This is a genomic window from Flavobacterium rhamnosiphilum, assembly GCF_004349195.1.
GTDB lineage: Bacteria > Bacteroidota > Bacteroidia > Flavobacteriales > Flavobacteriaceae > Flavobacterium > Flavobacterium rhamnosiphilum.
In genome coordinates this window covers 57,672-115,342 of sequence record NZ_SMLG01000013.1, presented here as the reverse complement: position 1 = coordinate 115,342, position 57,671 = coordinate 57,672, and the positions used below count along the sequence as shown (strand labels likewise).

Sequence of the window (57,671 nt, the reverse complement as noted above, 5' to 3'; positions counted from 1 at the left end):
AGTTATTTGCATTATTCCTTAATTGATAATTAAAACCAACTTCAGAAAGGGCAACAGTTATGTTTGTTGAAGTGTTAGCACAAATTGAGGTTGCATCCGAACCTACCGCTAAGGACAAAGTTGGAACAGCATTTACGGTAACGGTTACCGTTTCGTCAAGTGTTTCCGTACAAGAACCAAAAGGAAATTTAATTGCTTTTATAGACAATGTTGCATTTGCAGTAAGTGTGGCAGAAGTTAAAGTAATCGTTCCTCCAGTTCCTAATATAGATGCCCCTGAATTTGCCGAAAGCGTATTATTAAAAATTTGATAAACCACACCCGTTTGAGAAGATTCAACTTGAACATTAGCAACGACACTTCCTGAGCACACGGTTGTGTTATCCGGATTTACCGTTAAAGTTTTTGATGGAGGGCTACAAGTAACGGGGGTTTCATCAGATTTCGGCCCTTCGCAATTTGATCCACTCGTGGCTGTGGCCGTTACTTTTCCTCCTGAATATAATGCATTAGCATAAATTGTTGATATTGTCCAAGAAGTACCTGCAACCACAGCTGTAGCCAAGGTTGTTTCTGCTAAATCAGTATAAACTGGGTAGCCATCGATATATAATTTTATAGTATCCCCATTGGTACCTGTTCCCGAAATGAAAGTTGTGAATTCTACAATTGATGCTGGAGTAATAGTAACAGCATTTGCCGTTTGTGATCCAACCAGAACGCCTGCAGACGCCACACTTTCAGACTCACAATCCGTTGAATTTGTAGCCTTTGCGGTTATTGTAATTCCTGGAGCTATACTAATTCCTGAAACTGTCCATAAACCATTAGAAACAGTTATTGGTGAACCTATTGTAGCTGCACCATTATACAATTGTATAAAAGTCCCGTTTGGTTCTGATGAAGTACCACGAACACTCGTTGTTGTCCCACAATAAGTCCCTGTAATTTCCGGTGCTGTAGATATTCCTCCACTTATTTTAATAGCCGCTGGACTGAGCGATATACATTTTCCAGTTCTAATTGCTTTTACTGTTATTACATCACAAACTTTTAAACTTAAAGATCCTATTGTCCAAGAACCCGATGCATTGGTAGTTGTTGCTCCTACTTGAAAATCATTAACAAATAACATTACAGCTACACCTGATATATTATCTGGCGATGGAACTGAACCTGTGATAGATGTAGTTGAAGGAATTACTGTTGTTATAATACTTGGTGTGGTGGTGGTGTTGGCAACAGTGCAATTAATTCCAATAGAAACCCAAACAGGAGCAGATTCACATTTCCCTGACAATGTTTGTGTTATTTTATAATTCCCATCAGCAAGACATGGCGATCCTGACGTAGAGCTAGTTGTTTGTCCTGAACCTGGATCGCATTTCCATAAATAATTTCCAGCATTATCAACAGTAATAGTATTTGGTGAGCCTGCAGTCCATATATTTCCTCCATTAGGATTAAGGAGAGTATTATTAAAATAAACCTTAATTTGAGCACCTATAACTCCCGTTCCTGTAAACCCTTTATTAACACTTGCTGCTACTGAAGTAGGCATAGGAGTACAAACATCATTAACCGTTGTGGCATTATTACAATTCGTTCCCGACACTACTTCTCCTGTTGCTTGTGCAGTTGCAGAAATCTTGTCACCAATTACAAATGCTGGCGAAATTCCAGTTAATGACCAAGTACCTCCTCCAGTTACAGTAGTTGAACCTATTAAAACTGTATTTTTATAAACTCGAATAGTCGTTCCGTTTGCTTCTGTAGAAGTTCCGTTTACTGTAGTAGCTCCCGGTGACAAAGGCAAAGTTATTACAGGGCAATCTGAAAAAACACACGTAGTGGTAGAACTTGGAGAGCAAGGTGGCTGATTATTTATAACTTCGGTAAAGCAATTTTCTAAACTTCCGCAAGCGGTATCATTTACACCCCCAATATCTGAGGCAGAACTTGGACTACAAATTGTAGACTTATCTGCTGCCATATTATCAACAATAGCATATCGCATTGCAGTATTCTGATTAAATCCAAGTGGTGTTAAATCAGCCCAATCAACATAAAATTCTAAAAAGAAGTTCATAGGATTACATTCAGTAGAAGCTGCAATAGATTTTTGTATTCTATCAACAGGATATGACTTAACAAGGTTCGCTCCGCAAGCAGCTTCCAAGTTATAAATTCTAGCCCCAAATTTCGTAGCTAAAACTATTTCTACTTCAAAGCCTGGATTAGATGGTGTATAAGTTGGGTCAGCATTTGGACCAGTCGATCCAAATTTACCATCAGTATCAATTAAAATGGAATAACTTTTTGCATTTGGCGCAATACTAGCCATTCTAAACCGAAACAACCAGTTTGTTGCATTAGAATAATGAAAAACAGGATCAATACCTCCTGATACCGATTCAACAAAATCAGAGAATCCACAATTAGGACCATTTCTAACATCAGAACTGGGTTCGCTACCTGCAGCAATCAATGTTCTGTAAGTTATTTCGCTATTAATTTTGTCATTCCCCAAAAATCCAGCAGTTGATGTTGAAATATAACCATCATTATTAGGATCCAAGACAGATCGAGAAGCGCCAGTAGCAGGCTCAACAATTAATCCAGGTGTTTGACCACTTACCTTGCTAAAGGATAGGATTAGAAACAGTGCAATAAGCGAAAAATTTTTCATCATTGAAAACTTTGTATTTGTACAGAATAATTTTTTTAACATGTGACTTATAAGGATATATCTAGAGAATTTCATAGGAATACTAACAACCTGAATGCGATGATTAATCAATTGATTTTCAATACAAATTATCCCATAGGGATTATACCTGCAGATTAATGTATAGTTCCTAACGGAACAAAATAATAATCGAATTCAAGTTAATACTGTTAATTAATTTTGGAATCAAAAATAAAAGGGAAAAAATTGGCTAAATAGTCAATTCGGACATTTTTACTGTTTGTTAGATTTACAGTATTTACTTAAAAAAATAAGCGTATCAAAATCGACTTTAATATTTCACAAAACGATAACAATCAACTATTTATACATTTAAAATTAAAAAAACAAATGCGTTAAAAAAGATGATTAAAATCAGAAAAATAATTATTCAAAGTGAAAATAATTGGAATAAAAGCATTCGAAGTAAATAAAAAACGCACTTCAGATGGAAGTTTGCCAAAGCGTTTTTTAAATTTGGAGGCAAACCTACCGGCACAGTCATAACCGGTTACTGTCGCAATATTTTGGATATGGATATCCGAATTTTGAATCAATTGCATGGCCAGAAGCATGTTTTTTTCTTTGTGATATTGCAACATTGAAAAACCAAACACCGCTTTAAAATTTGATTTTAATTTTGTGGGCGAAGTATTTACATCCTTTGCAATACATCCAATCCCTACGAAAGGAAGATGTAAATTATGCAAAATCATTTTCTCGGCCTTGGCAACATTATAATAATCTAAATTGCTTAACGAAACATTATCTAAAATCCGGTTGTCCTCAAAAGAATTATCAAAAAATTCGATAATTAACTTCATACAGTCTTTTTTAAAATTTACACTGTCAAATCCACCTTCACATTCGGGTTCTAAGTTTTTTGTGATTTTTTTTGCCAAATCATGTGCTTTTGGTGCGATGTTTAACCAAGTATAAGAACCTTTTTTACCATTTAAAAACTTTTTGATAGCCTTCCTTTGAGGGATTTTTTTAGAGGAAAGATTTTGATCAGCCCATTTCTTATTGATGGCAAAACTAAAAAACTTACCAGTTGTACCCTTATAAAAATAGGTTGTCACTTCGGTTTCTGGCTTGCTGAAAGTCCAACAAGTACTCAGAAGTCTAACATCGTCAGAATCTTTGAAAGGAAATTTATATTCAAACACAGAAAATGTCAGTAAATAATAGTCACTTGATTGATTATTATCATAACCTGATTTAGCAATTATATTTTCCCTGACGTCCATATCCGTTGCCAAAAGCCAAAAACCCTCTTCAATTTTACGATAACGCATCGTTGCTTCATAAAGAGGAGTATTTAAATAGATACTTTGTTTTGAAGGCACATGATCGGTAATTGGCAATTTTATTATACTGTCCAGCATTACTTCTGGAGAATTGAATAAATAAGGGAATTCAAAAAAACCATCCTTAAGAAGAAACAGATACTTTTGAATGTGTTTAGGCCAATTATCTATGGTCATACTTTTAACAATCTAGTTATTCACTTTAATGAAGAGGTAAAATTCTTTTTTCATATTTCAGTTAAGTCGGGTAATTCAATTTTAAAATTGCCTCTTATACATATCCAATTGATATACAGAAAATTATTTGTTACTAAGTATCAATACGGAAGATTACCCCTGCTTTTTATTTTTGGATGACAACAATTGAAATTAAAACTATTTTTTTTAGAGTAAATTTTATCTAAATACCAATCAATAACCTCTGAAATTTTCGGACACGAAAGTACGAATGAGCAGACATTTCTCTCCATAATATCGACAAAAAACTTGTTTTATCGATAAAATACATAATTGTCAACGTTCAGCGCTTTTTAAGGGATAAAAAAAGATATTTTTTCTTAAAATACAGGCCATATTACACCAAAATTCCAAAAAATACAGGGGTGATGTTTCAATAAAATGACTCCAGATAATTCTGGGTCAGAGCCGAAGATGGCAACAGAAATACTATAAAACTACACGATGATTTAAGTTTGACCGAGTACGAAACAATCGAAGCTTTGAAAGGCTTTTATTAATATGACTATCCGTAACTAATAGCAAACAATACTTTTGCTCACAGATTTAAAAGATTTTCACGGATTTTCCCTAATAAATCTAATTCACTTTTCTCTAATCTGTGGAAATCTTTTAAATCTGTGGCAAAAAACAATGTTAGTCCGCAAAGCGGACAGTCATATTTATTAATAAGAAAATAATACCAAAAAAATAAACACCTATTTTTTGCCACGAATTACACAAATTGCCGCGAATTCCTATTTTAATTTTTTAAAAATTAGTGAAAATTTGTGTAATTCGTGGTTCACTTTTTCAAGGTATTTGTGTCCTGTAAATTTAGTCCGCTTTGCGGACAGTCATAGTACTTACTATTGAATTTCTATTGATTTCAAAAATTCAGATCCTTCAATCATACAATACCCAATTTAAAATAAAAAGTACTTCCCAATCCTAATTCACTTTCAATACCAATAGTTCCTCCTTGCGCCTCAATAAATTCCTTGCTGATGGCTAAGCCCAATCCAGTACCAGATTTATGGCTGCCGGGAACCTGAAAATACTTATCGAAAATTTTAGTTTTATAACGGCTGTCAATTCCTTTTCCGGTATCAATCACTTGAAAAGCAATCTGATTATTTTCTTTTTTCAATTGTACCGTAATACTGCTATTTTCAGAAGAATACCGAATAGCATTGGTTAGAAAATTGATTAAAACCCAAGCCGTCTTTTCACTGTCAGCCTTCACTTCCGGCAAATTATGCTCCGCTTCAATCCGCAATTCAATTTGCTTTTGTTCGGCTTGCACTTTTATCGCTTCAATGGCATAATTTATAATCTCATACGGATTACTTTTTTCCATATTCAACTGAATATTTCCGGTTTCCAGTTGTGATAATTCCAGTAATTCCCCTGTGATTTTAAGCAATCGCTGGCTGTCCTCTTTGATGCCGTCAATAAGCTGTTTTTGGTCGGTATTGATACTTCCTGTTGCTGGTTTTTCAAGCAATTGCAAACTCATTTTAATCGAAGCGATTGGGGTTTTCAACTCATGTGAAACGGTGGCAATGAAATTAGTTTTAGCAAAATCCAATTCTTTAAAAACAGTAATATTTCTTAAAATAATCACATCACCAATAATGATGGTTTGGTCTTCACCCGTTGGTTTTATAGTAATTGTTACCGTTTCTTTTTCGAAATAACTTTCCTTTCCATCGGCAAAAATTTTCATCGGAAGTGGTTTCTGTCCCGAAGTTTCGGGATCATTTGATAAATTATTTACAATTAAGGATTTCATCAAATCATTTGTTAATGCTAAAGTTGAAGCCAATTTTCCGATAGCTTCTTCCGATTTTAAACCCATAATTTTCAATGCTTCATCATTCGCAAACAAAATTACACCTTGATTATCCAAACCAATAATCGGGTCGTGCATATTGTTAATCAACGTTTCCAATCGTTTCTTTTCAAAGGACAGCTTATGCAGATTGCTATTGCTGTATTCCTCGAGTTTTTGTGCCATTGTATTGAACGATTTGGCCAAATCGCCATACTCGTTATGATTCATAAAATGCACGCGTTCCGAATAGTTTTTATTGGCAATTTCTTTGATACTTCCAGTAAGTTCTTTTATGGGATTGGCAATATTATTGGGCAAATTCACTAATAAATTGAACGCAATCAAGAAGCAAAGCGTACCTGTAATGGCAATCCATAAATTAGCGGTTTCTGCGGTATGTGAAGCAATATCGCTTTTCTCTTTAATGGCAATCATGTTCAATTTCATGATTTCGAAAATGTCCTGACGGATTTGGTTTTTTATAGTTTCATCAGTCCTGTTTTTTTCTAAAAAATCAAAACTTTTTTGCAAATTATACGTCACTTTATCTTCGCCAATCTCCGTAATATTGGCAATCTGATTCTTAAGATTCGTTTCAAAAACAACAATTGCTTTTTCTTCATCGACATTAATTTCATCTAATGAAAGGAGCATGTTCCGAGAATATTCGAGCGTATTGTAATTCGCTTTCAGAATATTTTCGGTGTCTTTTTTTATCGAAAAAATATAAAACGCAGCCACTAATGACAGAATAATTATCATTAGAAAAAGTAAGCCAACGCCCAAGTTTAATTTGGTTTTAATTCTCATATTGTCATTGCGAGGAACGAAGCAATCTCATCCTCTTTTATTTAATTAGTTACTTAATTGTCCCGAATTAGCACGATTTTTTTTAAAATTAAACATTAAAATTCGTGCAAAATTTGTGTAATTCGTGGCTAATTTTTTTACTTAATAAGCACAATCCTAAATTTTAAAAAATTTCGAATCTGCGGCTATATTATTTTTACGACAGAATCACTAAATCAACATTCGATAATGAAAGACTATTCAATAAGCGTCTGAAAATCGTTGTTGACAAAATTACTTTAAATAAATTGAAGTGCGGTTTTCCGATGCAAACCGTTGTAATGTTTTTTTGTTCCACAATTTTCAGCATGGCATCTGTAATATTAGAATTTTGAATTTTAATCACTTCTGCTCCAAGTTGAGTGGCTAATTTGAAATTATTGATTAAATGGCGTTGCTTGTCCAATGCAATTTTATCGCTGCTTTCTTTTGGTGTTTCCACATACAAAACATACCAATTACAGTTGTAATAACTGGCCAAACGAGCCGCTTTTCTAATTACAATTTTAGCCGTTTTATCATTGCTGCTAATGCAAGCCAACAGTTTTTCATGTCGCAAAGCACTATTTTTCGGAACTTCATTCTCTACTTTTCTAAGCACTTGACCCGCAACTTCTTTCAACGCTAATTCCCGCAATTGTAAAATTTGATCTGATTTAAAAAAGTTATTCAAAGCCGTCTGAATTTTATCTGCGGTATAAATTTTCCCTTCTTTCAAACGTGCAATCAAATCCTCCGAGGTCAAATCAATATTCACCACCTCATCGGCCAATCGCAGTACATTATCCGGAACTCGCTCCTGAACATCAACATTGGTAATACGCTTTACGTCTTCATTCAAACTTTCAATATGCTGGATATTCACTGCCGAAATCACATTAATTCCCGCTTCCAAAATCTCCAAAACGTCCTGCCAACGTTTCTCATTTTTGCTTCCCTCAATATTCGTATGCGCCAATTCATCAACAATAACCACTTCAGGACGCAAATTGATAATGGCTTGCACATCCATTTCCTCGAGTTGTTTGCCTTTATAGAAAAGCGTACGTCTTGGAATAACGGGTAAACCTTCTAACAGTTCATGAGTTTCTTTGCGAAAATGCGTTTCGATATACCCAATTTTTACATCAATACCTTTTTTCAATAAAGTATGTGCTTCCTGCAGCATCCGAAACGTTTTGCCCACACCGGCACTCATCCCAATGTAGATTTTAAACTTTCCTTTGCGTGATTTTTGGATTAAATCCAGAAAGTGCTTGACGTTATTTTCTTTTTCTTGTTCCATTGTCATTGCTTTATAGAATTGACAATTGATAATAGGCAATTTGCAATTGACAAAATCTCACAAGCTAATTACCTATTATCATTGACTAATGCATATTGAATATTGCTTATTGCAAATTGCCTATTGTCTATTGTCTATTGTCTATTGCTTATTGCCTATTAAAACGAAATCGCTAATGAAGTCGTCAAAAATAAATTCTCATTACTGGGCAAATTATCTTTCAAAAATACCGCATCCTTACTATTCAAATTTCTGGCTTCTACTCTGAACATTAAATTTTCAGTAACTAAATAATCAAAATTAGCCGAAAAACCATAGGTTTTAAATCCGTTTTCAGTTCCAGTCGCGATAATTACCCCTTTCTCATCTTGGTAATACTCGCCTCTTGCCGCCAGCTGAATTTTAGCAGTCGGTTTGTATTGCGCCATCAAAATTGGAGAAAACCAAATGTCATAATTGTCACTTTTATGGACTGATTGTTGCGAACCTATATCAAAACCAGCAATTACGCTTGTTTTTTCAGTCACTTTAAATTGTCCGTAAAAATTATTGAAATAACGCCATTTTCTATCATTATCCGGTTGTTCGTTCCCAATGTAAGTACTCCAATTCAATGCGATTGAAGACGATGGTTTGAAAGTCACTTGTGTTCCAAAAGCAGGTGTTTGATTGCCCTCAACTTTCTGGATGCGTTGCCAGCCGTTCAAATACATCGCAGCCAAATACCATTTTTCGCTTTTTGAAGTATAGCCAATTTTCACTCCCGTTTCATAATACGGAGAATTGTCCGCCAAAATACTTCTGGTCAAAGTCATACAATCTTTACCAATCGCACTTTCAAAACCAATATGCGAGGGCATAATTCCCGCATCAACCCATAGATTATGATTTTTGGAAATTTTTACACCAATGTTTGCCTCATACACATTTTGCAATAAATCCTGTTCCGCTGCCAAATTATATTCAGCATAGGTTCCCGCCATAAGTGCAAAGTTTCCACGAATATTATCCTTTACATAATTCACTTTTACTAAACCTAAATTCAGATTCAATTCATTATGCTTGTTATGACTATAAATAAATCCCGGTCGTACATGATTATCTGGATTCCCAAAATCATAACTATAATAGGTCTCAACATATCCCGAAAACGTGAAGGAACTTTTTGACTCTTCTTGAGCATTAACTGTTGTAAATCCGAAAGCTATTAAAGCTGTAACTATTATTTTTTTCATTTTATTATTTTTATTAGGAGCTAATCCAGCTATTCGTTTCAATATTTTGTGTTCGCAAAAAAGCGAACACAAAAGGATTTCCACTGCTATCTGGGCTAGGGCATCTTCGTTTTTAAAGACCTTTTTTTTAAATTCTTAGCACTTATTGTTTGAAATTGATATTACTATTCATATTGATATTGACATTGATATTGACATTGATATTGCCATTACTATTGACATTGCCATTGAAATTGATATTGACATTGCTATTGACATTGATATTGACATTGATATTGACATTGCCATTGCCATTGAAATTGATATTGCCATTGCTATTATTTCTATTTCAACGCATCCAAAGCCACATTCAACTCCAGAACATTCACAGTTGCTGTTCCGATTAATGATGGTTTATTAATTTTGGTTTCCACCAAAGCTTTTACTTTATCTTCCGATAATTTGCGTGCTGTAGCCACACGTTTCACCTGAATCAGCGCCCCTTCCGGAGAAATATTCGGATCTAAACCACTCCCCGAAGCCGTCACCATATCTGAAGGAATGGCTCCTTTTTTCAAATACGGATGCACAATCAAAAAGGTGTCAATCCTTTTTTGAACCAAAGCCAAATAATCCGCATTGCTTGGTCCTTTGTTGCTTCCTCCACTTCCCGCCGCATTATAATCCACCGCTGAAGGTCGTCCCCAAAAGTAATTGGATTTATCGAATTTCTGTCCAATTTTTTGATACCCAACCACTTTTCCGTTAACGGAAATGGTTTCTCCTTTTCCTTTGTTTGGAGCAAACTGCGCAATTCCAAAAATCGCCATTGGATAGATGATGGCAAAGAGTACAACTATAAATAGTGTAAATTTTAATATTGAAAATATATTTTTCATTTTTTTTGTTTTTTTTCCTCACCCCAGCCCTCTCCACACGAGCGACAGCGAACTGGCGAAGCAAAGGAGAGGGAGAAAATGCGGAAGTTTTTACTCTTTATTTCGTTTGTTAATTTTTAGCGTTTATTTTTTACAGCTCTATTTTTTAGTTTCGGCTCCCTCTCCTTTGGAGAGGGTTGGGGTGAGGATTACATAAATAAAGCCACAATCAAATCGATTAATTTGATTCCGATAAAAGGAACAATCAACCCACCCAAACCATAAATCAACAGGTTTCGTTTCAAGATGGCACTTGCTCCGATTGGTTTATAATCAACACCTCTTAGAGCCAGCGGAATCAATATCGGAATGATAATTGCATTAAAGATCACCGCCGATAAAATGGCACTTTCCGGACTGTGTAAACGCATGATATTTAAACCTTCGAGAGCTGGAATCGCCGTAATGAAAAGCGCAGGAACAATGGCAAAATATTTAGCAACATCATTCGCAATCGAGAACGTGGTAAGCGTTCCTCTGGTCATTAACAATTGTTTTCCAATTTCGATAATCTCAATTAACTTGGTTGGGTCATTGTCTAGATCGACCATGTTACCAGCTTCTTTTGCAGCTTGCGTTCCGCTGTTCATAGCAACACCAACATCGGCTTGTGCAAGAGCGGGAGCATCATTCGTACCATCACCCATCATCGCCACGAGTTTACCGTTTTGTTGCTCATTCTTGATGTAATTCATTTTATCCTCAGGTTTGGCTTCGGCAATAAAATCATCCACACCGGCAGCTTCTGCAATAAATTTGGCTGTCAAAGGATTATCTCCAGTAACCATCACGGTTTTGACCCCCATTTTTCGCAAACGGTCAAAACGTTCTTTCATTCCCGTTTTGATGATATCCTGTAATTCGATAACTCCTTGAACTTCGTTGTTTTTTATGACTACCAAAGGCGTTCCTCCTTTTGAAGAAATAGCAATAACTCTTTCGGCTATATCTTCCGGAAAAATATTTCCCGCCTGAAGCGCAATGTTTTTTGCTGCATCTTGAGCACCTTTTCTGATGTTCGTCCCGTCTTTCAAAACAACTCCACTGGTTCTGGTTTCGGCAGTGAATTTGATTAAAGTTGCCCCTTCAATAGATAATTTTTGAGCTACTTCAATTCCAGCCAATTCTACAATACTTTTTCCTTCTGGAGTATCATCTGCCAGTGAACTTAGCACCGCTGACTTGATGAAATCTTCTTGCGAAATTCCTTTTGCAGGATAAAAATTAGTTGCTTTTCTGTTTCCAATAGTGATTGTTCCTGTTTTATCCAAAAGCAATACATCAATATCACCAGCAGTTTCTACCGCTTTCCCTGATTTAGTAATTACATTGGCACGCAATGCTCTGTCCATTCCTGCAATTCCAATAGCAGATAATAAACCACCAATAGTTGTTGGAATTAAACATACAAAAAGAGAAATGAAAGCTGCGATTGTAATTGGCGCATTCGCATAATCCGCAAACGGTTTCAACGTCACACAAACAATCACGAAAATTAAAGTAAAGGCTGCCAACAAAATAGTTAATGCAATTTCATTTGGTGTTTTCTGACGGCTTGCTCCTTCTACCAAAGCAATCATTTTATCCAGAAAGCTTTCGCCGGGTTCGTTAGTCACGATAACTTTAATTTTATCCGACAATACTTTTGTGCCTCCAGTAACCGATGATTTATCACCACCAGATTCACGAATTACAGGAGCGCTTTCTCCAGTAATAGCACTTTCATCAATCGTTGCCAAACCTTCGATAATTTCACCATCGGTGGCTATTAAATCGCCTGCTTCACAAATAAAAACATCTCCTTTTTTCAATTCTGAAGAACTGATGTTTTTGATCTCACCGTTAGATAAAACTTGTCTTGCTGGAGTTTCTTCACGTGTTTTTCTTAAACTGTCCGCTTGAGCTTTTCCACGAGCTTCCGCAATGGCTTCCGCAAAATTGGCAAACAAAAGCGTTGCTAACAAAATTAAGAATACGATGAAATTGTAAATAAAACTACCTTGATCCTGTGCGCCAAATAAAATGGCAATACACACAGCAAACATAATGGCAGTCCCGATTTCTACGGTAAACATTACCGGATTTTTGAACATTATTTTCGGGTTAAGCTTCACAAAAGATTGTACTAAGGCATCTTTTACTTGCTTACTTTCAAATAATGAGTTGGATTTATTTTTAGTCATTTTTTATATTATTTTAATGTAAAGTACTCCGCTAAAGGTCCAAGTGCCAGTGCTGGAAAGAAAGACAAAGCAGCTATAATTGCAATTACTGCAAAAACCATCACTCCAAAAATGGTAGTATCTGTTTTTAAAGTTCCTGCACTTTCTGGAATGTATTTTTTATTGGCTAATAATCCTGCGATAGCCAATGGCCCGATAATAGGAAGGAAACGACTCAATAGCAACACAATTCCGGTGGTAATATTCCAAAACGGATTGTTGTCCCCTAAACCTTCAAAACCAGAACCATTATTGGCTGCACTCGAAGTATATTCATATAACATTTCCGTAAATCCGTGATGACCGGGATTGTTGAGCCAACCAGTTGCGTTTCCGCTAAACCAATAACCCATTGCCGTATCATTCGCAGCAAAATAGGAAGCCAAAGCTGTTCCTGACAATATCAATAATGGATGAAGAATTGCAATAAAGGCAGCAATTTTTACTTCACGGGCTTCAATTTTCTTCCCTAAAAATTCTGGTGTTCGACCCACCATTAAACCCGAAATAAAAACGGCGAGAATAATAAATATATAAAAGTTCAAGAAACCAACTCCGCAACCGCCATAAAATGCGTTGACCATCATGGCCAGTAATTCCATAGATCCAGAGACAGGCATCGAACTATCGTGCATACTATTAACCGATCCTGTAGAAATTACCGTTGTGGCGATACTCCAAAACCCAGTAACGGCGGGACCAAAACGAACTTCCTTGCCTTCCATGGCTCCCGTAGCTTGGGTAATTCCCATTCTTTCGATAGCTGGATTTCCGTTGAGTTCACTGATAACTGTTGGTATTACTAAAAGCAAGAAACCAACGGTCATTACACCAAAAATCACGTACGAGAATTTTCTTTTCTTTAAATAAAAACCCAAAGCAAAAATCATCGAAAAAGGGATAATCAATTGTGCCCACAATTCAACCGCATTGCTAAAATAAGTTGGATTCTCTAAAGGATGAGCAGAGTTTGCTCCAAAAAAACCACCACCATTGGTTCCTATATGCTTGATAGCAATAAATGCAGCTGCTGGTCCACGGGAAACTTCTACTGAATCTCCTTGTAAAGTAGTTATGGCATCTTTTCCTTCAAATGTCATTGGTGTTCCGTTAAACAACAGCGCCACAGCTACAACAGCTGAAAGTGGCAATAAAATACGGGTGCAACTTTTGATAAAATAATTGTAAAAATTCCCCAATTTATCGGTTGTTCTCTCCCTCATGGCGGCAAAAACCATTGCTGCTGCTGCCATTCCGACACCGGCAGAAACAAATTGCAGGAACATTAAAAACATTTGCGACAAATAAGAAACTCCACTTTCACCTGAATAATGCTGTAAATTGCAATTTACCACAAACGAAATGGCAGTATTAAATGCCAAATCGGGTGACATAGATGGGTTATTATCTGGATTTAAAGGCATTGAACCTTGAAACAATAAAATAAAAAAGCAAAGAAAGAACCAAACCATATTTACACTCAAAAGTGCTTTTAGATGTTGCTTCCAGTTCATTTCTTCAGTTGCATTGATGCCACTGATTTTAAAAATAAATTTTTCAATTGGATTGAAAATCGGGTCAAGTAACGTTTTATCGTTTGAATAGATTTTAGCAATATATCTTCCCAAAGGAATTGCTAAAACTATCGAAACGATAAAAATACTGATGACACCAAATAACTCTGTATTCATTTTTTTAGATTGTTAGATTGTTGGATTATTAGATGTTTAGAAAATTAGATTATTAGATGTTTGGACATTATATATTGAACCTTTAAGATCTATCCCAAAGTTTCAGGACTAATAGTTTAATTTTCTAAACATCTAATAATCTATTTTTCGGGCTTAAAATTTTTCGGGTTTGATTAAGACATAAACCAAATAGCCGAAAACGGCAAGTGCGACAAGAAATAGTGCGATCATAATTTAGATTTTTTCAAAGAATTCGACGGATTTAAAACAAATCGCAAAGAGCAAAGCTCCTAAAGCGAGTAAAAGAATGGTGACTAACATAGATTATTGGTGTTTTAGATTTTAGCCCTTCGACTGCGCTCAGGGTGACATATTAGAATTTAGATTTATACTCCCGAAGCGTTGATTTGTTTGATGTATTCTGCCTTCAATGATTTTGGAAACAGATTGGAAATACTGCAATGACGCAGTTCCATAAAAGAGGAAACCGAAAAAACGTAGACATTCGAAATGGCAATCTTAGTTTCGTTGCTTCCTGTTTCGAATAATCGTTCCGCTAGTGCCAAACATTTTTTTGCCCGATTTATATTTCCACTAATGATTGCCGTTTTTGTGATTTCGGCAAAGCGTTCTGCTTGTTTGTAAATCGTAGTGACTTGATTTTTCATAAGGATGATTTTTTATGTTCTTCATCGCTTATGCCAAAATGCATTCCAAGAAATCACAGCCACACATAAAGCACCATCAATTAATGACTTATGTATTTTTCGTGAAAACATGGCATAAAAAAAGCCTATCAAAATGATAGGCTTTTCTCGTTTTGATACCCTTTTCAGGCTTCAAAACCCCGAAAGGGTATGATTATAAATTACTGAATATTGTATTCGTCTAATTTTCTATAAAGCGTTGCAACTCCAATTTCTAATAAGCGTGCTGTCTCTGCTTTATTCCCTTTGGTGTAATTTAATACTTTTTGAATGTGGAGTTTTTCAATACTTTGCATCGAAAAAGCAGATATTATTTTAGTGCTTTTTTCAATTGGATGCTGCATTTCATAAGGTAAAATAGCAGCAGTAAGTATTTCTCCGTTTACCAAAATTACAGATCGCTCAATTATATTTTTTAATTCTCTGATATTTCCAGGCCAATGATAAGTTTCTAATTTATGCAGAAAATCGGGATCAATTGTCAATGTTTGCTTGTTTGTTTTAGCTGAAAATTGTGCCACAAAATAATGTGCCAATGGAGTAATATCTTTTATTCTTTCCCGTAATGGCGGAATTGTAATCTCAAAAATATTCAACCTGAAATACAAGTCCGAACGAAAACGATGTTCTTCACTTTCCGTTTTTAAATTTCTGTTGGTCGCTGCAATTAAACGAAAGTTAGATTTTTTTGGTGTGGAATCCCCAACAGGAATATATTCGTTGGTTTCTAAAACACGTAACAATTTAGCTTGCAACTCTATTGGCATTTCACCGATTTCATCCAGAAATAAAGTTCCGCCACTCGCCTCTTCGATAAATCCTTTTCTGTCTTTTAAAGCTCCGGTGAAAGCGCCTTGTTTGTGTCCGAACAATTCACTTTCCAAAATTTCCTTGCTGAAAGTACTGCAATTTAAAGCTACAAATGATTTCCCAACACGGTTACTGTTTTCATGAATGGCTTGCGCAAAAACTTCTTTTCCGGTTCCGGTTTCTCCTGTCAAAAGCACAGTAGAATCTGTTTTGGATACTTTTTTGGCCAAATCAATTACTTGTTCCAATCCTTTAGATTTTCCAATAATAGTATCAAAGGAATATTTATCGGATATTCGTTTTTCGAGCTGTTTGACTTTTTTTAATAGTTGTACTTTTTCCAGTGCTTTGTATAACAACGGGATAATTTTATCATTGTCGTCGCCTTTAACAATATAATCAAAAGCTCCGTTTTTCATGGCTTGAACACCATCGGAAATTTTGCCGAAGGCAGTTAATAAAATAACTTCTGTTAGAGGAAAAGCCGTTTTTATTTTTTGAACAAAATCAACACCATTGCCATCAGGAAGTTTGACATCACATAGTACCACATCAATATCATTATGTTCCAATTTCTTGAAACCTGATTTTAAATCGGATGCTTCGAGAACTTCAAAACCCTCAGATTTTACTATTCTTGCCAGAAGTCCACGAAGTTTTTCTTCGTCGTCAATAATGAGTATGTTTTTCAAAATGTTATAGATGAAATTTTAGATTACAAAATTACATTTTTTACTTCTTTAGAATGAATATATGTAATATAAATTTTACAGCTAAAATAACAGATAGCATCCTAAAGTCGTAAGTCCTAAAGTTTTAAAATCATAAAGGCCAATGTATCTTAATTTTTTTGATTTTAAGCTTTCAATAAATGGGTATTACACCGCAAAAATAACCTTCTTGAAGACAACAAAATGTAGAACATTATCAAAGTTCATGTAGAACTTGTTCTACAACTACAAAGAAAAACCCGCTCTGGGAGGAGCGGGTTCACTTAAAAAATAATTATTTTTTCTTATTTAGAAAACTCTAAACCTTTTAATTTGTTCCAACCTCCACGAGTGAAATCAGGGATTTCAACAGGAGTTGAATTATTATCAAGAGAAATTTCCGTTAATGGAACAAGACAAGACCATTCCGCCAAGTCATAAACGTCCATGTCAAGTGGAAGTCCATTTTGTAGACAATAGATCAAACGGTAATCCATTATGAAGTCCATACCGCCGTGACCACCAACCTTTTTCGCTTTTTCTTCGATTCCTTTTACAATCGGATGCTTGTATTTTTCCATTAATGCTTTTTTCACGTCTTCAGGTACAAACTTGTGTGCACTCAAGTTTTCATGATTTGGAGCAATATCTGACCCAATTGCTTTTGAATCCAATGCATACCCCTCAACTGGATATTTGTTTGCAAAACCTTTTGTTCCGCTAACTTGATACATACGGCTGTAAGGACGAGGAGAAGTTACATCATGTTGGATTTGGATTGTTTTTCCTTTTTCCGTGCGAATCATGGTCATCGTATGATCCCCGTTTCTAAAATCTTTTACTTCTATTCCAGATTTTTCTTTAATATATGCCGGATTACCAACTGCTTTAGTATCCATAGAAACCAAATAATTCATCTTGTCTCCACGGTGGATATTCAATGCTTGGCAAGCAGGTCCCATCCCGTGCGTCGGATAAATATCTCCACGGTGTTTTTTGTTGTAATCCATACGCCAGTTGTTCCAATACTCTCCCCAGAAAGGTTGAAGTCCGTGGATATAAGATCCTTCGGCGTGAAGAATTTCTCCAAATAATCCCTGTTGAACCATATTCAATGTGGTCAATTCAAAGAAATCGTACACGCAATTCTCCAATTGCATACAATGTTTACGTGTTTTTTCGGAGGTATTAACCAAGTCCCAAATTTCTTCCATAGTCATTGCTCCTGGAACTTCAATAGCTACATTTTTACCATCTTTCATGGCTTGAACGCCAATTTTCGCATGGTTTTTCCAATCTGTTGCTACATATACAAGATCCACATTAGGAAGAGCAGTTACTTTTCTCCAGGCATTTTCATCCCCAAAAAACTCTTTCGCTTTAGGAAGTCCTGCTTTGGTAAGAATTTCATTTGCCGATTTAGTGTTGGTTTCCAACATATCACACAACGCAACAATCTCAACTCCCGGAATATGTGTCATTCGTTCTACTGCACCCGGACCACGCATACCTAAACCTATGAACGCAATACGAACAGTAGGAATTGGAGCTGTTGCAAGACGTAAAACATCTTTTTGTCCCTTAGCTCGAGCGGGAGCGGGAGTTTTAATCATTTGAGCCGATACATTTGCCCATCCTAGAAAAAGAAAGGAAATAAGTAGTAATTTAAAAATACTAGTTTTCATAATTGAATTAATTTAATTTAAAAAAAAATGGAAGATAATCTCTTTGTTAATTATCTAATTTTAGGTTTATATATTTTTGACAGCATTTAATTTTTCAACGATTTGATTTAAGGTAATTTATTAAAATCTATATTAGGTTTATTATTGCTTAAAGGTCTTGTGAAAATACTTTGAGACTTAGTATAATTATTAAAGAAACCTCCATTTTTCAAGTAGAATGAATCATGGTCCAGACCGCCTGAATAATCCATGCGATAGCCTTTATTACCCGTGTTGTCTGTTGTGAATTTAACCGAATTTAATTCGACCCAATTCCCTTTATCATCACAATACCACTGATTATTGAATAATACTTTTCGGGATAAATCACCTTGCTCCGGGACGAAATTTTCTAAGAAAGAATGAAAACGCTTTAAATACGTATTAGTCTGCGGACGATTGAAACTCGCTATTAATAACCATTTTTCTAATTCTGGAGCAAAAAAGTAGGCAGTATAAGTGGTCGTGTTGTCTTTTTGTGGCGCACCATGAAGTAGAAATTTATAGGTATTTCCAGCAATCCAATTGTATCTCAAATAACTTTGCCCTCCGGAACCTTCATTGCCAAATTCACCTGTCGTTACGTTTTCCCCTTTTTTTAACATTTTGATTTTATGAGAATCAGGAATGCTTTTTGGGTTATCGGTTTCAAAAGGACTCCATACAGAGAACAAGATTCTACGTTCTTTGCTGGAATTAGCTTGAATCCCAAAGTAGCCTTCGCCAAAACCGTTTGCCATATAATAGGATCCTATAATATCTTGACCCACTGGTACCGTAAGTTCATTATAATACCATTCGGCGTTTACTTTTTCAGGCACTTGATAGTTTAAATGGACTGAAGGACCGCGTCTGCCCCAATGATAAAAATTCCCTTCGTTGTTAGGAACCAGTGCTATTTTTCCTTTAAAATCAGCACTGCTAACCGTTAATCTGGAAATAGATGGAAAGGTATTTCCAGTCTTGTTGATTCCTTTTATTTTTATGGCAATATAACCCGTATCTGCGATTTTCCAGTTTCCTACCAGAAGTTGTTGTTTTGTTTTATTGAATGTAACTCTTTTGGATTCGTTATTAATTGTAAATTCTACAACTGATTTTCCGGAAATTATAGTCGATTTATCTGTTCCAATTTCGAATGAACCTGGTTTGGAAATTCGGAAGTAAGCCGTAAAATACTCTTCAGGATTTGTCCAGTTTTCGATTCCATTATTTGTAATTGTTTTGCTTCCATCAAGATGAAAGGAGCTGTAGGCATTGCCTGCAAGAGGTAATGAAAATTCAACTTTTGAATCTTGGGCAGTTAATGCAGTACTAAGAAAAACCAGCATAAAGAAAGAAAAAATAGCTTTTGAATATTTCATTTAGATTAAATTAGTTTTTTAAAAAATTAAGGTAATTTGAACGTTACCCGATTATTAGTTATATGATTGATATGTAAATCATTATTAAGAAGCCGTTTATTTATTACTATTGGACCTTAATTCACATTGATTATTAGCTTTTCGTTTACTTTCCATTCACCACTATTAATAGTAACTACACCATTTCTGTCTGAAGGGTTAAAACTCCAATCTGTTAAATTTTTTTAGTAGCGGTGTTATATGTTTTTTAGTGTCCTCGTCCAATGTTGTTAACGCTTTATCAGCTTCATCAGATGCTAATTTTGTTAATCCGAATATACCAGCAGCAATTACATTATAAGAGCGGTTTTTAACACTTTCCTGCATTAACTCTTTATAAATAGTGTCGCCAGTAGATGCCAATTTCATAATTGCAACGGCCCTGGCAGTTGTGTTTTTATCATTTTTGGATATGTTGAGTAAACTTTTCAATGCAGCATCTTTTATTTGACTATCGCCTAAATCAATTGCTTTAATACTAAGTGTTCGCAAGTCATCTTGCTGATCTCCTAAGCCAGCCAATAGTACAAGTTGGGCATCATGACTTTTATCTTTAGCAGCGAATTTTATGGCTTCAATTCTGTTATAATATGATGGAGCATTTTTATATTGATACAGATAATCTGCTACTTTTTTGTTGTCTATAATTTGACCCACTAAAATTTTATCAGGATCCATATCTATAAAATCTGGTTTGGCTGGTAAATCAAAACTGAAATTTTGGTCTCTTTTTTCAATTAAGATATTCTTTCTTATTTTAGTTCCATTTACATAAAAATCAACTTTTAATGGCAGACTAAAAGTTTGCACCGAACTTCCTTGTACTTGTTTTACAGAAATTGTAGCTTTTCCATTGGCATAGTCATACTCAACATTTAAAATTGGATTACCGCCTTGATAGTACCATTGGTTAAAATAAGGACTCCAATCTTTTCCTGTCACATCCTCCATTGCCAAACGTAGCTGATGTGTTTCTCCAGATTTAAGAGCATTAGTTGTCAAATATCGATTTAAGGATTCAAAAAAAGCAGCATCACCCATTTGATTTTTTAGCGCATATAATATTATCGAACCTTTTGAGTAACTAATATTATCAAACAAATCTTCTTTGTCCTTGTAATGAAAACGAGCTAAAATTGGACTATCTCCATTTTTTTGAGAACGCAAATAGTTTTGTAATTTTTCATAACGTGATCTGTCTTCCGCATCTTGCCCGGCATCATGTCCATGCCAAAGTACTTCACCAAAAGTGGCAAAAGATTCGTTCATCGTTAAATTAGACCAAGATTCAGCAGTTACATAATCTCCAAACCATTGATGAAAAAGTTCGTGTGCAATAGTACTTTCTCCATTTTCATCTAGCAATTCTCTTTCTGTTTTCTGCACAGACTCACCATGCAAAGTGGCAGATGTATTTTCCATTGCGCCAGAAACGTAATCTCTGGCAACAATCTGAGCGTATTTGACCCACGGATATTCAACCCCTAACATTTTGCTGTAAAAATTCATCATATCGGGTGTTTTACCAAAAATTTGTTTGGCATACGGCGCATACTTTGGTTCTAAATAATAACTAACTTCTTTCCCATTATAGGATTCTTTAAATATTTTGAAATCGCCTACCGCCATCATAAACAAATAGGGAGAATGAGGCAAATCCATTTTCCAGGTATCCGTACGAGTCCCATTTTTGTTCGGTTTTTGCGCAATTAATTTCCCGTTTGATAAGGTTGTGTATTTAGCATCTACTGTCATCGAAATCTCCGATGTTGTTTTTTGATTTGGTTTATCAATAGTAGGAAACCAAGCAGATGACGCCTCAGTTTCACCTTGTGTCCATATCTGAACAGGTTTGTCGTCTTTACCGTCTGGATTGATAAAATACAATCCTTTTGCGTCAGTAATAGCAGCACTTCCTTTTGCTTTCAACTCATTGGGTTTTGCCGTATAATCTATGTAAACAGTGTATTTCTCCGTATTTTTATATTTCCTGTCTAAAGTGATAAAAAGCTGTTCCGTGTCGTACCTATATTTTAAAGGAATTTTTTCCTTTCCTTCCATTATGGCAATTTCTTTAAAATCCATTCCCTTGGCATCTAATGTAAGCGTATCCGTTTCGTAAAAATGAGGCTTTAAAGTAAGCCATTCTTTTCCGTATAAGTATCGCTTGCCATAATCAAAAGACACTTCAAGTTTTGTATTTATTAAGTCGTTAGTTTTTAGCGAAGTAACTCTGTAAGCAGCTAGCTCGTCTGTATTTTTATCAGCGTTCTGTGCACTCATTTTTACCGATACCAGTATGATGAAGCTAAAAATTGTACATTTAAAAAAAAGGGTATTCATTTTCATTTTGTTTATGATGGTTATTTTTATGATAGAATTACAGCGAATAATCTTCTCGTCACAGTATCTCTTTTTTTAAAGTTTTTCTATAATTCGGACTTCGCCATCTTTTTCATCCTCAGTTAAACTATTTGATTGTTTTTTAGTGTAAACTTCTAAACACCATTGAATAATTTTATTTGAAGGATATATACTCGCCTGAGCCTGTAACCATTCTTCCGCTTTTTTTTGAGTAGAAGTTTTTTCGATAGCCCATGCCGAAACCAGTTGATTCGCTGGTAAAAAATTCATAACGGTATTATCCACTTTTGGAATAAAGCCAATAATTTTTTGTAATGATTGCATGGCAGTTTCACTATCACCAAGGCTTGTATAGCATTGATAATTTAACCAGTCTTCCAGCCTTTCATCAATCTCTTCGTCATACGGTTTACCTACGCCTAAATTTTGAGGCCATAACTTTGCGTCAGCAATAAACTGCAACGCTTTTTTGTATTGCTTGTTTTTTATTTCCATTACTGCCTGCATCAGTTTGGCTTCATGGTATAACTGTCTTCCTGCGGTGGCTCCTTCAAAAGGAAGAATTTCCAATTTGGTTAAGAAAGCATCCGCTGTAGCATATTTTTTATTCAGCAATAAAGCTTTTGCATACAGCATTCCGATAATATAATTTTCTTTGTGATTTTTATAAAATGGTTCTACAGCCGATAATGCTTTCTCAAATTGTTTTTGTGCAATAAAATGTTCAGTCAATAATTTATTATATCTCCATCCATTTTTATCAAGTTTAATTGCTTTTTGAATATCACTTAAAGCAACTTCTGGATTGTCCTTCATCAAAGAAGCTCTTGCAGCATAAAATGCAGGATCAGCTGGTTCGTTGCCACATTGCAGGAATAACTCTTTAGCCTTTGGAAGATTATTACGGTTCCATTCGATTAATGCCAGATGGTATTTCAATAACCATTGATCATTTGTTTTAATCAATTTTTCTAACACACCAGCAGTTTCAGGACGGAAGGGAAAACTAACTCCAGGTTGAATCTTACTTAAATCAACTGGTTTGTTTTCCAAAAATGCTTTCCAATAAATCAATTCAGCATTGGGTGTGGCCAAAGAAAAAACTTTTAATGCTTCTTGCTTGCGATTCAATTCCTGATACCAGATCCCTAATTCGAGATAGGTTTGTTGTGGCATTTCATTTTGTATAAGGGAAGTGAAATGTTGTTTTGATGATTCGGAATCGTGCCAGAGAAATTTCTCAAAGCGAACAAAATGGTTCAGCGGATCAACAGCATTAATTTTATTTAGCATTTCAGTTGCTTTGCCCACATTATTTTGTAAACGGTATATCACGGCCAGTAATTGCAATCCTTCCAGATTATATTGATTGTTCAATAAACTTTCCCCGGCATACTCAACGGCTTTGGATTGTTCGTTTTCACGAAAATAAAGTTTACTCAATGCTGTATAAGCAGCACTACGATATTCAACACTTGATGCGGCAATATCAAAACCATCTTTTGCATCGGTGATATTCCCTAAATGCAGGTTGGCCAAAGCATAATAATAATTGGCCGCAGGCTCGTAAGTATTAATGGATAAAGCTTTGCTTGCTGTAACAATCGCATCTGCATATTGGAATTTACGCATCTGCAAAGATGCCATATCGGATAATGCAGGAACATAATTAGGATCTTTTTTTAAACAGGCGGATAACTTTTCCTCCGCTTTTATATAATCCCTAAAACTGATGTGATTTTTCCCTTGCTGGTATAAACCATATACAGAATTATTATCAAAGTCTTTGGGTATTTCCAATGGTCGGCTTAGGTTTCCTTCATCCGGTGCTGAATTCCAAACCAGTTTATTGTCCCCAATTGTGAGTCTTAATTTATTTTTATCAACAGAAACTCGAATGGAATCTTTGAATAGTTCCATCGGTTTAACCGAAATATTCTTGGAATATACCTTCTTTCCATTATCAAAAACTTCAAGCTTTTCATTCAAGTTTTGCAGCGGTGAAAAATAGATTTTCAACCAGCCATTCTCGTTTTTCACATTGACGGAACCATAATCATTCGCTTTTACAAAGCCTTTTGTTTGTTTTACGGGAAACCAATATTCTGTCCAAGAATCGGATTGATAAGGAGAAAAAGAACGGTGTTTAAAAGGAGTGTACATGCTGTTTTCACCAGATTGATTGAATAATCTTCCGCTTTGTACTTCTACATATTGCCCGTCAGTATCTGTCAATAATTTTTCCCAAATCATCCCTTGTTGTGATAAACCCCATATCCATATTTTTTTGCCGGGTTTATCATCGTGGTTGCTGTACCTAGCCATTCCGAAGTCTTCATCATGCCAATAGCCTCCAAAGAAGTCACTGTATTTACCAAACACATGGTATGATTTATAACTCCCAAAATTGTTATTGTTATAAAAAGAAAGGTCCTTCCCATTTTCCTTATTGATAGGCCAAGAGTTGTACTCCCCATCATGGCCAAGGTAATTTTTGCCGGGATAAATAAATTGCAAATTCCCGGCTGCTTTAATACCCGTATTCATCCAAGTGTAATAAGGTTGCTCCAATTCCGTGGAATTAAACCAAAATGAATTGGTAGTAAAATAAGCCTTGTCTTTGGGTAAATTGATGTCTAATTTCCAGGAAGTTCGGGTAAGCAGATCCAATACTCCAATCACACAACTAACACTTCCGTCTTCTCTTGTGATGGTGGTAAAATCTACCGGTGTGGCACAATTAGGAGTATGCCCCATAATTCCATAATTACCTTCAACACCACCGCTGGTCCAAGGTCCACGCATAGCAATATCCCTGAATTTAACGACATGATTGTTGTAGATAAAATCTTTTCCCGTTGATTTTTCTATTGCAGACCAAACTTTACCGCCTACTTCTGGCAATATTGTCAGTTTGATATAATCGTTTTCTAATTCCACCACTTTCCATTCCTTTTGTATTGGTTTATCCGTAAAACCATCAAAACGGTAATAAGGATAAATTTTTGAGTCCGGTTTGGGAATAGGATCTGGGTCAGAAAAAGGATAGGTTGTAAAAACTTTTTTATATTCTTTGATAGTTGGCGCATTATTCTGTGCGTTGACAAAAAGGCTTCCAAAGAGCAAAATGGAAAACAATGGTTTCAATTTCATAAATTTTTCTTTTTTGAATAAGGTCAAGATTGATTTAGACCATCATAATCAAATATAATTTGGTTGCTTTTTATTTAAAGCAAAAAGCAACCGTTATAATTTACAAAGGCTATTACTTAATAACAAGCAACCATCCTTTTCCTTTTGCCACCGGTAATTCATCTTTAACAGAAAAGCTTTGAGCAGGCTGAAAATTGTTTATTGCAGGTGCAATTAGTGTAGCTTTCGCAGGGTTAATACCCAATTTTTTCCAATCGATATTCAGCTTAACTTTTACATCATCATCAGCCCAACTTGCAATAGAAATCAATGCGGTACCGTTCTTTTTATACACTGTAGCCAATACTTTATCGTTAGAAGTTTTTACTGGGCAGTTTTCGCTCCAATAACCAATCATTTCAGAACCTTTTATTCCGAAATCATTCCATATTTTCCAGATAGGTCTCGGGTCAGCATTGTCGCTCCAAGGCATTCTGTTGGTCATGCCATAAATCATTCCACGCCAAGGGTTTCCGCCATCCTGCAACATTTCACCCATTAATCCAAAAGGTATCCCGCTTACTTCGGTTAGGAAAAAATCGGGTTTATTTTTTTCGTAATCAAAATATTCACCAAACCAAAGTTTATTTAAATATGGAAAGTGTTCCATATATAAATTGGCACTATTATTAAAACCATCGCTTTTATTGAATTGATTGGCACTATGCAAATCCAATATACCAGGATGACCGTCTTGAGTCAGCACTCTTTTGATACGTTTCATTGTTATTCTGTCAAAAGCAACGTCATCAAGATATACTCCATCAATTCCCACATTTTGGGTTAACCAATTCATTCCTTCTACGTAGTAATTATGCCAACGATTCATACCGCTGTTTACTATTGCGGCATCTTTAATTTCTGGAACAAACCAAGCTGCAATATAATCCTCTCCCACATGTTCCTGTAACCAACTGAATCCGCCTCCTTTTCCTGGAGAATAAATTTCATGCCCCAAGCTGCGTAAAGCAAATGTTTCATAGGCTTTGTTCGAAAGTTCTCTTATGGTGTTGTAAATTTTTACTTTCAATCCTTTGCTATGCGCTTCGTCTATATAATTTTTCATTTTATTGAATTCAATAAAAGGATAGTTGATGTATGGGTTTATTTCATTAGCGTGATGGATATTAATTACTTTGGCACCAGTTTTTACAATAGTATCAAGGTTGCTATATTTGTGATAAAACTTATTTTCCCATTGAAATTCAGTGTTAATCGAATGAAAAGGAGTGATCAATAAATTGAAATTATAATACAACACTTCCCCTTTTTTCATACTGCGGCTTCCGCTATAGGCACTGACCAAAATGGCTTTCCCATTTTGCAGCACATCAATCCCTCCTTTATTGCCATTACCCCATGAAGTAGGCAACAATAATGGCTTTTGTAAATAAAAATTGGTATTCAATGGACGGCTGTATTTTTCGTCTCTAAGCGAAAATTGCAGTCCCGCATTTACATTTCCAATCCAGGCACCATCTTGGTTTTTATTGGCAACGTCCCATTTCCATTTTAAAGTTTCAGGGCGATTGCCTCCTTTTTGGCCAAGACCCATCATGTATTTTGCAGCAGTAGCTTGCATTGGCAAATGAAAATTGATATCACTAAAAGTAACATCCTCAAGAGCTGTAATTTTTACGGTATAAGATAAGAAACCATCAAATTCAAGGGTTCCGTTTACCTGCATGTCAACAGCAGTAGCGGTGGTATTACTTTCCCACGATACGGTTCCAGCTTCTTTTTTAGTGAATTTAAAACTGATGCTTTTCCAATTACCAATTTCATTTCCAGCATTATCCAAAAAGTAAAATTGTGCAGGAGCGGTCAATATATCATTGGCTTTGGTTCCAATTGAAGTCATTTCGGGTGTAAAAAAAGTTTGAATTTGATCCGGTAATCCAGTTGCATTCAAAAGCACTTTTCTCCCTAATAATGAAATCTCTGTTCCTTTTACTTCTAATGGCGTATAGGGCGCAATTAGGGTGTTGTCTTGTGCTAAAGTCGAATTTAACCATTTCAATCGGGTCATTTTCTCTGGTTGATCGATGCCTCCATTTGTGGTCACACCTTCACTTACTTTTAATTGAAGTACAATTTCTTTGGAAGCATTACCTGAACTGATAATAATTTTTCCCGAATAATCTCCCGGTGGTGTTGTTTGAGGAACATCAACCCCACACCACATGGCTTGCACTTTTCCTTTTAATACATCTACTTTATTTGAAAGAACGGTCGCATCATATTTTACTCCATCAGTATTGATACAAGCGATGTTTTTTGCCGAGATAATTTCACCGTTTTTATTTTTTAAATCTGAAAAAGTAATCTTCACATCTTTTAAATCTTGCAAAGCATATATCCCCAATTGAAAAGCCAAATATTCTCCTCTTAAGGCAGTATCCGAAAATGAATTTTGAATGCCTTTCTGAATCCATCGTTGTGGCAGATCATTTCTCATTCGGATAGAATTTAATCGATCTTCAGGGAAAACTAAAAAGGCATTGCCGCTGTTTTTAGCAATAATATTTTTTGTTTCTGCAGCTGTTGCAATCACCTCCATTGGATAAAAACTATTGAAGGCATTGATGCTTTGAATGGCTGTAACGCTACAATTGTTAGCTGAATTAGTCTTGATTTTCGACAACCATTGCGCATCCGCCTTATTTTCTGGTTTGGCATAAACTCCTTTTGGGTAATATACAGCAAGCCCTTCATCTATATAAGGCATATAGTAAACATAATAAGTCCCTTTACCGGAAACAGGTTCAAAAAAAACAGTTCCAGTTTCTCTGTTGATATCAGCTGTTTTTACATTGAGTATAGCTGCACCGGTCGCATCTTGGACAATGATTCTTTTCTGTTCTGGATTTTCATCTCTTCTACGCCATTCTATAGTAGTTTTGGCAACAGTTCCTTTACCAGAAAACTGAACCACAGCACGGTGATTTCCTAATAAATCAGGATTCCAGCTATCATTACCATTGGTATATGCTATTTGTTGTGCAGCCAATGGTATACTGAAAATGGAAAGACACAGGATCAATATTCTACTCAAAATTAGTCTGTTTTTTATGTTTGGTTTCATTTTTTTAATGGTCAAGTTTAAAAATAGGTATGCTTAATTATAAAATAATAGTTAGTAAACTGGTTTCCAGCCATTCTTTTTCCAGAAATCAATAATGGGTTTATAAGGGCCATATTTGTGCTGCTCTTCTGAAAAAGTATCGTTAAAAGGGGCATGGGCATAATCAATAGGTTTGCCCTTTTTATTTGGATAATCAAATGTTTTTGGGTTAGGTCTTGAGTGAACCGAATCGTCATTTACATAGGCAGCAATATCTAGTGCTTGTGCATCCGTAAGGTATGGTTTTCCAAGGGTCACTTTATCGAATGGCATATTGCCTTTTAACCATTGCGCCTGTTTGATGATTCGGTGCATACTTGAACCTGGTTGGTATCCGTAATTTCCCCATAGAGGAGGATAAGTATAACCCGATTTATCATCGTTGTATTTTCCTTCTCCGTCAATTCCATGGCATCTAACACAATTTTCAGTATAAAGAACTTTCCCGCGTGCTGGACTTGCAGCTATATCAGGAAAAGATATTTCCATATTTTTTGCCCCTTTAAACAAACTGTCTTTAGGAACAAAAGTGCTGATCCATTTGAAGTAAGAAAGAAAAGCAACCATTTCATCGCTGTCTAGCGGAAGCGGTTTTCCGGAATGTGGTCGCATAATGCAATTATTAACCCTTTCGGCAAGTGTCAATACTTTATCTTCTCGGCCGCGGTATTGCGGATAATTATCATGGGAAGACATCAGGTTAAGAGAAAACGGTTTGGTACCAGCATCTTGATGACAATTGGTACAATTCATTTTATTACCTAAATGTTTCCCGTTAATGCCATTTGGACCAATATAATACGATGTTCTTAGCATCAATTCCCTTCCATAACGCACTGATTCTCCAAATTGATCATCAGGGATTTTTGAAGTATCAATAGTAATATATGATTCCTCTTTTGATGATTCTGCAGACTCCGTTATAGATTTACCTGCAGAGGAATTACAAGAATTTAAAACTAAAATAGGCAACGCTGCAATTAAACCAGCAATAATTATTTTTTTCATATCTAAAATTTATTAAGAGTAAGAAATAGCTAGGGAAAATAAAATTGTGACTATCCTAACATCCTCACTTAAAATATTTTTATTTTCTAATTTAAAAGAAACGGTTTCAAGTTATTCGCAGGAATAAACTGTACTCGATAGGGTGGAATGGCCGATTCTAATGTCCATAACAAAACCCCTTTTGTATTAACCAAAACGGTGATGTGTCGTTTAGAACAACATGCCAAAATCGTTTGATCATCTATCATATAAGCACTTCCCATTCTTTCGCTATATACGTCTTTTGGCAATTTTATATGGAGGTTTAATTTAGCGGCATTATTTTTTTCATCCATACTTAATGCAAATACTGACGATTGGAGTTTATCAATTCCATTGTCAAAAAACATCAAGTTCCCTTGTTGGTTGATATGTGCTGCATGTGCCTGAGAAAAATTACAATCAGCTGCTGCCTTAATCGTTCCGCCTTTACCTAATTTCCAAATTACTTTTCCAGTATGGGAGTCCACTTTCCAAATTTGGCCATTATTATAAAACGAGATAATAAAATTACCGTCTTTATCATAATTCAAGCTATTGGCATGCATCCAGTCTTTTTTATTTTTAAGCAATGCCTTATCTTTCATTGGATCCATCACATCAAAAACACTCCATTTCCAAAGTTTTTTTCCCTTTCTATCCATAATAAGTATTCCGTCACCATTTATGGTATCTTTCTTTTTACCGCCAATGGAACTTAAATCTGTTATTCGTTCATCAACAAACAAAGTCACTATTTCATTTGTGTTTTTTTTAATAATTTCATGATGAATGGTATATTTTAAATCACCTTGTCCTTTTTTAAGGTGTGTTAAAGTGTCACCTTCCAAATTAATCTCTAGAATTTCACTACCATAGCTTGTAGGTTCATCGTTTTTCCCCAGAATAGAGATAATACTCTGATCTTCAGTAAAACGAGATACTTTAAAACCTGTTTCGGCAACCATATGATACCATCTCAAGTTTCCTTTATAATCGATAATGTAGGCTACACCAGGAGTTTCTCTTTTGCTCAAAAGCATAAAACCTTCCTTGAATTCTTTTGGTAATAACTTTGGATTCTTATAACTGGCTTTAAATTGTTTTTGCAACCATACCGGAAGTTTTCTGGATTGAAAAGTATAGGTTTTACTTGTCTTTTTTACACCGTCTTGAATCGTAATTAGCTGAAAAGTATAATTGGTTTCCGGACTGATGTTACAAAGAACTAGTGAATGTGATAATCCATTTTTCGAAATAGGAGATGAAATTTCCCCTTTGCTTCCAATTTTATCAGGCCAATATTCAGCAAATACTTTAGCATCAGTACTTGTAGCAACATCGATTTGAATTTTCAATTCGTTGTTGCTATGAGTTCCAATCTTTATTGCTGTTATGATATTGCCTTCATTTTTAGTACAACTGACCAACACAACTGCCGAAAAAACCAGACTCCATTTTAGTATTAAATTCTTGATCATTTTGAGAAACTTTTTATAGTTAGCGCTGTTATTCTGTGAGTAAAAAAACAAAAATTTATAGTCTTTCCGTATAATTTTATTTTAACCTAAAGCCTTTTTTTATTTAAAAAAAATCAAGAAATAGGACAGTATCAAAAACTGACAGCATCCTATTCCTGATATAAAAAATGAGTTACTGCCGTTTTATAGTCTATCCGCGTTATTCAAATTTGGATTCAAATCCACTTGTTTTTGAGGATAGGTAAAATATTTGTTTTTAGGCATCGATACGTTAGAAGGTTCACCTATTCGGTTTAGGTACGCATTTACGATTACATCATACTTGTTCATTCTAATCAAATCGGCTCTACGTTTTCCTTCATAGAATAACTCCCATCCACGTTCTTGCAAAATAGCATCTCTCAAAGTAGATTGTGAAAAGGCTCCAGAAATCAATTGTTTTGCTTTTGATCTTGCTTTTACTTGGTTGATTAAGTTATAAACCTCTGGATTAGGACCGCCAAGCTCATTTAAAGCTTCAGCTCTGCTTAATAATACATCGGCATAACGCAAGATGTTTACGCTGTGACCATCATAGTAAGTTTGTGTATCTTCATCAGCATATTTTCTGGTAGCTACGTCTTCCATATAGAATACGCCTGCAGGGGGAATTGCCCCAAGAAATGGCGCTTGCTTATGCAACAAACCATCCGTTCCCATATACTCAGGGTAAAAGCATTGCTTACGTTCGTCTTCATCTCCAAAAGTATTATAGAAATCCCATGTTACGGTGTAATACTGCCATCTGTCAGCAACCACTGGATGATTTTCAGGACCAAAGTGATTCAACAATTCGGTTCCGTTTGTGTTCGCATCACTAAGTACCGAAAAAATATTTTCTTGACACCATTTGTTATCTTCTTTGAATAACCCAAGGTAGGAAGGAAAAAGGCTGTACTGATTAAGATTCATAACTTGTTGGGTTAAGTCTGCTACTTTTTGCCAGTCGTGTCTGCGTAAATGCAATTTTGCCAATAGCGTAAGAGCAGCTCCTTTGGTAGCTCTACCTACATCATTACTGCCATAAATTGCATTGCTTTGATAGTTTACCGGTAACACACTCGCTGCTGCTGTCAAATCGCTTATCAATAAAGTTTCGATTTCCTCAACGGAAGCTGGTACCTTAGGAGTATTATAATCAGGATTTGCTGCATCAGCTTCAGTTACCAAAACTACTGGTCCCCAAGCATCAGTCAAATCCATATAGGAAGAGGCTCTCAAGAATTTAATCTCCGCCAAAAATTGTGCTTTTTCAGTAGCAGTAATTGAATTCATTGGCGTGATGCTGTAAATCGCATTGTTTGCATTGGAAATCAATTTATACATTACTTGATAATCTTCGTTAAGCAAACCATTAGCCGAATTCCATTGGGCTAATGCCAATTGTCCTGGATCTCCACCGTATTTGCAGTGTCCTAAATCGGTAGTCAAATCGGTCAATGCGAAGTGACGGGTACCCCAATAAGAGTAGTTGTCGCCAACACTTGGTCCTTTTAATCGGGCATAAACCGAATTTACCGCAGCTACAGCATCCGCCTTAGACTGAAAAGCATTGGCACTCGTTAAACTGCTGTATATTGTAGGATCAAGATCGCTATTACACGAAAATTGAAATCCTGCAGCAATTAATATAAATAGTATCGAATATTTTTTCATCATAATTGAATTAAATGTTAATAAATAAATGGGCTTTAGATTAATGAATAGTAACTTTTAAACCTAAAACAAAAGTTCTAAAAGCTGGGAACGAGTTGAAATCGATTCCTCCGCCTAAATTAGACCCATGTCCATTCACTTCAGGATCATTTCCTGAATATTTGGTAAAAGTTGCCAAATTCTGACCTGAAGCATACAATCGTATATTTTCGATAAATTTAAGTTGTCTTAGAGCACTTTCAGGAATGTTATATCCTATTGCGACGTTTTTCAAACGAATATAGGTAGCATCTTCAACAAATCTTGAATTTACATAACTACCATACGTACTTGCATAATACCCTTGTCTCGGAACGTCTGTATTTTCATTTGTATTGGCTACCCAACGGTTTAAAGCATCCGTACCAGTAGTTGATTCAGATACCATTCGGCTCATGTTGTATAATGAATAATCAAAGGCACCTTGAAAAAAGATACTTAAATCAAAATTACCATATACAAAATCGTTACTAAATCCAGCAATAAATTTTGGTGTTGAATTTCCCATGTATTTTCTGTCGTCTGGCGTAATTTTACCGTCTCCATTGATATCCGTATATTTAGGATCTCCTGGTTTAGAATTGGGTTGCGGCGCATATACTTCACCAGTTTTTACCACTCCGGCATATTCAAAACCATAAAGTAAGCCCATTTCCAATCCTGGCTCTAATCGTGTAAATTCACGACCCGAAACCACCCCACTTGGGTTAGACGTATTGGTGCTGATGATTTTTACACCGTCAGAAAGTGACAATACTTTTTGTTTGTTGAACGCAATATTGAACGCAGAATTCCAAGTAAAGTTGTCGTTTCTTACGTTTACTGTATTGATAGCCAATTCGAGTCCTTCGTTTTGAACTTTTCCGGCATTGGCTCGAATTGTGTTAGAACCATAAATTAATTCGATTGGTCGATTCAAAAGCACATCATCTGTCGTTTTTCTATACACATCAATTGTAGTGTTGATTCTTCCGTTTAAAAAACTCATATCCAATCCTAAATCGGTTTGAGTAGTTCCTTCCCATTTTAAATTGGGATTGGCTAAAATTTTTGGTTCTGTACCTCCAACAAAAATACCTGGTGCAAGAGTTGTTCCGTAACTTTGATACGTTGCCAGATATTCTAATTCCCCAATACGGTCATTACCGGTAATCCCCCAACTCACTCTTAATTTCAAATTAGAAAATACATCTAAATTTTTAATGAACGATTCGTTTGAAAGTTTCCATGCCAAAGCAGCTGACGGAAAAGTACCGTACAGGTAATTTGGTCCGAACCTGTTAGATCCATCTCTTCTTATGGTAAAAGTAGCCAGGTATTTATCCCCATAAGAATAATTTAATCTACCAAAATACGATTTTAATTTTGTTTCGAATTTTTGATTAAATGGTTTACCCGCTATATCTCCATTTCCAAGAGAATTAGACGTTAAATAATCGTTTGAAAAACCAGTTGCACTTGCTTTTAGTCTTTCAGAATAATCTTTTTGGTTCGATGTTCCCACCAACACCGTAAGACCATGTTCTCCTTGGGTCAATTTATACGTTAAATATTGATCCGAAATCCATCTTAGATTTGATGTTGTTTCTTCAGAACCAGACCCTCTCAAAGCAGCACCTGCCGAAAGTGTTCTTGGGGTATACTTGTCTTCTGTTGAAGATCTAAACTCGGCACCTGCACCAAAATGGAAGGTCAAGTTTTTTATAATTTCATAATCAATGAACATATTTCCATTCATTAATCTGCTGATCAATTTATTGGTTGGCTCCATCAACGATGCAAATGCATTGTCTTTTCCTTGGTATTTGAAATAAGTTCCGTCGGGATTGTATACAGGGATTGAAGGTGCTGCCGTTTGAATTGAAAATAAAGGAGACAAAATATTATCGCTATAATCACTATTGTTTAAATGTGAAATCGCCCCATAAAAATTAGATCCCACAGTAATTTTGGTGCTGAATTTTTTCTCAGCACCCATTCTTATCGAATACCTGTCAAAATCGGTATTTCTTAATACCCCTTCCTGATTGATATAATTTCCGGAAAGGAAGAATTTAGACGTTTGATCGCTACCGCTAAAATTAATCGATCTGTTTTTCACAAAACCTTGACGAGTAGCCAAATCAAACCAATTGGTATTGGCAATAGGAAAACTTACCGGAAAAATTAGTGGTTTATTGTTTTCAGTTGCAATTGCATTTTGTATATCGGCATATTGTTGTCCATTCAATAACGAAGGAGCTTTAATAATAGTTTGGATTCCATCCGAGATATCTGCTTCTATTTGCATTTTACCTGATTTCCCTTTTTTAGTCGTAATTAATACAACCCCATTTCCTCCACGAGATCCATAAATGGCCGCCGCAGAAGCATCTTTCAAAATCTGGATGTCTTCGATATCATTGGGACTGATGGTTTTACCTGCATCCGATATGAATCCATCCACTACATACAATGGTTCATTAGTAGTATTAATCGAGTTCCCCCCTCTGATAATAATAGCAGGACTCGCACCAGGAGCAAAGTTGTTTTGTTGTACTTGTACACCCGCGGCACGACCTTGAATTGCCGAAGCCACATTAGCAACAGTTCCACCTAAATTAAGGTTTTCTTTACCAATAGAACTGACAGCACCGGTAAGATCCTTTTTCTTTTGTTTACCGTAACCTACAACGACAACTTCATCTAATTTCTGACCTACCTCTTTTAAAATAATAGTAAGCGGCGTTTTACCAATAGTCACTTCTTGTTCCTCCATACCGATGTAGGAAACAACAAGTTTTGTCGCATTTTCAGGTACGCTAATCACAAAACTACCGTCCATATCCGTCTGTGCAGTAACATTAGTACCCTTAGCGACGATATTGGCACCAGGTATAGGATTTCCTTTTTCATCGACCACTTTGCCCTTAACTACTTTTTGAACTAGTGACAAATTGGTTCCGGATAAAGTAACCATTTTCGGGATTTCTGCAGCTGAAACCTGTAAAGACATGGTCAGCAGTGAAATGGTCGTTAATTGAATAACTTTTCTGGATAGAGCGTTGAACCGTAGATTTCGCGGCTTGTTTTTGGTTAATAATTTCATACTCTTGCTTGTTTTTGGTTAGTAATAATTGTTCTTGTTTGGTCTACTTATCTGTTTTTCCATTTACTGCTCCTTGTACAAGGAACGAGCCAGCAATGTTTCCAATATCTGCTGATTTTTTTTTTATGAAAAACGAATAAATATTTTATAAAAAAAGTTACCTGTTTTACCTTAGTGCTGTTATCATTCTTAAACCTTTCCTGCCATTTTAAAAATGTACTTTTATAGTTTCAATTAATTACTGTAACCCGTTGGGTGTAATTAGTTTTTAATTATAATTTTCGTCAGTTCGAGTGATTTTCGTTAGAAAATTGTATCGAGAACAAGAAAATTTTGAATTAAAAACGGTTCTCGATACATTTTTTGTTCCGTTTTACTCCACAAAAAACACTCGAACTGACGTTTTGAATAATTACACCCAACGGGTTACTGTAATTATTTTTTTTAATAAATTTAAGTAATTTTTTTTATAACATTTTGACTTATAATAAATTGTGTTTTTTAATTATGAATTTTGCGTCTTAGTCCTTATATCTATTTGTGTTTTTTTTATTTGAATTTTTTAATAAATCCAACCCCTTTAATCTGTAAGAATATTCAATATATTTTTTTGCTGTAATTTTTCATTGTTGTCTTTCTTTAGAAAAATAGCAACTATTTAAAACGTTTTCCATCCGTATAAACACTGTTAAAAATGCCACTTTTTAATTTGATAAACAGGGATTCATTACTTAACTTATGACGAAATTATAGATTATATTTTTATTAAACAAGGAAAAACATGAAAAATGTGCTCGAACACACTGTATTTGTGTTCTCGAGCACATAAATATTGTATAAAACGTTTTTTTAATAATAAATTTTTAGCTTTTTAATAATAAAAGCTACCTCAATCTTGCTCTCTTTATTTTAACTAAAAGGGAGCTTATCGCTTAAAAAATATGAAATTCGGAATTTTTAAATCTATTTTTTACAAATTCAACAGTACTATGTATTATTCGAAACACATTAAAGCCTATTATCTTTATCGATTCAGGCTAGAATTTAACGCTAAATAGATATTTTTAAGAGCTCCAATTAAGCTAAAAAAAGAGCAGAATTTTTCATTGAAATTTCTTTTAACTATATTTCGGAAAATTTACTCAAATACAATTTTATACAACTATTAAATACAACATAAAATGACTCCAGAAATAAAAGAATACGAAGTGAATTTAATCGAGAAAAAACAATTGAATATCTCTGGAAATGGGGATGATACATTATGGGATAATGCTATGATTTTGACTGATTTTTGTTCCCCTTGGAGTACTGAAAAAGGAACAGAGATTACATTTAGAGCACTTTGGGATCGAGAAAAATTATATTTTAATTTTACTGTTTTGGACACCGAAATCCACATAGAAAAACAGGATGACAGTATTGAAAGTATTGGAAACTCCGATAGAGTCGAACTCTTTTTTAGACCTGATAATTCTCTGAATCCGTATTATTGTTTAGAGATCGATACTTCTGGTCGAGTAATGGATTTTATCGCTTACCCCAATAAGGACTTTAATTTTAATTGGAATTGGCCCAAGGATGATTTAGTAGTTAAATCAACTGTAAATGCTAATTCTTTTACTGTTGAAGGATCAATTAGTATCGAATCTTTAAAAAGTTTTAATTTAATTCAAAACAATAGAATAGAAACCGGTGTTTTTAGAGCAAAATATACAAAGAGACAAAATGGATGTTTCGAACCTAACTGGATCACTTGGGTAAACCCAAATACCGAAACACCTAATTTTCATATCGCTTCTTCGTTCGGGGTTTTTGTTTTAAAAGAATAGAATGGTGCTATTCAATATAATACTCCGCATTTTCAGCATTTACAATATCAATGGGTAAAAGAATCATTTCCGGAATTTCTTTCTGAAAAAGAAAATATTCCACTAAAGAGGTTATTCCCAGATACGCTTGCCTTTTCTGATTTTGATGGATCATAAAATCAATTACGCCTTGATTCAAATAAGTAACATTTTCATTAATCAAATCATATGCGACAACTCCAATTTTTTTAAGTTTGAACGCACTAAGAATTTTAGCTATTTGATACGCTTTAGAAGTGGTAATAAAGATTCCTGATACATCAGGGTTTTCATTCAGAAAATTATTGAAACTAATTTCAACATTTGGATTTTTCAATTTTAGGGTTGTGATGGTATAGTCTGAATTTTCTATCTCCTCAAAATAATTTCTAAAACCTCTTTCCTTTTCCTGCATGTGAATTGCATTTTTGTAGGTTTCATCAATATGAACAATAGCAATTTGACCTTTATCAGTAATTGAATCTAATAATTTTGCAGCCACTCGCCCACTTCTAAACAAATCCTGACCTACAAAACTTTTTACAAAACTGGATTCGACTTGGTTGTTAAAAGTGTTTACAATGATGTTTAATGAATGGTATTCTTCAATAACATCAACGGTCTCTTTATGGAATAAAGGCGCTAACAAAACCGCATCGGGAGATAATCCTAAAACCGTTTCATTCGTTTTTAAAAAAGATTTCTTTTTTTCCGGATTAAAATAAAAAGTTTCAATAACTAAATTATAGGCATTGAATTCTTTCGCAGCATCATCAATACCATTTAGACAAGGAAGCCAATAGGGATCAATTTTAGGATCAGGAAGTACAATACAAATACGATAAATTTTATTATTTTTTAAATTTCTGGCAATAAGATTTGGTTCGTAGTCTATTACTTTTAAAACCTCGTTTACTTTTTCCAGAGCTAATGGTGACACTTTTCCTCTTTTATGCAAGACTCTGTCAACAGTACCTTTTGAAACACCAGCTAATTTAGCAATATCTTTTATTGTATATTTTTTATCCATAATGGGCAAATATATAAAAACTTTGGTTTATTTTATTTTGTAAGACTTAATTAACAAATAAGAATTTAATTAATGAATGCCATCCTTTTATTTTGAACCACTACTCTATTTTTGATAATGCCTTTAATATTTAATTTAAAAATGTGCTCGATAACATTTTTAAGGTGTGTTCGAGCACATTTTTTGTTTTTTACTTGGTTTATTAGAATTTAATCTATAGTTTCGTAAAATCAAAACTAATAAAACCGTTAGAAGTACAAACAAAAAATATCATAATCACCAGTATTACAATACTTTAACACCTATAAAAAGTGAAAGAAATTATATCATTAGCACCGGGACGGACGTGTCTCTTTGGAGATCATCAAGATTATTTAGGATTACCGGTAATTGCATGTGCAATTAATAGAAACATAAAATTAACTGTAGTGCAAAATGACACTGGCGTTTTTAAATTAAATATGGGTGATATTAATGAAGTTAGGGTCATTGATATCCACGCTACTTTTTCAGAATTAGCGCCACGTGATTATTTTGCGTCTTCCTTAAGAGTTTTGAGAAGACATGGTTGCATCCCAAATGTAGGATATGATATTACCATAAAAGGAGATATTCCCATCAATTCAGGAACCTCAAGTTCATCGGCCTTATTATTGGCTTGGATTAACTTTTTGATTACCGCTTACGGAGTCGATGCCGAGGTTACACCTGAATTTATTGCAAAAATGGGATATGCTTCCGAGGTATTAGAACATGGAGAACCAGGCGGAATGATGGATCATTACAGCATAGGCGTGGGTAATATTGTGCACATCAATACCAAAGATCCATTTTCTTGCACTATTATAGGTACTGAATTGAAAGGTCTTATCACGGGTGTTTCGGGTGTACCTAAAGAAACGATTGGCTTAATTGGCGAATTGAAAGGGAATGCATTATTGGCGATAGATATTGTAAAACAAAATTTTAAAGATTTTGATTTAAACAAAGCCGAAATCCAAGATTTAAAGAAATATTGTAATTATTTGCCAGACCGATTGATTCCTTATTTCGAAGCGGCAATTAAAAATCATCATTATACCAAACTTGCTTTAAAAGAATTTGAAAAACCAACGCTTGATTTAAAAAAGATTGGAGAATTAATGAATGCGCATCATGTTGTGTTGAGAGATTTATTGAAAATTACGGTGCCAAAAATTGATGCGATGATTAATGCCGCATTAAAAGCTGGTGCGTATGGTGCCAAAATAGTTGGTTCAGGTGGCGGAGGCAGTATTGTAGTACTGGCCGAACCGGGAAAAGAAGCACCGGTAGTGGAAGCGATACTGGCAGCAGGTGCAATAGAAGCGTATACAGTGGATGTTGATCCTGGAGTGAGAATATTAGAAAATAGTATAATTTTAAAGAATTAAGTATGCATGACAATTTAATTATTTTAGCCGGTGGCGCTTCCTCCAGAATGAAAAAACAAGTTACATTAGATAATTTGAGTGAAGAAGAAATTGCGCAAGCTAATGAAAGAAGTAAAGGATTAATTGGTGTTGGCCCAAACGGAAGACCATTATTAGATTATCTTTTATTAAATGCTAAAAAAGCAGGTTATAAAAATATCTATATTATTATTGGTGAGCAGGGAGATTTATTTAAAGAATTTTATGGCAGTGAAAATAAAAATAATGATTTTCATGGTTTAACCATTTCTTTTGCCACTCAATACATTCCTGAAGGAAGAGTGAAGCCATTTGGTACTGCGGATGCATTATTCCAAGCGGTAGAACAGTATCCAGAATTGAATTCTCAAGATTATTCGGTTTGCAATAGTGATAATTTGTATTCGGCAGAGGCGTTATACGCACTCAGGGAAACCAAAAGCCCAAATGCTTTTATAAGTTATAACCGTGATGCATTGGAGTTTCCATCGGAGCGAATTTCTCGTTTTGCCATTGCGAAACTAAATGAAAACAACTGTCTTTTGGACATTCTTGAAAAGCCAACCGCTGCTGTTTTAGACAGCTATAAAGATGCCGAAGGAATATTAAGAGTAAGCATGAATGCTTTTAAATTTAACGGAGCTATTTTATATCCGTATCTAAAAAATTGCCCCGTTAATCCGGAAAGAGATGAAAAAGAATTACCAACCGTACTTTTAAATGCAATAAAAGAACACCCTAATACCGCATTAGGAATTCCTTTTTCGGAGCATGTTCCTGATTTAACGGCAAAGGAAGACATAGCCGAAGTAAAAGCATATTTAAAAAAACATTATCCACAATTGGATTGGAATGTATAATAACCAAAAATAGATCCATCTTAAAAAAATAAGGTGTGAAAAATCAGTAAAAGTACTTCTCCATTTTTTTCTAGTAATTAAACCAGGCTAGATTGTAGAAGTACTCATACTAATAAAGTTACCCGCTAAATTTAACTATTACTAAAAAACAAACAACATGTCAAAAATCGAAAGCACAATAAACCGGAATCAAGGAAGTGCATTAATTCCAATGGTTATTTTAACCGCTTTATTTTTTATTTTCGGGTTCGTAACTTGGTTGAATGGGCCGTTAATTCCATTTTTTAAAACTGCCTGCGAATTAACGGAGTCTCAATCTTATTTTGTGGCTTTTGCATTTTACATTGCCTATTTTGTGATGGCAATACCCTCTTCTTGGTTGATAGAAAAGGTGGGTTACAAGAATGGTTTATCACTAGGATTAGTGGTAATCGCAATTGGAGCCTTTACGTTTTATCCAGCTGCCGAAGCACGTACATTTATTCTATTTTTAATCGCATTATTTGTCATGGGTACGGGATTAGCAATTTTACAAACCGCGGCGAATCCTTATGTGGTTGTAATTGGCCCTCGAGAAAGTGCGGCAGCAAGAATTAGTGTATTGGGTTTAGCAAATAAATTTGCAGGATTTATTGCCCCTATTGCCTTAACCGCTTTGGTACTTTCTAATATGAAAGATTATACTGCTGAAAAAATTGCACTTCTTGATGCTGATGCAAAAGCAAAAGCACTTGATGCACTTGCTTTACAATTGCAAACTCCTTACATCTATATTGGAATTGTTATCTTGATATTGGCAGTATTGATAAAATACTCTCCGCTGCCGGAAATCGATTTAGACGAAGATGGACAAGTGGGACATTTAAGTATTTTTCAACAAATTAAAAATGCGTTCCAATATCCGCAATTGGTTTTTGGTTTCATTACGCTAATGTTATATGTAGCAGGTGAAGTAATTGCAGGTGACTCCATAGGTGGTTTAGGAAAAAAACTAGGCGTTTATGGCGATAACGGAGATTTTTATTTAAAACTTACTTCGTTTACAATGACCGCTATGGTAATTGGTTACATTTTAGGAATTACCTTAATCCCTAAGTATATTTCACAAGTTGCTGCTTTAAAAGCTTCAGGCTTTTTAGGAATTATTTTAGTGCTGTTAATTGTTACAATTTCTCCAGCCATGATGATTCAATTACCTGGAGGAATTCCTAATTTACCAGTAGTAATTATTTTGGTGGCTCTTATAGGACTTGCCAATGCACTTTGCTGGCCGGCAATATGGCCAATGGCACTTCAAGACCTTGGAGGCTATACAAAAATAGCGGGTGCCATATTAATAATGGGAATTGTAGGTGGTGCTATTTTTCCATTAATGTACGGCTCATGGGCAGATACAATTAATATAGCCAACGAAGCTGAAGGTATTACTGAGACTGCTAAAAGTGGTAATCAAATTGCCTATTTGATATTATTACCTACGTACTTTATGATCCTGTTTTATGCGTTTAAAGGACATAAATACAGAAGCTGGTCCAGAAAATAATACCAATTAAGTTAGAAAATAAATTTTAAAAAAAACTGATAATGTTAAAAAGTAACATAGATAAGGCGACAGGTTTCGAAAAAAGATTCGAGAATATTGGAACAGTAGTTTTTGAAAATTCGACTGCGGCATCTAAAGCCGTTGCACAACAAATAGCAACCCTTATCAGATTAAAACAAGAGAATCAAGAATCCTGTATATTAGGATTAGCAACGGGGTCTTCGCCCAAAGGATTGTATGCCGAGTTAGTGCGCATGCACAAAGAAGAAGGACTGAGTTTTAAAAATGTAATCACATTTAATTTAGATGAATATTATCCAATGGAACCGGATTCTATAAATAGCTACGTGCGATTTATGAAAGAACTATTGTTGGATCAAGTGGATATCCTACCAGAAAATTATCATATTCCGGATGGGACTTTATCCAAAGAAGAAATTGCTGATTATTGTGCTAATTACGAAGCTAAGATAGAAGCTTTGGGAGGCATTGATTTACAGATATTAGGAATTGGAGGAAACGGCCATATTGGATTCAATGAATCAGGATCTTTACAGAATTCCAAAACACGATTGGTAGCATTAGATCATATCACAAGAGTAGCGGCAAGCAAAGATTTTTCTGGATTAGGGAATACTCCCAGAACAGCAATTACGCTGGGAATTAAAAAAATAATGGAAGCCAAACAAGTTATTTTAATGGCTTGGGGAGAAGGAAAATCAGATATTATTAAAAAGTCTGTTGAAGGCGAAGTAACCAATCAGATTCCTGCTTCATTTTTGCAAGAGCACAATAATGCTGTTTTTGTTTTAGATAAAGAAGCTTCTTCGAAACTGACAAGAATCAACAGACCTTGGTTGGTTGAGAAAATTGTTTGGACAGATCGATTGACCAGAAAAGCAGTACTAGGATTAGCACTTGATTTGAAAAAACCTATTTTGATGCTTACTGATGCTGATTATATTGAGAATGGAATGAGCGATTTGTTGGCTGATTCTGGACCGGCATACGACATTAATATCAAGATATTTAACAAACTGCAGCATACAATTACCGGATGGCCAGGAGGAAAACCGAATGCTGATGATGCAAACAGACCCGAAAGAGCGGAACCCGCAAGAAAAAGAGTGTTGATTTTTAGTCCGCATCCGGATGACGATATCATCAGTATGGGAGGTACTTTTATGCGATTGCAACAACAAGGGCATGAAGTACATGTTGCCTACCAAACCTCGGGAAATATTGCGGTTGCTGATGATGAAGCACAACGATTTGCACGATTTGTAATTGATTATAACGAGAAATTTGGAATAAAAAGTGCGGAAGCGGAGCATATTTATGCAAAATCGATTGCATTTCTTCAGAATAAAAAAGCAAGTGAAATTGATATTCCTGAAGTTAGATATACGAAAGGATTGATTAGAAAAGGAGAAGCTCGTGCTACAAGTCATTTCGTGGGATTGCCAGATGAGCAAATTCATTTTATGGAACTTCCTTTCTATGAAACTGGAGCTATCGAGAAAAAACCTTTGGGTGAAGAAGACATTCAGTTGACCATGGATCTTATTGCGAAAGTAAAACCTCATCAAATATATGCTGCAGGCGATTTAGCAGATCCACACGGAACGCACAAAGTATGTTTGGATGCCATTTTTGAAGCGGTGAAACGATTGAAACCACAAGATTTCATGAAAGAATGTTGGGTTTGGTTGTACAGAGGTGCTTGGCAGGAATGGGGTATTGATGAAGTGGAAATGGCTGTACCCATGAGCCCGGATCAAGTATTGGCTAAAAGACATGGAATTTTCAAACACCAATCTCAAAAAGACGGTGTAGTATTCCAAGGATCTGATGCCAGAGAATTTTGGCAGAGAGCGGAAGATAGGAATAGAGAAACGGCCGTATTGTATAATCAGTTGGGATTATCAAGCTATGCCGCAATGGAGGCTTTTGTTAGATGGCACTATTAGTAGCCGTCCGACTGTAGTCCCTTCCTCTCCAAGATTATGGAAATCCATTTTACAATTAGTAAAATGGATTTTTTTTTATGTTTAATCCGAATATCATAATTAATTTATAATAATTATCCCATGATTATCGACATCTTATTACCACATTAGCAAGGCAAAGGCATGAAAAAACAACCCTCTATTTTTTGCCACGAATGTCACTAATTAGCGCAATTACAATTGATAGATTAAAGCATACAGTATCTTTTTAAATTATAAATTTTGTAGTTTTACCCGCCTATATCCGAATCTTCATATGAAACTTAAACAGATCAACATTCCTCCCCTACCCGCCGTACTTTTAGCAATAATAAGCGTGCAATCTGGCGCGGCTATCGCGAAAGGTCTTTTTCCTGCTATTGGCGCTGCTGGAACCGCTTCCCTAAGAATTGGCATTTCAGCATTGATATTATTGGCCGTTTACAGGCCAAACCTAAAAAAGATTACCGCTAACCAATGGCGATTGGTAATTCCCTACGGTTTGTCATTGGGAGCAATGAATTTGATTTTTTATCTTTCAATAGAGAGAATCCCCATTGGACTTGCTGTCACGCTGGAATTCATAGGCCCATTATTAGTAGCTGTTTTGGGTTCAAAACGCAGGATTGATTTTTTCTGGGTACTTCTTGCGGCGGCTGGAATTGTTTTGATTGCTCCATGGTCAAATAACGGAATAGACCTTCTGGGGGTACTTTTTGCTCTATTAGCCGGTGCTCTATGGGCAGCTTACATAGTATTAGGAGGGAAAATTTCAAAAATAATGAAAGGTGGTGATGCAGTTACCATAGGAATGCTCTTTGCTTCTATACTAATAGTCCCTTTTGGAATTTTAGGAAATGGATTAAGCAACCTTACTCCTCAACTTTTAGGCTTAGGTATTGCTCTTGCTCTATTATCCAGTGCGATTCCTTTTACCTTAGAGATGAAAGCCCTAGGACAACTTCCTGCACGTACATTCAGTATTTTAATGAGTTTAGAACCTGCTGCTGCATCAATTTGTGCTTTTCTGTTTTTACAAGAATACCTTACTTTTAATGAAATTTTAGCGGTAATTTTTGTGGTAATAGCTTCTGCCGGATCCACAATTACATCCAAAAAGATGAACTCTTAATGATTTTATATTAATCATTTCGATTACGTATTCATTAAATACTTATGAAGATTCCCTTAATCTAATTACAAACAGTAGCTGTTCCTTTTGTAAAATTTCACAACCATTACACTCCAGTATACTTCACCAATTTATTTTTAATTGAAATCAAAAAAATGTCTGTAAGCATAAGTTTACAGGCGTTTTTGGTTTATTCACATCCTTAATACGTTCCTTTTTTGAAAAAAAAAGCTCCCTATGTGATAAATGTTACAGAACGCAAAATTTTAACGGACAATATTTGCAGTATACAATTTTACAATTTATGGAATATATCGGTTATTTTACATCAATACTCATTGGCGTTGCATTAGGACTAATTGGTGGTGGTGGCAGTATTCTTACCGTACCTGTTTTAGTCTATTTATTTGCTATCGAACCCATTTTAGCTACCGCTTACTCCTTATTTATTGTAGGACTTACAAGTGCTGTAGGTACTGTTGGCTATTTCAAAAAAGGGTTAGTTAATATTAAAACAGCTATTGTTTTTGGTATTCCGTCAATCATTGCTGTTTTTACAACAAGAGCTTTAATTGTTCCAGCGATACCAAAAGAAGTATTTTCCATAGGAGAATTTATAGTTACAAAAAACCTGTTGATGATGCTCCTTTTTGCCGTAATTATGATTGCCGCTTCGCATAGCATGATTAAAAAAGACAAAAAAATTATAGACGAAAAGTCCGAAGAACAAAAATTCAATTACCCGCTGATACTTATCGAAGGGGCAATTGTTGGCGTAATCACAGGATTAGTGGGAGCTGGTGGCGGTTTCTTAATTATTCCTGCTTTGGTTATTTTGAGTAAATTACCAATGAAAGAGGCCGTTGGAACTTCATTAGTAATTATTGCTGCAAAATCTCTGATTGGTTTCTTTGGAGAAGGAGGCGAAAACGGAATTAATTGGCAATTTTTACTTACCATTTCAGCATTTGCAATTGTTGGAATTTTCATTGGCACAGCCTTATCAAAAAAAATTAATGGAGATAAACTGAAACCTGCATTTGGTTGGTTTGTTTTAGTAATGGGAATCTATATTATAGCCAAAGAGCTTTTTCTAAAATAAAATATTATTTCAAAAAAAAATAACTGATTCAATATTAAACATTTAAAAACAAAATGACTTTTTTCTGCTGTGTGATATTAGTTACTGATAATATGATTATCGAATACTAATTTTGGACTATAATAAAAATATTAAAATTAATTTCATTATGAAAACAGAACAAATATACACAGGATTTTTAGCACAACAAGGTACTCTATCATTTCAAATGGTGAAGCAGCCATTAAAATAATGAGCCGTTATGAAAGATAAAAAAGCAATAAACAAAGACTTAATTTTAAGAGAGCGATTGGCGTTACAACGAACAGTGCTCGCGAATCAATCTACTTTTCTTGCCTTTTTGCGAACGGCAATGTACTTTTTAATAGCAGGATTGAGTTTGCGAAATTTATTAAAAGTTGAAAATAGCTTCCTGATTGAAATAGCGCTGTTTGTCATTTCATTCGTGATACTGTTACTTGGAACTCTAAACTATTTCAAGCATAAAAAATCCATTTCCGAAAACAAAAAGCACATTGGTGATTACCAATTAGAATACTATGAGTGATTCCAGTGCAAAACTTTTTAATATCTTACCACCTATTTTTACATCAAGAATAAATTAAAAAATAGTAGTTCTTTTTTGGATTAAAAATAAACCATTCAACAATTGAATATGAATACTATGAAACTTGGACTAAAGGAAAATTGGAAACAATTTACCATTTTAGTAATCGTAAATGCCTTTGTTGGCGGGATGATAGGAATGGAAAGAACGATTATTCCAAAATTTGCCGAAATTGAATTTGGTATTGCTTCAAAAACAGCTATTCTTTCATTTATAACTGCCTTTGGAATCACTAAAGCCATTACTAATTATTTTACGGGTAAGCTTGCGAATCGTTTCGGGAGAAAAAATTTGCTTTTATTTGGATGGATTCTGGCAATACCTATTCCTTTTATTTTGATATATGCTGAATCATGGAATTGGGTGATTTTTGCCAATATTCTGTTGGGAATTAGTCAAGGATTAACTTGGAGTAGTACGGTGGTGATGAAAATTGATTTGGTTGGAGAAAAAGATCGCGGACTGGCGATGGGACTCAACGAATTTGCCGGTTATTTTGCCGTTGGATTAGTCGCTTTCCTTTCAGGCTATATCGCACAAGAATATGGCGTTACACCCTACCCTTTTTACTTGGGAATCGGAATTTCGATAATTGGTTTTTTGTTGACTTTGCTTTTTGTGAAAGATACCCGCGTATTTGTGCACCAAGAAAATACCACCAATAAAACTGAAAAATTAGATAATATTTTTCTGGAAACCACTTTCAAGAACAAAACGTTAAGTGCTGTGACCCAAGCAGGATTAGTCAATAACTTGAATGATGGTATGATTTGGGGACTTTTGCCTATTGTGTTGCTTTCTTTGAATTATGATTCTCAGAATATTGGGGTCATAACTGCCATTTATCCTGCCGTTTGGGGTTTTGGACAATTGATAACCGGAAAAATGTCGGATATATATTCGAAAAAAAAGATGCTGTTTTGGGGAATGTTGCTACAGGGAATTGCGATTCTTTTTATTCCTTTTAGTACCGAAATGTATCAATTAGCAACTATTTCCGCGTTACTGGGATTTGGAACGGCCTTGGTCTATCCTACTTTTTTATCCGCCATCGCACAAGCCACAAACCCAACTCAAAGAGCCGAAAGTATTGGTACATTCAGACTTTGGAGGGATTTAGGGTATGCGATAGGCGCAATTATTTCAGGAATAACCGCTGATTTATTCGGGGTAAATTATGCTATTATATTGATAGGTATCATAACAATCGCATCATCAGTAATAATCAAAGTTCGTATGCCAAAAGACAATTTATAAAACAACAAATCCCTAAAAATCATATCTTTCAGAAAGTAATGATTCAAAAAAATAAAAAATGAACTGGAAAACACCAAAAAAAGCTACTATTCAAAATATTGCTTTTATCCTATTTATAGCACTGCTTCTGTTTAGTCCTTTGGGCACTTTTGTAAAAATACAAGTAAACCGCTTAATTGCTTTTTCGCCAAAAACAATTGCTGTAACAGATCAAAAAATGATTTCCACGTACCAATGGCAATTAGTCGATGCTAACGGTAAAAGTGTGACATTGGAACAATACAAAGGAAAAATAATATTCATTAATTTCTGGGCCACATGGTGTCCGCCCTGTATTGCCGAAATGCCAAGCATGCAAAAATTATATGCTGACTATCAGGATAAAATTGTGTTTTTATTTGTGACAACGGATTCTTTTGAAAGAGCAAATGCGTTTTTAGTAAAAGAAAATTTAACACTTCCTATCTATCAATCGGTTACAAATCCTCCTTTAGAAATGGAGTCGTCTACAATTCCAGCTACGTATCTTATTGACAAGCAAGGAAATGTGATTGTAGCCAAAATTGGAACTGCAAATTGGAATAGTGATTCGTTCCGAGAGAAGTTAGATCATTACATTAGAAAATAAAATCAATGTGATTTTTTTAATTTTTTTTGTTGTGTGACAAAAGTAACACAGCCACTGCTTTTTAAATATAATCTTTGCAGCACTAAATCAACAAATATGGAAATTTTAGAATTCATCAAACAGCCTTGGCCTTGGTATATTGCAGGTCCATTAGTTGGACTTACAGTTCCGGCATTATTAATTATTGGAAATAAATCTTTTGGAATCAGTGCTTCATTGAGACACACTTGCGCGATGTGTTTACCGGCAAATATTACCTTTTTTAAGTACGATTGGAAAAAAGAAATCTGGAATATGTTTTTCGTTTTCGGTATTTTATTTGGTGGCGTTTTGGCTTTTAATTTTTTGTCAAATCCAAATCCAATTATCATAAACGATACTCTAAGAACAGAATTAGCGTCGTATGGAGTTACAAATATCAACGGAATGTTACCCGAACAACTCTTCTCATGGGAAAACTTAATCACGCTCAAAGGATTTTTCATGATGATCATAGGTGGTTTTTTTATTGGTTTCGGTTCTCGTTATGCGGGAGGTTGTACCAGCGGGCATTCTATTTCCGGTTTGTCTAATTTACAATTGCCTTCACTGATTGCAACCTGTTGCTTCTTCGTAGGTGGATTGATTATGGCGAATATCATTTTACCTTTAATACTTTCTATTTAATACTATCAAACATGCAAAATAAAGATCAAAATACAGATTTCGAAACTCGTTCTTTAGACACCATTTGTGTCAACGAGAGTCAATTAGAACACAAGTGGTATCATAATTTAAAATACTTAATCATCGGTTTATTGTTTGGAATTGTTTTCATCAAAGCCGAAGTAATCAGCTGGTACCGCATTCAGGAAATGTTTCGTTTTCAGTCCTTTCATATGTATGGCATTATAGGAAGTGCCGTTGTGGTAGGAATGCTATCTGTTTTCCTGATAAAAAAATTTAATATTAAAACCATTTATGGAGAGAAAATTGAATTCCACGACAAAACGTTCAACAAAGGACAAATTTATGGCGGACTCATTTTTGGATTGGGTTGGGCCATAACAGGAGCTTGTCCAGGCCCATTATTTGCACAAATTGGAACTGGCGCTACCGTTATGATTGTTACTTTATTATCTGCTGTAGCGGGAACCTGGGTATATGGTTATTTTAGAGATAAACTGCCTCATTAAAAAAGTATGAATTCAGAAAAACAAAACATAGTCCAATTAAAATTGCTTGTAAATAGATTAATCTATCTGTTTACGACTATTCTTTTTTTGGTAATAACAGTGTTCTTGTTTTTGTTTTTCAATTCAACGGTTACTTCTTGGTTTCAAAATAGTGATATAAAATTCGATTCTCTTTATATCGATGCCGAGAAAAAAGTGATTTTGCAAAATGAAATGGCAAAATTCTGGAAACCAGCAGACATTAACCGGATTACAGATGCAACTTTAAAACAAGAAGTGGAATATGGCAAAGATTTAATTACACATACTGCTAAATATTTGGGTCCAAATGGTAGTGTGAAGCAAATCAGCAATGGTATGAATTGTAACAATTGCCACTTAGAAGCGGGTACAAAACCTTGGGGAAATAATTATGGTTCTGTATATTCTATGTATCCAAAAATGAGAGCGCGAAGCGGACTAGTGGAAGACCTTTATAAAAGAGTCAACGATTGCATCGAAAGAAGTTTGAATGGCCAACCGCTAAAAAGAGATGACAAAGAAATGAAAGCCATGATTGCCTATATCGAATATATTGGCAGTAATATCCCTAAAGGTAAAGAAGCAAATGCTTCTGGAATCTATGATTTAGAGTATTTAGACAGAGCTGCCAATCCTGTAAAGGGAAAAGCATTATATAATACCAAGTGTGCGAGTTGTCATCAAGGGAATGGTCAGGGAATCTTGGCAGAAGATAAAAAGGAATATACTTATCCGCCGCTTTGGGGCAAAAATTCGTATAATAGTGGTGCGGGATTATTTAGAATCAGTCGTTTTGCAGGGTATATAAAATACAATATGCCGTTTGGTACCACGTATGAAAATCCTCAATTATCCGATGAAGAGTCTTGGGACATTGCTGCTTATGTGGGAAACCTTGATAGGCCATCGAAAGATTTAAGTCAAGACTGGCCCAATATTTCTAAAAAACCGGTCGATCATCCTTTTGGTCCTTTTTCGGATACATTTACGGAAACCCAACATAAATTCGGACCTTTTAAACCAATAAAAGACGAAAAAAAGAAAAACAAAAAAAACAATCTTAAAACTCAATTATGAAAAACGGGACACTTGCATTTATTCTTGGATTCAGTATGATTTCAATTGGCGCATTGGCGCAAAAAAAATCAAACAACCACAAAATCGTTTTTCAGTTTACAAATGCTGTTGATACTTTACACCAAAAAACATTTGCAAACCAGCTGAAAAACATAACCACTCATTGGCCTAATGCCAAATACGAAGTAGTGATTCACAGCATGGGTTTACCATTTGTAATGTCAGCAAAATCAAAGCAAATAGAAGCCATAAAAGCGCTTCGGGCCAAAGGAGTTCGTTTTTTAGTGTGTGAAAATACTATGAAAAGTCAAAAAGTAACCAAAGATCAATTGATTCCGGAAGTAGAATATGTACCGGTTGGAATTGCTGAAATTGTTGAAAAACAAGAAGAAGGCTGGAGTTATATCAAGGGCGGATTTTAAATATTAGTATGGATTATTTTTTAGCAGAATTATACTACCTACCTCATCAAAATCTGCTAAAACAAAATCTACAAAACAAATAATTATGAGCAATAAACGAAGGAACTTTCTGAAATCTATAGGAACAATAGGCTTGGGTGCTGCGATTATTTCGCCAATTTCCGCTATTGCAAATACAAATCAGACGGAAGAAATAAACTTGGATGCAGCAATCGATGGTACTAAACCTCAAACAATTTCTATTCTTCAAACCACCGATGTGCATTGTCAGATTCATCCACATGATGAGTTGTTTTGGGAAAATGGCAAAGCTGTTTTTAGAAAAACGGGCGGTTATGCATATATGGTAACCCTACTGAAACAATTAAAAAAGAAAAATCCAAATACTTATATCATTGACACGGGTGATATGTTTCAAGGCAGCGAATTAAGCGTAGAAACCACTGGTGAAGCTTTTGTTCCCATTTTAAACGCACTAAATTACGATTTATATCTTCCGGGAAATTGGGAAGTGATTTACGGAAAAAGAAAAATGCAAACGTTGTTGGGTTCTCTTGATGCGCCAAAAATTTGTACCAATATGTACCATGATTTAGGCGATGGAAAAAGAGGTGAACTTATTTTTCAACCGTATACGATTTGGCATATAGCCGGAGCAAAAATTGGCTTTTTAGGATACACAGATCCTTTGGTTCCCATAAGACAAAGTCCGAATTACAGCAAAGGAATTATTTACACCAACCCCGAAGAAAATCTGGTGCATTATGTGGATGTGCTTAGAAATCAAGAACAATGCAGTTATGTAATCATAATTGCGCATCTGGGTTTATCACAGCAAATAGCATTGGCAAACCGACCGGAATGCGAAGGTGTAAACTATATTTTAGGAGGTGATACACACGAAAGAGTGCGCAAACCAATTGTTTGTAAATATTCAAAAGTGGTGGAACCGGGAGCTTTTGGTTCGTTTATTGGAAAATTAGATTTGACCATCCTGAACGGAAAAGTCATTGAGGATAAGTATGAATTAATAGAGGTCGATTCTCCAAAAATAAAACCCGATGCCAGAATCGAAAAATTATTAAAAGAGAAAGAATCTGTTTATCAAGAGCAAATCAATCAGGTTATTGGCTATAGCACGATTCCTTTGTACCGTTATTTTGTGGTAGAAAATCCTATTGACACGATGATTTTGAATGCTTTACACTGGAAATTTCCTGAAATAGACATTAATCTTTCTAATGGATTCCGTTTTTGTCCGCCAAAAACAACTCCGGATGAAACCGGAAATATTCCCATCACAAACGGATTTATTTTTGATATGCTTCCCGTAGACAGCACCATACGAACTGCAAAAGTGACCGGAGCGCAATTGAAAAACTGGCTCGAAAAAGAACTAAATAATGTCTTTGCCGAAGATGCTTCAAAACGTTTTGGCGGTTGGGTGGTAAAGTTCAAAGGAATGGAAGTACGCTTTAACGCTTTTGCAGAAACAGGAAAGAGAGTGCAAAGTATTACCGTAAAAAATATTCCGATAGATCCTGAAAAACTATATACAATCATGGCGTGTGAGCGCGATGGTGATCCTGTGGATATGCTTTGCCGAATGAAAGGCGTTCTGGATGCCAAAAACACAACTTCAACCTTGCATACTGCAATGAAAGAATATTTAAAACAAAATTCTCCAGTTACGCCGACACCACAAAAAAATGCCATAATTCTGGATGCTCCAGAGACATTGTTAACTCAAGTTACCGGTGTTGATTATACTTTCAGATAGTTTTTTAATCGTAAACTTAAAAGTCAAAAAGTCGAATGTGTAAAGCATTCGACTTTTTGACTTTTAAACCTTTAAGAAATCTTTTAAAACTTCATTTTCTAAATGTATTACTAGTTTAAATATCCGAAGATTACTGTTTTTCATGCCTTTTTACTAATCCAAATGATAAAACTTCATTATCAAATAATTCAGCAGTAAATACAACAACGTTCCTACCACAGCAAGTGTGATGATACAGCTAATCAGGTTGAGCACAATATTAGGAATAAACTTCAATCTAGGATGTGTGATTAAAGGCTCCCGATGCAGTCTTTCGTGAATATTTTCCCTTGCTATTTTGATTTTCTTTTTGATAGTTTTTGAGTTTTAAAGACAATAATGATGAATTGTTCCTGTTGACTTTTGGCTTCCTATTTTGAGTACTCTAAAATTACGTAATATTTTTAAGATAAAGAAGTTCTGGAATTGAAAAAAGCAACAAATGGCGCATAGTCCTTTTCAGCAGTATGCAATAACTAATCTGTTTACATCTTGAGCTTTTCTGTAACAGCTCCGTTTTTCCACAGCATTTTCAAATGGGTATAAGTCCCTGTAATGCCTTTTTCAAACTGCACCTGAACATTTTCATCGAGCACAAATAAATTGCTATCAATGTATCTAAGTTCAAATAACACATTTCCTCTTTCGGCGTTTTTGCAGAATAATTGATTGTCTTTTATATGAAAATCCAAGCCACCTTCATACACACCTGTATAGGAATTTAAAACTACAGGATCTGGCATTTTTGTCGTTTCAGATCTTATATTGTTCAAATTCCATTGAAACATATTTTTTTCTCTTTCGTCTTTTGCTTTCGATAAAAGTTCTGTGGAGATCAAAATCCTTGCTTTTGTTAAAGCCTGTTCTGAAGGTATTATAACATCGGGCAGCACACCTATTCCCTCCCAATCTGCTTCAACAGGAGCACGGGCAATAGGAATATTTGCTACAAAACCCTGACCCACATCATAAGAACCGGTTGGATGCGCTCCTCCTCCCGTAGTTTCGCCTACAATGGTAGCACGTTTGGCATGTTTCAAACCATAAGTAAAATCTTCAGCTCCTGAAAAAGTGAGTCGGCTGGTTAAAATATAAACTGGCATGTTTAACTTGAAATCCGTTTTTGCAGGATCAGTATATCTCTCGAGTGTATCGTTTGAACGGTTAATAATATCATTCATATGTGTTTTTTGATTGAAAAAATAATTTTGGGTTCTAAGTACCATTTCCGGTGATCCCCCTCCGTTATAACGCATATCAATAATCAATGCTCTGCAGTTGCTCACGAATTGAAATGCGGCATTTAAAGTGGGCTGAGCCTCTTCTACACACCCCACGAATTCATCCCATCTAATGTAACCTATGTTGCCAAACAATAGCTCTGTTTTTTTAAAGGCAAAATTACTTTCACGTGCTGCGTTTAAATCCTGTTGACGTTGCTGCTGTTTTTCATCATCTGACATCGGTTTACTAAGGTAGGCCACCAGTTGCGGATTGTATCTGAGTCCAAGATGCCCGTCTCTGTGAGTTTGCTGAAGATCATTATGCAATTGAAAACCAACTTCCTGTCGCGAACCTATTTTGTTATAATCACCGTTCTTTAATTTCTGTTTTATGCTCTTTGACATTAGAATCGCTTTGTCAGGATAAATATACAACCTGTTCAAAGCATTACTCAGGCTATCGACAAGCAGTTTGATTTCTTTTGAGTTCAATTTTTGCTCAGGATTTTGTTCTGTGCCTGCGTGTTTTATATTTTTTTGTGCCTGACAGGATATAAAGAAACCTGTTAGCATAATTAATACTGTTAAACGGTTGTTGTTTTTCATAGAATTCTTTTTATCTACAAGGAATACCTCTGGTTACTAATGCTAATGTCTCGATGCTATACGAGGTTTGGGACTAAATTACCATTTATTTTTTAGTTATCATTAAACTTCGAAATACAAGACCAATATTCTATTAAACCAATTCTCAAAACTTTTATAACCAGCTTAAGTTTACATTTCATAAATTTATACCTAAATCAGAAACAACAAAAAACAGGAATACGATTCTCTCGAATTTATGACCTTAATACTGGCTGGATAATATCCAGATGCACTGATGCTTATTTAATTAAACATTTTTAGTAAATTTAGCACATACCTATGTATAGCAACTACTATAGTTTTTATCTATTAAAAATAAATTTAAGCGCGAATATTTTTCAGTAAATTCGTCATATTAAGTTTATAAAATAAAAAATCAATCATACTATGGAAAATAACACAAATCCAACATCCTACAACGTAAACGGAGAAAGTAAATGCCCGTTTTCTGGTGGAGTTGCCCCAAATCAAAGCTCTGGTACTGGAAATAGTAACCGCGACTGGTGGCCAAATCAATTGAAATTAAACATCCTGCGCCAAAACTCTTCTCTTTCCAATCCGATGGGAGAGGCCTTTAATTATGCTGAGGAATTCAAGTCTCTGGATTTAGATGCCTTGAAGAAAGACATATTCGATATGATGACCACATCTCAAGACTGGTGGCCTGCTGATTACGGTCACTATGGTCCGTTCTTTATTCGTATGGCTTGGCACAGTGCAGGTACGTATCGTATCGCGGACGGTCGTGGTGGTGCAGGTTTCGGGACGCAGCGTTTTGCGCCACTAAACAGCTGGCCAGATAATGCAAACCTAGACAAGGCTCGTTTGCTGTTATGGCCAATCAAACAAAAATATGGTAAGAAAATTTCTTGGGCAGATTTAATGGTTCTAACTGGTAACTGCGCACTTGAATCGGCAGGTTTACAGACCTTTGGTTTCGCTGGCGGACGTGCCGATGTTTGGGAACCACAAGAAGATATTTACTGGGGTTCTGAAAAAGAATGGTTAGCACTTAGTAACACTCCAAATAGCCGCTACTCAGGTGACCGTGATTTAGAAAATCCTCTAGCTGCTGTACAAATGGGACTTATTTATGTAAACCCTGAAGGTCCTGACGGAAATCCTGATCCACTTTTAGCAGCCATTGATATTCGGGAGACTTTTACCCGTATGGCTATGAATGACGAAGAAACGGTTGCGCTTATTGCTGGTGGACATACATTGGGTAAAACCCATGGTGCTGCTGATCCAAATAAATACGTAGGTCCAGAACCAGCAGGAGCATCTATTGAAGAGCAAAGCATAGGTTGGAAAAACACCTATGGTACTGGAAATGCAGGTGATACAATTACCAGCGGTCTTGAAGGTGCTTGGACCACAACGCCAACAAAATGGAGCAACAACTACTTCGAAAACTTGTTCGGGTTCGAATGGGAATTGACCAAAAGCCCGGCTGGTGCCCATCAATGGAAACCAAAAGGTGATGCAGGAGCTGGTACTGTGCCAGATGCACACGACCCTTCAAAAAGTCATGCGCCATTTATGCTGACTACTGACTTATCATTAAGAGTTGACCCAATATACGAGAAAATCTCAAGACACTTTTTTGAGAATCCAGCAGAATTCAATGATGCCTTTGCTAGAGCATGGTTCAAGCTAACGCACAGAGATATGGGTCCAAAAGCGCGCTATTTAGGACCTGAAGTTCCTGCTGAAGAACTAATTTGGCAAGACCCAGTTCCTGCTGTTACGCATCCATTAATTGATGACCAAGATATTGCTACACTTAAAGTAAAGATTCTTGCTTCAGGATTGTCTGTGCCAGAATTAGTATCTACCGCTTGGGCATCAGCATCCACTTTCCGTGGTTCTGACAAACGTGGTGGCGCTAACGGTGGTCGTATTCGTCTAGCTCCGCAAAAAGATTGGAAAGTGAATAATCCGTCCCAACTGGAAAGAGTGCTTAACAAACTTGAGAATATCAAAAATGAGTTCAACAGCACGCAATCTGGCGGGAAACAAGTTTCAATTGCTGACTTGATTGTTTTAGGTGGTAGCGCAGGAATTGAAAAAGCAGCTGCAACTGCAGGACATTACGTATCAGTACCTTTCAAGCCGGGACGTACAGATGCTTCACAAGAACAAACAGATGTAGAATCATTCGCAGTTCTTGAGCCTCAAGCAGATGGATTCCGTAATTATGTTA

39 protein-coding genes (2 of these 39 cut by a window edge) are annotated in these 57,671 nt (G+C 35.4%); 17 read left to right on the top strand and 22 right to left on the bottom strand.

Going from position 1 to position 57,671, the window contains the following annotated elements:
* The 5 genes from E0I26_RS14795 to E0I26_RS14775 all read right to left on the bottom strand — a co-directional run.
* Positions 1–2,692, bottom strand: part of the annotated coding region (locus E0I26_RS14795; RefSeq protein ID WP_131917211.1) for a beta strand repeat-containing protein (this coding region is incomplete at its 3' end). 1,895 nt of the annotated region lie to the left of the window's left edge; 2,692 of its 4,587 annotated nt are in view.
* 392 nt (positions 2,693–3,084) lie between these two features.
* Complete coding sequence (locus tag E0I26_RS14790; protein ID WP_131917210.1) at positions 3,085–4,215, bottom strand: helix-turn-helix domain-containing protein; 1,131 nt, start codon at positions 4,213–4,215, stop codon at positions 3,085–3,087.
* A 949-nt stretch (positions 4,216–5,164) separates the two neighbouring features.
* Positions 5,165–6,901, bottom strand: a complete 1,737-nt coding sequence (locus E0I26_RS14785; RefSeq protein ID WP_131917209.1) for an ATP-binding protein — start codon at positions 6,899–6,901, stop codon at positions 5,165–5,167.
* Positions 6,902–7,097: 196 nt separating this feature from the next.
* Positions 7,098–8,225 carry a sensor protein KdpD gene (locus E0I26_RS14780; protein WP_131917208.1) on the bottom strand — a complete coding sequence of 376 codons (1,128 nt, stop codon included), beginning with the start codon at positions 8,223–8,225 and terminating at the stop codon, positions 7,098–7,100.
* A gap of 158 nt (positions 8,226–8,383) precedes the next feature.
* Positions 8,384–9,460, bottom strand: a complete 1,077-nt coding sequence (locus tag E0I26_RS14775; protein ID WP_131917207.1) for a porin — start codon at positions 9,458–9,460, stop codon at positions 8,384–8,386.
* A gap of 145 nt (positions 9,461–9,605) precedes the next feature.
* Between E0I26_RS14775 and E0I26_RS14770 the strand changes: the two genes are divergently transcribed.
* Positions 9,606–9,860 (top strand): hypothetical protein, encoded by a 255-nt coding sequence (locus tag E0I26_RS14770; protein ID WP_131917206.1) that lies wholly within the window; start codon positions 9,606–9,608, stop codon positions 9,858–9,860.
* Here E0I26_RS14770 and E0I26_RS14765 read toward each other — a convergent pair.
* The 15 genes from E0I26_RS14765 to E0I26_RS14695 form a co-directional block, all read right to left on the bottom strand.
* On the bottom strand, positions 9,784–10,338 hold the full coding sequence (locus E0I26_RS14765) for a K(+)-transporting ATPase subunit C (RefSeq protein ID WP_131917205.1): 555 nt from the start codon (positions 10,336–10,338) through the stop codon (positions 9,784–9,786). The genes E0I26_RS14770 and E0I26_RS14765 overlap by 77 nt on opposite strands.
* Before the next feature lie 188 nt (positions 10,339–10,526).
* Positions 10,527–12,560: a potassium-transporting ATPase subunit KdpB gene (gene kdpB, locus E0I26_RS14760; RefSeq protein WP_131917204.1), complete on the bottom strand. Its 2,034-nt coding sequence runs from the start codon at positions 12,558–12,560 to the stop codon at positions 10,527–10,529.
* 8 nt (positions 12,561–12,568) lie between these two features.
* A complete protein-coding gene (gene kdpA / locus E0I26_RS14755; RefSeq protein ID WP_131917203.1) occupies positions 12,569–14,290 on the bottom strand; it encodes a potassium-transporting ATPase subunit KdpA in 1,722 nt (573 codons plus the stop codon).
* Positions 14,291–14,443: 153 nt separating this feature from the next.
* Positions 14,444–14,521: a K(+)-transporting ATPase subunit F gene (gene kdpF / locus E0I26_RS14750; protein ID WP_131917220.1), complete on the bottom strand. Its 78-nt coding sequence runs from the start codon at positions 14,519–14,521 to the stop codon at positions 14,444–14,446.
* A 155-nt stretch (positions 14,522–14,676) separates the two neighbouring features.
* Positions 14,677–14,958, bottom strand: a complete 282-nt coding sequence (locus E0I26_RS14745) for a DUF7674 family protein (RefSeq protein ID WP_131917202.1) — start codon at positions 14,956–14,958, stop codon at positions 14,677–14,679.
* A gap of 200 nt (positions 14,959–15,158) precedes the next feature.
* Positions 15,159–16,502 (bottom strand): sigma-54-dependent transcriptional regulator, encoded by a 1,344-nt coding sequence (locus E0I26_RS14740; protein ID WP_165929460.1) that lies wholly within the window; start codon positions 16,500–16,502, stop codon positions 15,159–15,161.
* 320 nt (positions 16,503–16,822) lie between these two features.
* On the bottom strand, positions 16,823–18,202 hold the full coding sequence (locus E0I26_RS14735; protein WP_131917200.1) for a Gfo/Idh/MocA family protein: 1,380 nt from the start codon (positions 18,200–18,202) through the stop codon (positions 16,823–16,825).
* Between the two features lie 107 nt (positions 18,203–18,309).
* Complete coding sequence (locus E0I26_RS14730) at positions 18,310–19,605, bottom strand: DUF3472 domain-containing protein (protein WP_131917199.1); 1,296 nt, start codon at positions 19,603–19,605, stop codon at positions 18,310–18,312.
* A gap of 198 nt (positions 19,606–19,803) precedes the next feature.
* Positions 19,804–21,927: a M1 family metallopeptidase gene (locus E0I26_RS14725; RefSeq protein ID WP_235831786.1), complete on the bottom strand. Its 2,124-nt coding sequence runs from the start codon at positions 21,925–21,927 to the stop codon at positions 19,804–19,806.
* 135 nt (positions 21,928–22,062) lie between these two features.
* On the bottom strand, positions 22,063–25,161 hold the full coding sequence (locus E0I26_RS14720; RefSeq protein WP_131917197.1) for a DUF5107 domain-containing protein: 3,099 nt from the start codon (positions 25,159–25,161) through the stop codon (positions 22,063–22,065).
* Between the two features lie 112 nt (positions 25,162–25,273).
* Positions 25,274–28,285: a glycoside hydrolase domain-containing protein gene (locus E0I26_RS14715; protein WP_165929459.1), complete on the bottom strand. Its 3,012-nt coding sequence runs from the start codon at positions 28,283–28,285 to the stop codon at positions 25,274–25,276.
* A 51-nt stretch (positions 28,286–28,336) separates the two neighbouring features.
* Positions 28,337–29,332, bottom strand: coding sequence for a c-type cytochrome (locus E0I26_RS14710; RefSeq protein ID WP_131917196.1), 996 nt, complete (start codon positions 29,330–29,332; stop codon positions 28,337–28,339).
* 86 nt (positions 29,333–29,418) lie between these two features.
* Positions 29,419–30,831 carry an aryl-sulfate sulfotransferase gene (locus E0I26_RS14705; protein ID WP_131917195.1) on the bottom strand — a complete coding sequence of 471 codons (1,413 nt, stop codon included), beginning with the start codon at positions 30,829–30,831 and terminating at the stop codon, positions 29,419–29,421.
* A 183-nt stretch (positions 30,832–31,014) separates the two neighbouring features.
* Positions 31,015–32,529 (bottom strand): RagB/SusD family nutrient uptake outer membrane protein, encoded by a 1,515-nt coding sequence (locus E0I26_RS14700; RefSeq protein ID WP_235831785.1) that lies wholly within the window; start codon positions 32,527–32,529, stop codon positions 31,015–31,017.
* Positions 32,530–32,566: 37 nt separating this feature from the next.
* The gene (locus E0I26_RS14695; RefSeq protein ID WP_131917194.1) at positions 32,567–35,653 is read right to left on the bottom strand and encodes a SusC/RagA family TonB-linked outer membrane protein; all 3,087 of its coding nucleotides are present in this window, start codon (positions 35,651–35,653) and stop codon (positions 32,567–32,569) included.
* A 1,181-nt stretch (positions 35,654–36,834) separates the two neighbouring features.
* Between E0I26_RS14695 and E0I26_RS14690 the strand changes: the two genes are divergently transcribed.
* Positions 36,835–37,485: a sugar-binding protein gene (locus E0I26_RS14690; protein WP_235831784.1), complete on the top strand. Its 651-nt coding sequence runs from the start codon at positions 36,835–36,837 to the stop codon at positions 37,483–37,485.
* Between the two features lie 7 nt (positions 37,486–37,492).
* On the opposite strand, the gene E0I26_RS14685 is transcribed toward E0I26_RS14690, so the two are convergent.
* Positions 37,493–38,533, bottom strand: coding sequence for a substrate-binding domain-containing protein (locus E0I26_RS14685; RefSeq protein WP_131917193.1), 1,041 nt, complete (start codon positions 38,531–38,533; stop codon positions 37,493–37,495).
* 311 nt (positions 38,534–38,844) lie between these two features.
* On the opposite strand from E0I26_RS14685, the gene E0I26_RS14680 reads away from it, so the two are divergent.
* The 14 genes from E0I26_RS14680 to E0I26_RS14615 all read left to right on the top strand — a co-directional run bounded on the left by E0I26_RS14680 (position 38,845) and on the right by E0I26_RS14615 (position 53,555).
* A complete protein-coding gene (locus E0I26_RS14680) occupies positions 38,845–39,945 on the top strand; it encodes a mevalonate kinase family protein (protein ID WP_131917192.1) in 1,101 nt (366 codons plus the stop codon).
* Between the two features lie 2 nt (positions 39,946–39,947).
* Complete coding sequence (locus E0I26_RS14675) at positions 39,948–40,823, top strand: sugar phosphate nucleotidyltransferase (protein WP_131917191.1); 876 nt, start codon at positions 39,948–39,950, stop codon at positions 40,821–40,823.
* A gap of 157 nt (positions 40,824–40,980) precedes the next feature.
* Positions 40,981–42,366 (top strand): sugar MFS transporter, encoded by a 1,386-nt coding sequence (locus E0I26_RS14670; RefSeq protein ID WP_235831783.1) that lies wholly within the window; start codon positions 40,981–40,983, stop codon positions 42,364–42,366.
* Between the two features lie 41 nt (positions 42,367–42,407).
* Positions 42,408–44,336 (top strand): glucosamine-6-phosphate deaminase, encoded by a 1,929-nt coding sequence (gene nagB, locus E0I26_RS14665; RefSeq protein WP_131917190.1) that lies wholly within the window; start codon positions 42,408–42,410, stop codon positions 44,334–44,336.
* A 295-nt stretch (positions 44,337–44,631) separates the two neighbouring features.
* A complete protein-coding gene (locus E0I26_RS14660; protein WP_131917189.1) occupies positions 44,632–45,486 on the top strand; it encodes an EamA family transporter in 855 nt (284 codons plus the stop codon).
* Positions 45,487–45,790: 304 nt separating this feature from the next.
* Positions 45,791–46,588, top strand: a complete 798-nt coding sequence (locus E0I26_RS14655; protein WP_131917215.1) for a sulfite exporter TauE/SafE family protein — start codon at positions 45,791–45,793, stop codon at positions 46,586–46,588.
* 241 nt (positions 46,589–46,829) lie between these two features.
* Complete coding sequence (locus tag E0I26_RS14650; RefSeq protein WP_131917188.1) at positions 46,830–47,135, top strand: DUF202 domain-containing protein; 306 nt, start codon at positions 46,830–46,832, stop codon at positions 47,133–47,135.
* 117 nt (positions 47,136–47,252) lie between these two features.
* On the top strand, positions 47,253–48,452 hold the full coding sequence (locus tag E0I26_RS14645) for an MFS transporter (protein WP_235831782.1): 1,200 nt from the start codon (positions 47,253–47,255) through the stop codon (positions 48,450–48,452).
* Between the two features lie 58 nt (positions 48,453–48,510).
* Positions 48,511–49,080, top strand: a complete 570-nt coding sequence (locus E0I26_RS14640) for a TlpA family protein disulfide reductase (protein ID WP_131917186.1) — start codon at positions 48,511–48,513, stop codon at positions 49,078–49,080.
* 102 nt (positions 49,081–49,182) lie between these two features.
* Positions 49,183–49,746 (top strand): YeeE/YedE family protein, encoded by a 564-nt coding sequence (locus E0I26_RS14635; RefSeq protein WP_131917214.1) that lies wholly within the window; start codon positions 49,183–49,185, stop codon positions 49,744–49,746.
* An 11-nt stretch (positions 49,747–49,757) separates the two neighbouring features.
* Complete coding sequence (locus E0I26_RS14630; protein WP_131917185.1) at positions 49,758–50,255, top strand: DUF6691 family protein; 498 nt, start codon at positions 49,758–49,760, stop codon at positions 50,253–50,255.
* A gap of 6 nt (positions 50,256–50,261) precedes the next feature.
* The gene (locus E0I26_RS14625) at positions 50,262–51,353 is read left to right on the top strand and encodes a c-type cytochrome (protein WP_131917184.1); all 1,092 of its coding nucleotides are present in this window, start codon (positions 50,262–50,264) and stop codon (positions 51,351–51,353) included.
* Positions 51,350–51,775 carry a DsrE family protein gene (locus E0I26_RS14620; RefSeq protein WP_131917183.1) on the top strand — a complete coding sequence of 142 codons (426 nt, stop codon included), beginning with the start codon at positions 51,350–51,352 and terminating at the stop codon, positions 51,773–51,775. The genes E0I26_RS14625 and E0I26_RS14620 overlap by 4 nt, the downstream gene beginning before the upstream one ends.
* A gap of 85 nt (positions 51,776–51,860) precedes the next feature.
* Positions 51,861–53,555, top strand: a complete 1,695-nt coding sequence (locus E0I26_RS14615) for a bifunctional metallophosphatase/5'-nucleotidase (RefSeq protein ID WP_131917182.1) — start codon at positions 51,861–51,863, stop codon at positions 53,553–53,555.
* Positions 53,556–54,079: 524 nt separating this feature from the next.
* Here the strand turns inward: E0I26_RS14615 and E0I26_RS14610 are convergent.
* On the bottom strand, positions 54,080–55,423 hold the full coding sequence (locus E0I26_RS14610) for a S41 family peptidase (protein WP_131917181.1): 1,344 nt from the start codon (positions 55,421–55,423) through the stop codon (positions 54,080–54,082).
* Positions 55,424–55,852: 429 nt separating this feature from the next.
* Here E0I26_RS14610 and katG point away from each other — a divergent pair, with 429 nt between their 5' ends.
* A protein-coding gene (gene katG, locus E0I26_RS14605; RefSeq protein ID WP_131917180.1) for a catalase/peroxidase HPI crosses the window boundary here: on the top strand, positions 55,853–57,671 show its 5' portion. It continues 431 nt past the right edge of the window; only the first 1,819 of its 2,250 coding nucleotides appear in the window; its start codon is at positions 55,853–55,855; its stop codon lies off the right edge, out of view.

Coding starts and splice junctions, on each gene's coding strand:
- E0I26_RS14670 (WP_235831783.1), top strand. CDS start 40,981: ATGTCAAAAATCGAAAGCACAATAAACCGGAATCAAGGAAGTGCATTA.
- E0I26_RS14610 (WP_131917181.1), bottom strand. CDS start 55,423: ATGAAAAACAACAACCGTTTAACAGTATTAATTATGCTAACAGGTTTC.
- E0I26_RS14615 (WP_131917182.1), top strand. CDS start 51,861: ATGAGCAATAAACGAAGGAACTTTCTGAAATCTATAGGAACAATAGGC.
- E0I26_RS14705 (WP_131917195.1), bottom strand. CDS start 30,831: ATGATCAAGAATTTAATACTAAAATGGAGTCTGGTTTTTTCGGCAGTT.
- E0I26_RS14730 (WP_131917199.1), bottom strand. CDS start 19,605: ATGAAATATTCAAAAGCTATTTTTTCTTTCTTTATGCTGGTTTTTCTT.
- E0I26_RS14715 (WP_165929459.1), bottom strand. CDS start 28,285: ATGAAACCAAACATAAAAAACAGACTAATTTTGAGTAGAATATTGATC.
- E0I26_RS14710 (WP_131917196.1), bottom strand. CDS start 29,332: ATGAAAAAAATAATTATTGCTGGTTTAATTGCAGCGTTGCCTATTTTA.
- E0I26_RS14745 (WP_131917202.1), bottom strand. CDS start 14,958: ATGAAAAATCAAGTCACTACGATTTACAAACAAGCAGAACGCTTTGCC.
- E0I26_RS14640 (WP_131917186.1), top strand. CDS start 48,511: ATGAACTGGAAAACACCAAAAAAAGCTACTATTCAAAATATTGCTTTT.
- E0I26_RS14630 (WP_131917185.1), top strand. CDS start 49,758: ATGCAAAATAAAGATCAAAATACAGATTTCGAAACTCGTTCTTTAGAC.
- E0I26_RS14700 (WP_235831785.1), bottom strand. CDS start 32,529: ATGATGAAAAAATATTCGATACTATTTATATTAATTGCTGCAGGATTT.
- E0I26_RS14650 (WP_131917188.1), top strand. CDS start 46,830: ATGAAAGATAAAAAAGCAATAAACAAAGACTTAATTTTAAGAGAGCGA.
- E0I26_RS14660 (WP_131917189.1), top strand. CDS start 44,632: ATGAAACTTAAACAGATCAACATTCCTCCCCTACCCGCCGTACTTTTA.
- kdpF (WP_131917220.1), bottom strand. CDS start 14,521: ATGATCGCACTATTTCTTGTCGCACTTGCCGTTTTCGGCTATTTGGTT.
- E0I26_RS14675 (WP_131917191.1), top strand. CDS start 39,948: ATGCATGACAATTTAATTATTTTAGCCGGTGGCGCTTCCTCCAGAATG.
- kdpB (WP_131917204.1), bottom strand. CDS start 12,560: ATGACTAAAAATAAATCCAACTCATTATTTGAAAGTAAGCAAGTAAAA.
- E0I26_RS14655 (WP_131917215.1), top strand. CDS start 45,791: ATGGAATATATCGGTTATTTTACATCAATACTCATTGGCGTTGCATTA.
- E0I26_RS14685 (WP_131917193.1), bottom strand. CDS start 38,533: ATGGATAAAAAATATACAATAAAAGATATTGCTAAATTAGCTGGTGTT.
- E0I26_RS14775 (WP_131917207.1), bottom strand. CDS start 9,460: ATGAAAAAAATAATAGTTACAGCTTTAATAGCTTTCGGATTTACAACA.
- E0I26_RS14725 (WP_235831786.1), bottom strand. CDS start 21,927: ATGAGTGCACAGAACGCTGATAAAAATACAGACGAGCTAGCTGCTTAC.
- E0I26_RS14625 (WP_131917184.1), top strand. CDS start 50,262: ATGAATTCAGAAAAACAAAACATAGTCCAATTAAAATTGCTTGTAAAT.
- nagB (WP_131917190.1), top strand. CDS start 42,408: ATGTTAAAAAGTAACATAGATAAGGCGACAGGTTTCGAAAAAAGATTC.
- E0I26_RS14620 (WP_131917183.1), top strand. CDS start 51,350: ATGAAAAACGGGACACTTGCATTTATTCTTGGATTCAGTATGATTTCA.
- E0I26_RS14780 (WP_131917208.1), bottom strand. CDS start 8,225: ATGGAACAAGAAAAAGAAAATAACGTCAAGCACTTTCTGGATTTAATC.
- E0I26_RS14690 (WP_235831784.1), top strand. CDS start 36,835: ATGACTCCAGAAATAAAAGAATACGAAGTGAATTTAATCGAGAAAAAA.
- E0I26_RS14785 (WP_131917209.1), bottom strand. CDS start 6,901: ATGAGAATTAAAACCAAATTAAACTTGGGCGTTGGCTTACTTTTTCTA.
- E0I26_RS14765 (WP_131917205.1), bottom strand. CDS start 10,338: ATGAAAAATATATTTTCAATATTAAAATTTACACTATTTATAGTTGTA.
- E0I26_RS14645 (WP_235831782.1), top strand. CDS start 47,253: ATGAAACTTGGACTAAAGGAAAATTGGAAACAATTTACCATTTTAGTA.
- E0I26_RS14790 (WP_131917210.1), bottom strand. CDS start 4,215: ATGACCATAGATAATTGGCCTAAACACATTCAAAAGTATCTGTTTCTT.
- E0I26_RS14720 (WP_131917197.1), bottom strand. CDS start 25,161: ATGAAATTGAAACCATTGTTTTCCATTTTGCTCTTTGGAAGCCTTTTT.
- kdpA (WP_131917203.1), bottom strand. CDS start 14,290: ATGAATACAGAGTTATTTGGTGTCATCAGTATTTTTATCGTTTCGATA.
- E0I26_RS14695 (WP_131917194.1), bottom strand. CDS start 35,653: ATGAAATTATTAACCAAAAACAAGCCGCGAAATCTACGGTTCAACGCT.
- E0I26_RS14735 (WP_131917200.1), bottom strand. CDS start 18,202: ATGAAAACTAGTATTTTTAAATTACTACTTATTTCCTTTCTTTTTCTA.